This is a genomic window from Bacillus sp. FSL R9-9530 (genome assembly GCF_038008145.1).
Classification (GTDB): Bacteria; Bacillota; Bacilli; order Bacillales; family Bacillaceae_G; genus Bacillus_A; species Bacillus_A mycoides.
In genome coordinates this window covers 3,460,289-3,517,959 of sequence record NZ_JBBOYO010000001.1, presented here as the reverse complement: position 1 = coordinate 3,517,959, position 57,671 = coordinate 3,460,289, and the positions used below count along the sequence as shown (strand labels likewise).

54 protein-coding genes and 1 other annotated feature (2 of these 55 running past the window's edge) are annotated in these 57,671 nt (G+C 35.5%); of the genes, 38 read left to right on the top strand and 16 right to left on the bottom strand.

Annotated elements, in window-relative coordinates; all coding sequences use genetic code 11:
- Positions 1 to 1,159, bottom strand: partial view of an MFS transporter gene (locus MKX66_RS17655; protein WP_002139495.1) — the 5' portion only. Its footprint begins 125 nt before the window's first position; only the first 1,159 of its 1,284 coding nucleotides appear in the window; its start codon is at positions 1,157 to 1,159; its stop codon lies off the left edge, out of view.
- Positions 1,160 to 1,267: 108 nt separating this feature from the next.
- Complete coding sequence (locus MKX66_RS17650) at positions 1,268 to 2,581, bottom strand: alkaline phosphatase family protein (protein WP_002029569.1); 1,314 nt, start codon at positions 2,579 to 2,581, stop codon at positions 1,268 to 1,270.
- Positions 2,582 to 2,735: 154 nt separating this feature from the next.
- Between MKX66_RS17650 and MKX66_RS17645 the strand changes: the two genes are divergently transcribed.
- Positions 2,736 to 3,029 carry a YesK-like family protein gene (locus MKX66_RS17645; protein ID WP_002124993.1) on the top strand — a complete coding sequence of 98 codons (294 nt, stop codon included), beginning with the start codon at positions 2,736 to 2,738 and terminating at the stop codon, positions 3,027 to 3,029.
- A gap of 93 nt (positions 3,030 to 3,122) precedes the next feature.
- Positions 3,123 to 3,330: a binding site (T-box leader), on the top strand.
- Positions 3,331 to 3,375: 45 nt separating this feature from the next.
- On the top strand, positions 3,376 to 4,806 hold the full coding sequence (gene proS, locus MKX66_RS17640; RefSeq protein WP_326996957.1) for a proline--tRNA ligase: 1,431 nt from the start codon (positions 3,376 to 3,378) through the stop codon (positions 4,804 to 4,806).
- Positions 4,807 to 5,073: 267 nt separating this feature from the next.
- Here the strand turns inward: proS and MKX66_RS17635 are convergent, their stop codons facing one another.
- Positions 5,074 to 5,973, bottom strand: a complete 900-nt coding sequence (locus tag MKX66_RS17635) for an LPXTG cell wall anchor domain-containing protein (RefSeq protein WP_341087656.1) — start codon at positions 5,971 to 5,973, stop codon at positions 5,074 to 5,076.
- A 207-nt stretch (positions 5,974 to 6,180) separates the two neighbouring features.
- On the opposite strand from MKX66_RS17635, the gene MKX66_RS17630 reads away from it, so the two are divergent.
- The 7 genes from MKX66_RS17630 (at position 6,181) to MKX66_RS17600 (ending at position 12,762) form a co-directional block, all read left to right on the top strand.
- A complete protein-coding gene (locus MKX66_RS17630) occupies positions 6,181 to 7,059 on the top strand; it encodes an ROK family protein (RefSeq protein ID WP_002140255.1) in 879 nt (292 codons plus the stop codon).
- A gap of 128 nt (positions 7,060 to 7,187) precedes the next feature.
- Positions 7,188 to 7,784, top strand: coding sequence for a TerD family protein (locus MKX66_RS17625; RefSeq protein WP_002029589.1), 597 nt, complete (start codon positions 7,188 to 7,190; stop codon positions 7,782 to 7,784).
- Between the two features lie 26 nt (positions 7,785 to 7,810).
- Positions 7,811 to 8,395, top strand: coding sequence for a TerD family protein (locus MKX66_RS17620; protein ID WP_002010225.1), 585 nt, complete (start codon positions 7,811 to 7,813; stop codon positions 8,393 to 8,395).
- Positions 8,396 to 8,475: 80 nt separating this feature from the next.
- Entirely contained in the window at positions 8,476 to 9,054 is a 579-nt protein-coding gene (locus MKX66_RS17615) for a TerD family protein (protein WP_002091197.1), read from the top strand.
- Positions 9,055 to 9,127: 73 nt separating this feature from the next.
- On the top strand, positions 9,128 to 9,919 hold the full coding sequence (locus MKX66_RS17610; RefSeq protein WP_000025698.1) for a TerC family protein: 792 nt from the start codon (positions 9,128 to 9,130) through the stop codon (positions 9,917 to 9,919).
- A gap of 110 nt (positions 9,920 to 10,029) precedes the next feature.
- A complete protein-coding gene (locus tag MKX66_RS17605; RefSeq protein WP_002140256.1) occupies positions 10,030 to 11,661 on the top strand; it encodes a YceG family protein in 1,632 nt (543 codons plus the stop codon).
- Positions 11,662 to 11,679: 18 nt separating this feature from the next.
- Entirely contained in the window at positions 11,680 to 12,762 is a 1,083-nt protein-coding gene (locus MKX66_RS17600) for a toxic anion resistance protein (RefSeq protein WP_002029585.1), read from the top strand.
- 34 nt (positions 12,763 to 12,796) lie between these two features.
- Here MKX66_RS17600 and MKX66_RS17595 read toward each other — a convergent pair whose 3' ends face one another.
- Positions 12,797 to 15,463 (bottom strand): cation-translocating P-type ATPase, encoded by a 2,667-nt coding sequence (locus MKX66_RS17595; protein WP_215590640.1) that lies wholly within the window; start codon positions 15,461 to 15,463, stop codon positions 12,797 to 12,799.
- Positions 15,464 to 15,655: 192 nt separating this feature from the next.
- Entirely contained in the window at positions 15,656 to 15,880 is a 225-nt protein-coding gene (locus MKX66_RS17590) for a DUF1128 domain-containing protein (RefSeq protein WP_002010236.1), read from the bottom strand.
- Between the two features lie 177 nt (positions 15,881 to 16,057).
- Between MKX66_RS17590 and MKX66_RS17585 the strand changes: the two genes are divergently transcribed.
- Genes MKX66_RS17585 through MKX66_RS17575 form a run of 3 tightly spaced genes read left to right on the top strand, consistent with a single transcriptional unit; the run spans position 16,058 to position 17,966 of the window.
- A complete protein-coding gene (locus tag MKX66_RS17585) occupies positions 16,058 to 16,522 on the top strand; it encodes a low molecular weight protein-tyrosine-phosphatase (protein WP_002140258.1) in 465 nt (154 codons plus the stop codon).
- A gap of 53 nt (positions 16,523 to 16,575) precedes the next feature.
- Entirely contained in the window at positions 16,576 to 17,091 is a 516-nt protein-coding gene (locus tag MKX66_RS17580; protein WP_341086817.1) for a DUF4075 domain-containing protein, read from the top strand.
- A gap of 5 nt (positions 17,092 to 17,096) precedes the next feature.
- The gene (locus tag MKX66_RS17575) at positions 17,097 to 17,966 is read left to right on the top strand and encodes a YihY/virulence factor BrkB family protein (protein ID WP_002063656.1); all 870 of its coding nucleotides are present in this window, start codon (positions 17,097 to 17,099) and stop codon (positions 17,964 to 17,966) included.
- A gap of 182 nt (positions 17,967 to 18,148) precedes the next feature.
- Here MKX66_RS17575 and MKX66_RS17570 read toward each other — a convergent pair whose 3' ends face one another.
- Positions 18,149 to 19,810, bottom strand: a complete 1,662-nt coding sequence (locus MKX66_RS17570) for a heavy metal translocating P-type ATPase (protein WP_445662214.1) — start codon at positions 19,808 to 19,810, stop codon at positions 18,149 to 18,151.
- 690 nt (positions 19,811 to 20,500) lie between these two features.
- Here MKX66_RS17570 and MKX66_RS17565 point away from each other — a divergent pair.
- The 3 genes from MKX66_RS17565 (at position 20,501) to lepB (ending at position 23,079) form a co-directional block, all read left to right on the top strand.
- A complete protein-coding gene (locus tag MKX66_RS17565; RefSeq protein ID WP_002125011.1) occupies positions 20,501 to 21,451 on the top strand; it encodes a DMT family transporter in 951 nt (316 codons plus the stop codon).
- A gap of 123 nt (positions 21,452 to 21,574) precedes the next feature.
- On the top strand, positions 21,575 to 22,255 hold the full coding sequence (locus tag MKX66_RS17560; RefSeq protein ID WP_002029577.1) for a lysoplasmalogenase: 681 nt from the start codon (positions 21,575 to 21,577) through the stop codon (positions 22,253 to 22,255).
- 287 nt (positions 22,256 to 22,542) lie between these two features.
- Complete coding sequence (lepB, locus tag MKX66_RS17555) at positions 22,543 to 23,079, top strand: signal peptidase I (protein ID WP_002010249.1); 537 nt, start codon at positions 22,543 to 22,545, stop codon at positions 23,077 to 23,079.
- Positions 23,080 to 23,122: 43 nt separating this feature from the next.
- Here the strand turns inward: lepB and MKX66_RS17550 are convergent, their stop codons facing one another.
- Entirely contained in the window at positions 23,123 to 25,906 is a 2,784-nt protein-coding gene (locus MKX66_RS17550; RefSeq protein WP_341086815.1) for a tetratricopeptide repeat protein, read from the bottom strand.
- A 476-nt stretch (positions 25,907 to 26,382) separates the two neighbouring features.
- On the opposite strand from MKX66_RS17550, the gene MKX66_RS17545 reads away from it, so the two are divergent.
- The gene (locus MKX66_RS17545) at positions 26,383 to 26,976 is read left to right on the top strand and encodes a DedA family protein (protein WP_002029574.1); all 594 of its coding nucleotides are present in this window, start codon (positions 26,383 to 26,385) and stop codon (positions 26,974 to 26,976) included.
- A gap of 14 nt (positions 26,977 to 26,990) precedes the next feature.
- Here MKX66_RS17545 and MKX66_RS17540 read toward each other — a convergent pair whose 3' ends face one another.
- From MKX66_RS17540 to MKX66_RS17530, 3 genes are all read right to left on the bottom strand, one after another.
- On the bottom strand, positions 26,991 to 27,419 hold the full coding sequence (locus MKX66_RS17540; protein WP_002029573.1) for an EamA family transporter: 429 nt from the start codon (positions 27,417 to 27,419) through the stop codon (positions 26,991 to 26,993).
- A 107-nt stretch (positions 27,420 to 27,526) separates the two neighbouring features.
- Positions 27,527 to 27,673, bottom strand: a complete 147-nt coding sequence (locus MKX66_RS17535) for a BH0509 family protein (protein ID WP_000817786.1) — start codon at positions 27,671 to 27,673, stop codon at positions 27,527 to 27,529.
- A gap of 156 nt (positions 27,674 to 27,829) precedes the next feature.
- Complete coding sequence (locus MKX66_RS17530) at positions 27,830 to 28,246, bottom strand: pyridoxamine 5'-phosphate oxidase family protein (RefSeq protein WP_002029572.1); 417 nt, start codon at positions 28,244 to 28,246, stop codon at positions 27,830 to 27,832.
- A 179-nt stretch (positions 28,247 to 28,425) separates the two neighbouring features.
- On the opposite strand from MKX66_RS17530, the gene cax reads away from it, so the two are divergent.
- Both cax and MKX66_RS17520 read left to right on the top strand, forming a co-directional pair.
- On the top strand, positions 28,426 to 29,481 hold the full coding sequence (gene cax, locus MKX66_RS17525) for a calcium/proton exchanger (RefSeq protein ID WP_012260267.1): 1,056 nt from the start codon (positions 28,426 to 28,428) through the stop codon (positions 29,479 to 29,481).
- Between the two features lie 81 nt (positions 29,482 to 29,562).
- Positions 29,563 to 30,360 (top strand): YfkD famly protein, encoded by a 798-nt coding sequence (locus MKX66_RS17520; protein WP_002125017.1) that lies wholly within the window; start codon positions 29,563 to 29,565, stop codon positions 30,358 to 30,360.
- A 192-nt stretch (positions 30,361 to 30,552) separates the two neighbouring features.
- Here MKX66_RS17520 and yfkAB read toward each other — a convergent pair whose 3' ends face one another.
- Positions 30,553 to 31,680 (bottom strand): radical SAM/CxCxxxxC motif protein YfkAB, encoded by a 1,128-nt coding sequence (gene yfkAB, locus MKX66_RS17515; protein WP_002125019.1) that lies wholly within the window; start codon positions 31,678 to 31,680, stop codon positions 30,553 to 30,555.
- Positions 31,681 to 31,893: 213 nt separating this feature from the next.
- Here yfkAB and MKX66_RS17510 point away from each other — a divergent pair, with 213 nt between their 5' ends.
- From MKX66_RS17510 to truA, 6 genes are all read left to right on the top strand, one after another.
- Positions 31,894 to 32,076, top strand: a complete 183-nt coding sequence (locus MKX66_RS17510) for an SE1561 family protein (protein WP_002010264.1) — start codon at positions 31,894 to 31,896, stop codon at positions 32,074 to 32,076.
- 206 nt (positions 32,077 to 32,282) lie between these two features.
- Complete coding sequence (fumA, locus tag MKX66_RS17505; protein ID WP_085963289.1) at positions 32,283 to 33,806, top strand: class I fumarate hydratase; 1,524 nt, start codon at positions 32,283 to 32,285, stop codon at positions 33,804 to 33,806.
- A 126-nt stretch (positions 33,807 to 33,932) separates the two neighbouring features.
- Complete coding sequence (gene pdaA / locus MKX66_RS17500) at positions 33,933 to 34,715, top strand: delta-lactam-biosynthetic de-N-acetylase (protein WP_002029593.1); 783 nt, start codon at positions 33,933 to 33,935, stop codon at positions 34,713 to 34,715.
- Positions 34,716 to 34,774: 59 nt separating this feature from the next.
- Complete coding sequence (locus MKX66_RS17495) at positions 34,775 to 35,638, top strand: DNA-3-methyladenine glycosylase family protein (RefSeq protein WP_002140272.1); 864 nt, start codon at positions 34,775 to 34,777, stop codon at positions 35,636 to 35,638.
- Positions 35,639 to 35,648: 10 nt separating this feature from the next.
- Positions 35,649 to 37,028 carry a 23S rRNA (uracil(1939)-C(5))-methyltransferase RlmD gene (rlmD, locus tag MKX66_RS17490; protein WP_002029595.1) on the top strand — a complete coding sequence of 460 codons (1,380 nt, stop codon included), beginning with the start codon at positions 35,649 to 35,651 and terminating at the stop codon, positions 37,026 to 37,028.
- Positions 37,029 to 37,111: 83 nt separating this feature from the next.
- A complete protein-coding gene (gene truA, locus MKX66_RS17485; RefSeq protein WP_002125027.1) occupies positions 37,112 to 37,849 on the top strand; it encodes a tRNA pseudouridine(38-40) synthase TruA in 738 nt (245 codons plus the stop codon).
- 51 nt (positions 37,850 to 37,900) lie between these two features.
- Here truA and MKX66_RS17480 read toward each other — a convergent pair whose 3' ends face one another.
- Positions 37,901 to 38,098 carry a hypothetical protein gene (locus MKX66_RS17480; RefSeq protein WP_002140273.1) on the bottom strand — a complete coding sequence of 66 codons (198 nt, stop codon included), beginning with the start codon at positions 38,096 to 38,098 and terminating at the stop codon, positions 37,901 to 37,903.
- Positions 38,099 to 38,179: 81 nt separating this feature from the next.
- The gene (locus tag MKX66_RS17475; RefSeq protein ID WP_341086813.1) at positions 38,180 to 39,583 is read right to left on the bottom strand and encodes a sigma-54 interaction domain-containing protein; all 1,404 of its coding nucleotides are present in this window, start codon (positions 39,581 to 39,583) and stop codon (positions 38,180 to 38,182) included.
- Between the two features lie 301 nt (positions 39,584 to 39,884).
- Here MKX66_RS17475 and MKX66_RS17470 point away from each other — a divergent pair, with 301 nt between their 5' ends.
- The 3 genes from MKX66_RS17470 (at position 39,885) to MKX66_RS17460 (ending at position 43,036) form a co-directional block, all read left to right on the top strand.
- A complete protein-coding gene (locus tag MKX66_RS17470; protein ID WP_002010281.1) occupies positions 39,885 to 40,139 on the top strand; it encodes a biotin/lipoyl-containing protein in 255 nt (84 codons plus the stop codon).
- A gap of 105 nt (positions 40,140 to 40,244) precedes the next feature.
- Positions 40,245 to 41,666, top strand: coding sequence for an amino acid permease (locus tag MKX66_RS17465; RefSeq protein ID WP_033708760.1), 1,422 nt, complete (start codon positions 40,245 to 40,247; stop codon positions 41,664 to 41,666).
- Positions 41,667 to 41,713: 47 nt separating this feature from the next.
- Positions 41,714 to 43,036, top strand: a complete 1,323-nt coding sequence (locus tag MKX66_RS17460; protein ID WP_080683334.1) for an acetylornithine deacetylase — start codon at positions 41,714 to 41,716, stop codon at positions 43,034 to 43,036.
- Between the two features lie 97 nt (positions 43,037 to 43,133).
- Here MKX66_RS17460 and MKX66_RS17455 read toward each other — a convergent pair whose 3' ends face one another.
- Entirely contained in the window at positions 43,134 to 43,787 is a 654-nt protein-coding gene (locus MKX66_RS17455; RefSeq protein ID WP_002029602.1) for a helix-turn-helix domain-containing protein, read from the bottom strand.
- Positions 43,788 to 43,924: 137 nt separating this feature from the next.
- On the opposite strand from MKX66_RS17455, the gene ytaF reads away from it, so the two are divergent.
- Positions 43,925 to 44,536, top strand: a complete 612-nt coding sequence (gene ytaF, locus MKX66_RS17450; protein ID WP_002029603.1) for a sporulation membrane protein YtaF — start codon at positions 43,925 to 43,927, stop codon at positions 44,534 to 44,536.
- A 162-nt stretch (positions 44,537 to 44,698) separates the two neighbouring features.
- On the opposite strand, the gene MKX66_RS17445 is transcribed toward ytaF, so the two are convergent.
- Together MKX66_RS17445 and glsA are read right to left on the bottom strand one after the other, a co-directional pair.
- Positions 44,699 to 45,043 (bottom strand): DUF3969 family protein, encoded by a 345-nt coding sequence (locus tag MKX66_RS17445; RefSeq protein ID WP_002125038.1) that lies wholly within the window; start codon positions 45,041 to 45,043, stop codon positions 44,699 to 44,701.
- 175 nt (positions 45,044 to 45,218) lie between these two features.
- On the bottom strand, positions 45,219 to 46,148 hold the full coding sequence (gene glsA, locus MKX66_RS17440; protein WP_002029606.1) for a glutaminase A: 930 nt from the start codon (positions 46,146 to 46,148) through the stop codon (positions 45,219 to 45,221).
- 323 nt (positions 46,149 to 46,471) lie between these two features.
- On the opposite strand from glsA, the gene nagE reads away from it, so the two are divergent.
- The 10 genes from nagE to pflB form a co-directional block, all read left to right on the top strand.
- A complete protein-coding gene (nagE, locus tag MKX66_RS17430) occupies positions 46,472 to 47,980 on the top strand; it encodes an N-acetylglucosamine-specific PTS transporter subunit IIBC (protein WP_088038350.1) in 1,509 nt (502 codons plus the stop codon).
- Between the two features lie 261 nt (positions 47,981 to 48,241).
- Complete coding sequence (locus MKX66_RS17425) at positions 48,242 to 49,492, top strand: serine hydrolase domain-containing protein (RefSeq protein ID WP_088038351.1); 1,251 nt, start codon at positions 48,242 to 48,244, stop codon at positions 49,490 to 49,492.
- A 192-nt stretch (positions 49,493 to 49,684) separates the two neighbouring features.
- Complete coding sequence (locus tag MKX66_RS17420) at positions 49,685 to 50,086, top strand: hypothetical protein (RefSeq protein ID WP_002125041.1); 402 nt, start codon at positions 49,685 to 49,687, stop codon at positions 50,084 to 50,086.
- A 16-nt stretch (positions 50,087 to 50,102) separates the two neighbouring features.
- The gene (locus tag MKX66_RS17415; RefSeq protein ID WP_002125042.1) at positions 50,103 to 50,297 is read left to right on the top strand and encodes a hypothetical protein; all 195 of its coding nucleotides are present in this window, start codon (positions 50,103 to 50,105) and stop codon (positions 50,295 to 50,297) included.
- 13 nt (positions 50,298 to 50,310) lie between these two features.
- Positions 50,311 to 51,858, top strand: coding sequence for a glycosyltransferase family 2 protein (locus MKX66_RS17410; protein ID WP_341087655.1), 1,548 nt, complete (start codon positions 50,311 to 50,313; stop codon positions 51,856 to 51,858).
- Entirely contained in the window at positions 51,848 to 53,092 is a 1,245-nt protein-coding gene (locus MKX66_RS17405; RefSeq protein ID WP_002140284.1) for a nucleotide sugar dehydrogenase, read from the top strand. Before MKX66_RS17410 ends, MKX66_RS17405 begins: the two co-directional genes overlap by 11 nt.
- On the top strand, positions 53,089 to 54,054 hold the full coding sequence (locus MKX66_RS17400) for an NAD-dependent epimerase/dehydratase family protein (RefSeq protein ID WP_033708763.1): 966 nt from the start codon (positions 53,089 to 53,091) through the stop codon (positions 54,052 to 54,054). Before MKX66_RS17405 ends, MKX66_RS17400 begins: the two co-directional genes overlap by 4 nt.
- The gene (locus MKX66_RS17395) at positions 54,047 to 55,591 is read left to right on the top strand and encodes a glycosyltransferase family 2 protein (RefSeq protein WP_033708764.1); all 1,545 of its coding nucleotides are present in this window, start codon (positions 54,047 to 54,049) and stop codon (positions 55,589 to 55,591) included. Before MKX66_RS17400 ends, MKX66_RS17395 begins: the two co-directional genes overlap by 8 nt.
- On the top strand, positions 55,563 to 55,781 hold the full coding sequence (locus MKX66_RS17390) for a hypothetical protein (protein ID WP_033708765.1): 219 nt from the start codon (positions 55,563 to 55,565) through the stop codon (positions 55,779 to 55,781). The genes MKX66_RS17395 and MKX66_RS17390 overlap by 29 nt, the downstream gene beginning before the upstream one ends.
- A 152-nt stretch (positions 55,782 to 55,933) precedes the next feature.
- A protein-coding gene (gene pflB / locus MKX66_RS17385; RefSeq protein WP_341086808.1) for a formate C-acetyltransferase crosses the window boundary here: on the top strand, positions 55,934 to 57,671 show its 5' portion. Its footprint extends 512 nt past the window's final position; 1,738 of the gene's 2,250 nt are visible here — the first part of the coding sequence; it begins with the start codon at positions 55,934 to 55,936; the stop codon falls past the right edge of the window.

Below are 57,671 nucleotides of genomic sequence, written 5' to 3'. Positions count from 1 at the left end.
CTGTTAATTGGGTTGTGACACCAACTAATACCGGACCCATAATTGCCGCGAATTTACCAAAGATATTATAAAATCCGAAGAATTCATTTGCAGATTCTTTCGGTACTAGTTTTGCGAAATAAGAACGGCTAAGTGCTTGAATTCCGCCCTGAGAAGTAGCAACTAACATTGCTAAAATCCAGAAATCAAACGTCGTTTTTAAGAAATAAGCATATGTGCAAATAATGATATAAATGATAATGCCGACATATAGCATTTTTTTACCGGTAAATGTTTCCGATAGTTTTCCATATAATAAAGCAAATGGACAAGCGACAATTTGTGTTACAAATAAGATGATTAATAGATTGGTTGCACTAATACCGAGATCTGTTCCGTAAGCAGTAGACATAGTGATAATTGTATCTACCCCATCAATGTAGAAAAAGTAAGCTATTAGGAACATAAATACAGTTTTATATTCTTTAATATTTTTAAACGTATTAGCAAGGCGCTTGAAGCTCATTGCAATTGGTCTTGGATGACGTTCAATATAGTGTGTTTGCTCTACATTTTTTAGCATTGGTATCGTAAATAGTCCCCACCAAAGAGCAGTTATTGCAAAGGAAATTTGACTAGCAATTCCGACTGATAAGGGGATAGTTCCTTTTTGAGCAAGAATAATAAGAGCAATACAACCGATAAAAGGAATTGTGCTCCCAATGTAACCTAATGCAAAACCTCGCGTAGAAATTCGGTCCATTCTATCTCCAGAGGTAACATCTACTAGAAATGCATCATAAAAAATATTTGCTCCAGCAAAGCCAACTAATGCGAGCATATAGCATCCTAGTAATAAGTACCACTGAGATGTTGGAACAATTGCTAGCATACTTGTAAATACGATACCGAGTCCAAAGAAGAATGTGAAAAATCGTTTTTTAAATCCCTTATAATCAGCAACTGTGCCGAGAATAGGAGCGAGTATAGAAATTAAAAGTGTAGCGAACGAGTTTGCATATCCCCAATAGGCTGTTGAAGTTGCGCCAGATAGTCCAGCTTCTTTTGCAGCTGCTTTAAAGTAAATTGGGAATAATGCAGTTGTAATGACGAGCGAATATACTGAGTTCGCCCAATCGTACAATATCCAGCTTTTTTCTTGTCTGGACATTTTTTTCATATAATGTTCCCCCTTAAATTTGTTCTACTAACAGTGTACAAAAATAAAAATTATAAAAAGAGAAACAGTGATGATTTTTACATAACTTTTACATATATACACAGTTCTTTACAATTGAAGTAAATCCTCTACAATTGCGCCGTCTGTTTCACCTAAGTGCAAACCGAGTAACCTAGCGATAGTCGGACCTTCATCAATCAGTCTCATATACGGAATTGTAACGCCGCTTTGAATGCCTTTCCCAGCAGCCATAAAAATTGTTTCATAGTTAGGTTTTGTTGGGGAATATCCATGCGTTCCAAATGTATATTTCTTACTAGAATTAACATCTTCTTTATTAATTTCTTTTATGAAATCACCTGTATAATTTTCAATGAAGTAATAACCTTCCATGGCCTCTAGCATAAATAAGCAATTACCATCAGCGCCACGTTCTTTTGCATCTTCATCGTGCAGAATAAATTCAATTCCATTTTGTTTATCCTGAAGAAGCTCTTCAAGAAGAAGTTGAATCTCTTTAATCGTTTCAGTATCATTTTTATCCTTTACATGTACGTAGGCAGATCCATCACAGCTTTGGCAATAAGCTTTCCAATCGTGTATTTTTCCACGTTTATTTACGGATATAAGCCCTTTTTGACAGAATAGGACATTTAATTGGATTGCCTTGTTTTCACTTAAAGCGCTATGGTCACCAAGTGCAATAATTGTACTTTCTTCGTATATACCACTTTCTTTTAATGTATGGATAATTTTTCCTAGGCGTTCGTCGTGTCTGTGGATTGCAGCTACTGTTTCCTCAGACTCGAAGCCATGGTAATGTCTTTGAGTATCTAAATCAGTAAAATGTACAAACATAACATTAGGCTTTTTTGTCTGAATTGTATGTAGGGCAGAAGCAAGGACGAAATTATCAAGCTCAGGTTGTGACAATCCATTTCGTATATGGCCGAAACGATGATTTAAATCTAATTGATATAGCGGGCTACCGCTAAATAATGAAACTAAAATTTGATTTTGCCACGGTCTATTTGGAAAAATTTCTGGTAAATTGTAATCGATATTTGCTCTTCCAGTAACAGGCCATAGAAGGGCTGCTGTCGTTAAATTTGCTTTGCGTGCTTCATCATATAAAGTTGTTCCTTTAATGGACTTTCGGTACCAATGCCAATCTGGTGAATCACGTCCTGGTTGAAGTAATGTATTGCTGACAACGCCATGCTTATTAGGATAATTACCGGTTACGATTGTTGAGTGGCTTGGATATGTTACAGAAGGATAAATTGGCTCCACTTTTTTCGCAATCGCGCCCTTTTTTATTAAAGTTTGGAAATTAGGTAGTTTTTGTAATATAGGAAAATCTAAAGCTGATAAGCAGTCGAAAGATAAAATAATGACGCGATTTGTTAATGCTTTATCCATAAAGTTTCCCTCCTGATTATATAAAACCTATTCTTATATATTACTATTAATACCTGGTAATAAAAATATATTTTTGAATAAAATTTCGTTATTTATTTTCAGAAAAATTAAACATATAATAAGTATAAGGGAATGAATGGAAGGAGGGAATACTATGGATTGGCTAGATGGATTTGGTATCTTTTACATCATTGGTGGAGTCACCGTTCTCCTTGTATTTTTTATGTCATATTTACTAAAGAAACGTTTTCCAGATAAACAGTTTGATATTATATTTGCACTTAGTTTAGTACTTCTTTGTTTAGCTTTCTTTCCTGTAACAATGATCGCTATTGGTGGTTGGGAAGGAATGGGATACGGATTTATTTGTTTCTTCGTTTTAATTGGTACACTAATTGGTATGGTTGCTCATCAACTTGTAAAAATAGTTCGGAAAAGTTACGTATAAAACAGTGATAATTGAAAATAATGTATAAAAATAAGAAAATTGGCTCTTGTTTTGAAATAAAATTTATATTATGATATTCAACAAATTTATTTTGTTATAACGATGAAAAAGGAATAGTACATGTCTTACCTTTTTGCAGAGAGAGAATCCTTTTGGCTGGAAGATTCTTAAAGAGGCGATATGGAACCAACCTTTGAGTTCTGCATATGCAGCGGGAAATTCCCGTTATCAAAAAGAGAGCATACTCAATTTTTTTGTGTATGAATCAGGGTGGTAACGCCGACAAAGCTCGGTCCCTATTTGGGGACGCGGGCTTTTTCTATTTTCTAAAGGAGGAAGAATAACTATGGTAAAAGAACAAGTACAAGCCATTGCGAAAATGGAAGAAGACTTTGCTCAGTGGTATACCGATATTGTAAAAAAAGCGGAGCTTGTTGATTATTCAAGTGTGAAAGGTTGTATGATTTTACGTCCATACGGTTATGCATTATGGGAAAATATGCAGAAAGTGATGGATGAAAAATTAAAAGAATCTGGTCATGAAAATGTGTACATGCCAATGTTTATTCCAGAGAGTTTATTACAAAAAGAGAAAGATCATGTTGAAGGATTTGCTCCTGAAGTAGCATGGGTTACTCATGGCGGAGCTGAGAAATTGGCGGAAAGACTTTGTATACGTCCTACATCTGAAACTCTATTCTGTGAGCATTTTTCAAAAATTGTTCAATCATATAATGATTTACCAAAGTTATATAACCAGTGGTGTTCAGTAGTTCGTTGGGAGAAGACGACGAGACCATTCCTTCGTACAACTGAATTTTTATGGCAAGAAGGTCATACGATTCATGAAACGGCAGAAGAATCTCAAATTGAAACATTAAATATTTTAAATCTATATGCTGCTTTTTGTGAAGAGTATTTAGCGATTCCCGTTATTAAAGGGCAAAAAACAGAAAAAGAAAAGTTTGCAGGAGCGAAGGCAACTTATACGATTGAAAGTTTAATGCATGATGGAAAAGCACTTCAAACAGGAACATCTCATAACTTTGGAACGAATTTCTCTGAAGCATTTGATATTAAGTTTTTAGACCGTAACGGTAAATGGCAATATGTACATCAAACATCTTGGGGTGTATCAACAAGAATGATAGGTGGACTTATTATGGTTCATAGCGATAATAACGGACTTGTAATGCCACCGAAAGTCGCTCCAGTACAAGTTGTTATCGTTCCTATTGCTCAGCACAAAGAAGGTGTGTTAGAAAAAGCAACAGAGTTGCAAGGACGTATTCAGAAGGTTGCACGTGTAAAAATAGATGCTAGCAATAAAACACCTGGCTGGAAATTTAATGAGTATGAAATGAAGGGTGTTCCAATTAGATTAGAAGTTGGTCCAAAGGATATTGAAAAGAATCAAGTTGTACTTGTAAGGCGAGATACGAAAGAAAAAGAGTTTATATCAATGGATCAATTAGAAGAACGCATTCCAGCACTACTTGAGGAAATTCACCATTCCTTATTTAGCAAAGCAAAAGTATTTCGCGATGAGAATACGTATAGTGTGACGAATTTCGGAGAGATGAAAAAAATAGTTGATGAAAAACAAGGGTTTATTAAAGCAATGTGGTGCGGAGAACTAGCTTGTGAAGAAAAACTAAAAGAAGAAATTGGAGTATCTTCACGTTGTATTCCGTTCGAACAAGAAAGTTTAGCTGACGAATGTATTTGCTGTAGTAAAAAAGCGAAGCAGATGGTGTATTGGGGAAAAGCGTATTAATACTCTTTCTACTAGATGACAAAAAGGACTTTGATTGCATAATAAAATGCAATCAAAGTCTTTTTAGTTTTATCCCGCTATTTGCCAGGTAGTAAAACTCCCACTTCAAAATTCGGCTGGAGCTAAGAAGTTAGGTGGGGGCCCTGCTGCCCGTAAAAGCCCGATTGGTGAAGGCTAATAATCAGTGGGGGATGAACAAAATCCCCACTGATTAAAGTTTCACTTTATAATCTGTTTCATGTATTTTTAGATGGAAGGATGACTTTTTTATTTTGCGTTTTTACGACGAATAAATAGTAACACACCAATTAGGAATGTCGAAAGACCAATTAAAATAGATGCAGGATAATGCGTTGCAGTATTAGGCAATTTATTGCCTTGTTTTGTTGCATTATCTTTTGCGTTACCGCTTTGAGAGCCGCTATCGCCTTTAACACGGTTGCCGCCCTGAGAGCCATTACCACCTTGAGAACTGCTGTCGCCTTTAACACGGTTGCCGCCCTGAGAGCCACTGCCACCAGAACCACTGCCACCAGAACCACTGCCACCAGAACCACTGCCACCAGAACCACTGCCACCAGAACCATTGCCACCAGAGCCGTTACCGCCAGAGCCATTGCCACCAGAACCACTGCCACCAGAACCGTTGCCACCAGAGCCATTGTCACCAGAACCACTGCCACCAGAACCGTTGCCACCGGAGCCATTGCCACCAGAACCACTGCTACCAGAACCGTTACCGCCAGAACCACTGCCACCAGAGCCGTTGCCACCAGAACCGTTGCCACCAGAACCGTTGCCACCAGAGCCATTGTCACCAGAACCATTGCCACCAGAACCGTTGCCGTCAGAACCATTGCCGCCAGAACCACTGCCGCCAGAACCATTGCCGCCAGAACCACTGCCGCCAGAACCACTGCCGCCAGAACCGTTGCCGTCAGAACCATTGCCGTCAGAACCACTGCCACCAGAACCACTATCGTCCTGAGAACCATTGTTTCCTGGAGGTTTATTATTATCTTTTGAATTACCTTCTGCTAAAGTATCGTTATTTTGTACAATAGCGTTTGTTATTGGATGGAAGTTTTCAGTTGCAGCATTACCAATATTTAAGCCGCTAAAAAAGGATAAAGAAAGTGTTGATGCTAGAATGAAGATTTTTGTCATTGTTTTCCTCCTGAAGAAAAAATTATTGTTCCATCTAAAATACACCCCTTTGTAATATTTCATAGGAAAAAGAGTTTTATGCAAAAAAAACCATATATAGAAAAAGGTGGTGTATTTCTAAAGGGAGAAAAGAGTTAATGTAAATTCCTTGCAAATAGTAGAGTGATGGAGAATTTACACTCATAACAGTAGAGGAAGTGGCAACGGATGAAAGAATATATTGCATTTGATATTGGTGGTACGCAAATTAAATATGGAATTGTTTCAGAAATAGGGGTAGTACTAATACATAAAAAGGTCCCAACAGAAATTCACTTGGGCGGGGAACAAATTGTTCAAAAACTTATATGTTTATCAAAAAAGTTAATGACTGAACATACTATTTCCGGAATTGGTATTAGTACAGCGGGAATTGTTGATATTGATAAAGGAGTTATAACGGGAGGTGTGGATCATATTCCACGTTATGCTAATATTTCTATTGTTGAGAGATTACAAGAAGTATTAAAAGTTCCTGTATCTATTGAAAATGATGTTAATTGTGCAGCCTTAGGTGAGAAATGGAAAGGTACAGGGAGGGGAGAAAGCGATTTTATTATGCTTACGCTTGGAACGGGCATTGGTGGAGCAATTGTTATAAATGGAGAGTTATACCGTGGACATTCGTTTGGCGCTGGGGAATGGGGGAACATGTTAATAGAAGGGAAAACTTTTGAGGAGGTTGCCTCAATTTCAGGATTAATTCATCTCGTACGAAGATATAAAGGTAAAAAGGAGTGGGATGGTAAAACAATTTTCGAATTATATGATAAGGGTGATAGCGGTGTTACTCAAGCCGTGAAGATTTTCTTTAAACATTTGGCGATTGGTATTAGCAATCTTGCTTATATTTTTAATCCGAAAATGATTATTATTGGTGGGGGAATTACTGAAAGAGGAGATGATTTCTTAAATGAAGTGAAGGAAGAGATAGGAACATACTTAAATCAAGAGATTTATAGTAATTGTGAGATTAAACTTGCGCAAAGCGGTAATTGTGCAGGAATGATTGGCTCTATTTACCACTTATTACATCAGTATAAATAAATATAGTATCTGTTTTCATATAATTGAGAATTTATCCTTTTTCTCATTAGATAAATAATGCTACAATATAAGAGAAGAATACAATGTTTTCCGAGTTGGAAAATGCTTTGTAGAAAGGAAGAAACTTCATGCCTATTATTTTAGAAAAAGGACAAAAGATTGATTTAACGAAAGGACAACCGAGAGTAGCGAAACTACAGGTTGGCTTAGGCTGGGATCCAATTGGGCAATCAGGTGGGTTTCTGTCTTCTTTATTTGGAAGTAAACCAAGTGTAGATTGTGATGCATCTGTCGTTATGTTAGAAGGGGATCGTTTTTTAAACAAAAATGATCTAGTTTACTTCGGCAACAAACTTTCTACTTGTGGTAGTATTATTCATTCAGGAGATAATTTAACAGGTGAAGGCGCTGGTGACGACGAAACAATTTTCGTAGAATTACATAAAGTTCCGAGCCGTATTAATCGTTTAGTATTCGTTGTAAATATTTATGACTGTGTAAATCGTCGTCAAGACTTTGGGATGATTCGCAATGCATATATTCGTATTCAAAACCCACAAACAGGTGAAGAATTAGCGCGTTATAACTTGTCAGATAATTATGCTGGCAAAATGACTTTAATTGCAGGTGAAATGTACCGAGACGGAAACGAATGGAAGTTTTCAGCAGTGGGAGAAGGAACACAAGATAAAAACTTAAGTGAGATTGTATCACGTTACCAATAAAATAAACCAAGGAGGAATAGTATAATATGGCATCTATTTCATTGAAAAAAGGACAAAAGGTAGACTTAACAAAAACAAATCCAGGTCTTTCGAAAGTTCTTGTAGGACTTGGTTGGGATACGAATCGTTATGACGGACAAAATGATTTCGATTTAGATGTTAGTATCTTCTTAGTAGGTGCTAACGGTAAAGTTTCAGGTGCAGAGGATTTCGTCTTCTATAATAATCCAAAAGGTGCGAATGGTGCTGTAGAGCATTTAGGAGATAACCGTACAGGTGAAGGTGAAGGCGACGATGAAACAATTAAAATAGACTTAAAAAATGTTCCTGCTAACATTGAGCGTATTTGTTTCACAATTACAATTTATGATGGAGAAGGCCGCAGCCAAAACTTCGGACAAGTTTCTAATTCTTTCGTACGTATTATGGATGAAGAAAAGAATGCAGAATTAATTCGTTACGATTTAGGAGAAGATTTCTCTATTGAAACAGCTGTAGTAGTGAGCGAATTATACCGTCACGCAGGTGAATGGAAATTCAATGCAATCGGAAGTGGATTCCAAGGTGGATTAGGTTCTCTATGTAATAACTTTGGTTTAGATGTAGAGTAATAGATTTATATATCCATCAGTGAAACGCGTAATTACTGATGGATATATTTTTAAAAATTAAAATATAGAGGTGAATATATATGGTTATTCAATTGCAAAAAGGACAGAAAATTGATTTAGCTAAAACAAGCCCAGGTTTATCAAGAGCAGTAATTGGTCTTGGATGGGATATTAAATCTTATGATGGTGGATCTGATTTCGATTTAGATGCATCTGCCTTTTTATTAGATGCGAACGGGAAATGTACGAAGGAAACTGATTTTATTTTCTATAATAATTTACAGTCTCCTTGTGAATCAGTTTTACATACAGGAGATAACCGTACAGGTGCAGGTGACGGTGATGATGAGCAACTTGTTGTCGATTTGAAAAAGGTTCCAGCAGATGTTCATAAAATTGCTATTACAGTTACAATTTATGATGGTGAAGGCCGTAATCAAAACTTTGGACAGGTTGCAAATGCATTCGTTCGTTTAGCAAATGAAGAAACAAACGAAGAAGTTCTTCGTTTTGATTTAGGGGAAGATTTCTCCATTGAAACAGCAGTTGTCTTTTGTGAATTATATCGTCATAATGGACAGTGGAAGTTTAGTGCAGTAGGAAGCGGATTCCAAGGTGGATTAGGTGCGCTTGTAAAAGCGTATGGCTTGGATGCATAAGAAGGGAAACGACATTCGTTTCCTTTTTTTGACCTTTCTATAAATCTAGCAAAGAATAGGGGATAAAGGTAAGATGAGTATTTTGCAAGGAATCCTTGATACGTATGCTCAGTTTTTCGACTTGGACATGTGGATTAAAGTGTTACAAGATCCAGTATCTTGGGGGTTAATAGGTACACTTGTTGTACTTGAAGGGTTATTATCTGCTGACAATGCACTTGTGCTAGCGGTAATGGTAAAACATCTTCCAGAAGAAAAACGAAAAAAAGCATTATTCTATGGACTGATTGGAGCTTATGTATTCCGTTTTATTGCGATTGGAATTGGAATGTTCTTAATTAAATTAGCATGGGTAAAAGTGTTAGGTGCACTTTACTTAGCTTGGCTTTCAGTTAAATACTTCATTGATAAAAGAAAAGGTAATGCAGAAGAAGAGGAAGCTCATGGTATGAACCAAAACAGTATTCTCTTCAGAATGTTTGGTGTCTTCTGGGGAACAGTTGCGATGGTTGAATTAATGGATATCGCGTTCTCTGTAGATAGCGTACTTGCTGCATTTGGTGTATCAAATCAAGTTTGGATTCTATTATTAGGTGGAATGCTTGGTATTTTAATGATGCGCGGTATCGCTGGCGTATTCTTAAAATTGTTAGAGCGTATTCCAGAACTTGAAACGACAGCATATATTTTAATCTTAATTATTGCAGCAAAAATGTTACTGTCTGTTATTCATATTGAAGTAAGCCATACGCTATTCTTTATTATTTTAGTTGTAGCATTTGGAGCAACGTTTATACTTCACTACATGAAGAATTCTGGACAAGCTAAAGAAGAAGTTGCAGCTACTAAAAATAATCATAAATAATTGAAATGGGTTTGCTCGTTATGCGAGCGCCCATTTTTTATAACTAAAAATAGTTTATAATAGAAGAGAGACTTTATAAAAAAAGTAAATGTTTTTGGAGGTGAACTGTTGTGTTTTCACGTTTTACACTTCAACCATGTGCATTAAAAGACGAATCAGATTTAAAGCAATTTGAAGCGCTTTTAGAAAAACGCCCACAATATGAACTGACAGAGAATGAGATGAAGTTTAGTTATATAGCAACTCGTATTCTTGGTGTTCCTAATGATGTAGATGAATATTTCAATGAGCTATTTGATTATAGCGAAGTGAAAGGGATCGTGGTTTTGCATGAACAAAATTTAAATAAGGTGATTGATCCCGAAAAACTGCGCCATATTCAAGAGGTTTTTACATTACATCAAGAAGCACCGAATGGCCTTACAGTAAATAGGCTTGTCGCCCATCTGTCTGGAAAACAACTATTACCGCAAGTAGACAATCCTGATTTACAGCATTATATACATACGACGTTTATTTCTGTATTGAAATTGTATGAGAAACAACATAATCAATCTTTAAAAACAGAAGGATTCCGGCGTTTCTTAATCGATATGATTAAATTAAGTGAAAATTACGTAGCGAAGTGGTTCTCTACGATTAATTATAAGAAACAAATGCCACGTATCGTTTGGTACGGTGATGCGACGGAGAGTCGTATATATTTCTTATACTTTCTTATTATGCTCGGCTGTGATGTGCTTTATTATCACCCAGAAGGAAAAGATGGATTTGAGAGTGTAGATGAGGAAGGAAAGACATTTGTCGTATCTCATTCAGGCCGTATTTCATTGGAACCATTTCCTGATCGGCGTCGTGAACGCGTCGCAACGGTAGCTTATCAAGCTTCAAAAGAAATCGAGCAAGTACTTCACCACGATAATTCATTATTATACAAACCGTGGCAATTCCGTTCGTATACACCTGTAGCCCGTACGCTCAAAACAACGTACGATGAACTCTTTTTAATTACGAAAGAAAAGGCATTTGTACGCCCAACATTCTTTGTTGAAAATAAGCATATTTATATTCCTTCTTTATTTGCAAAAATATCAGGTGTTTCAAAGAATGATAAAGAATATTTTCAGCGACTAAAGGCTGTTACATCATTTGATAACAGTTTATTAATTAATACATTCCCGTTTACGAAAGAACAAAAAGCGAATTTCCAATATCATTATCGAGATGCATTGGACCGCGGGGGGAAGTTACATCCGGATTTAATTATGAACAGCCATTGGTGGCCGCATAAGCGTTTACCAGAAGGATTACAACATGGTATTGCAGAAGCAATGATCCATACGTGTGAAAGTGAAATGTGTAAACCAATTGCGAAAGAGACGAAACAAGATGTAGCGCTGTATGTTTTCGCACAACTCTCTCAAATACCACCGAACATTTTAGAGCAGCTTGAGAAATTTGATTATTCGCAAGAAGTACCGAAAATTGTTATATTTAATAATGAGAAGAGCGGAGAATTAAGTCGTTCTGATGCTGTGTTATTACTATTTTTAAATCAAATTGGAGTAGATGTATTCCACTTTAATCCAACGGGGAGAAACGATATTGAACCGTATATTGAATCAGGAGCATTTGATTCACATTGGCTTGAAGAAGTTAATTTCGATCTTGAATTTCATGGTTCATCAGCCTATAAAAATTTATCACAAACAATAAAAGGACTATTTCGTCCATTTTTATAAGGAAAGGGAGAATACCATATGAATAACCCAGTCGTACTAGATTCGAAAACAGAATTGAATGAGCAAACCGCACAAGATGTTCGCTTGCAACTTAGACAAGATGCAGAAGTGCAACGTATTTATAACGCAGTAGACATTAAAGATCAATTAGAATTAATTGAACTCGGAAAAGAACCTTCTATGGAAATTTCACGTTTCGCTGATCAAATTTTACATACAATGTCTTTATCGAAAGTAGAAGACTCTGGTGAATTATTAAAGCAGCTTGGTAAAATTATGGACAGATTTGATAGTAAAGACTTTGCGGAAGAGAAAAGTGGTTTCTTCTCACGTATGTTCAAAAAAGCAGATAAAATGATTGAACAAATCTTTAGTAAGTATCAGACGATGGGTCGCGAAATGGATAAAGTATACGTAGAAATTACGAAGTATCAAGATGAAATGAAAAAATCAATTGGTACGTTAGATGGTTTATATGAGCAAAACTTAAAGTATTATTTAGACTTAGAAAAATACGTAGTAGCAGGGGAAATGTTATTAGAGCGTTTAAATACAGAGTTAGTTCCGATGTACGAAGAGCGCATACGTAATAATGATCAGTTAGCGGGTATTGAATTAGAATCGCTTAAAAACTCTGTTGAAATTTTAGAACAGCGTATTGATGATTTAGAAAAAGCACGTATGGTTGCTCTATTAACAGCACCACAAATTCGTATGATTCAACGCGGTAACAATAAATTAATCGGTAAAATCAATACGGCATTTATTACAACGATTCCTATCTTTAAAAATGGTATCATTCAAGCGGTAAATGCGAAACGTCAAAAGCTTGTTGCGGACTCTATGGCTGAACTTGATCGCCGTACAAATGAATTACTTAAGAAAAATGCACAAAATATCGCAACTCAAAGTGTGGAAGTAGCGAGATTATCAGGTTCTTCTAGTATTAAGATGGAAACACTTGAGGAAACTTGGAACATTATTTCAAGAGGTATGCAAGAAACACAACAAATTGAAGAGCAAAATAAACGTGAGCGTGAAGAAAGTCGCAAGCGTATGGCTACATTAACAGAGAATATCAAAAAAGAATTACAAGGATAAAGAAAAGGCAATGAGGAACAGTCCTCATTGCCTTTTAGTTTCTCTTAACTAATTTAATGATTTCATTCACAACAAGCGGAATGATACTTAACAAGAGAACAAATCCCCAATCTCGCATTGTTAATGCATGCACACCGAATATATTGGCAAGAGGTGGGATGGAGATAATACACACTTGCATAAGAACACCGATTAGAAGTGAGAAGACTAAATATTTATTTGTAAATATCCCAATTGCAAAAATTGATTTTGTTCTTGAACGTAAGTTAAATGAATGAACGAGTTGAGAGAAACTAAGAACGACAAATGCCATCGTTTGAGCGTGTAATAGCGCGTCTTCATCAATTTGCCCTGGGAAGAGAGGAAATAAATTTGTATCTCCTGTATAGAGCTTTGCCCCAACGATAAAGGCTGTTAAAGTAAGAAGTCCAATTACAACCCCATTGAAAATAAGAAAAGGAACGCTGCCGCTAAATAAGCTTTCTTTCGCATGTCGTGGTTTTTCCTTCATCACATCTGGATCTTCAGGATCAACACCGAGTGATAATGCAGGCAGTGTATCTGTAATTAAATTTACCCACAAAATGTGAATAGGGCGTAGTGGTGTTGCCCAGCCGAGTAAAATAGCTAAAAAGAGAGCTATAATTTCGCCGAAGTTACAAGAGAGTAGGAAGAGAATAGACTTTTTAATATTACGATAAATATTTCTTCCTTCTTCAACAGCTTTCACAATAGATGAGAAGTTATCATCTGTTAAAACTACATCTGCTGCACCTTTTGCGACATCTGTTCCTGTAATTCCCATTGCTACTCCAACATCTGCTTGTTTTAAAGATGGAGCATCATTTACACCGTCACCAGTCATGGAAACGATATTTCCTTTAGCACGTAATGCTTTTATAATCTTCACTTTATGTTCTGGAGAGACCCTAGCGAATACATTTAAGTGATTAATTTTACTTGCTAGTTCTGTATCTGGAATGTTATCTAATTCAGTTCCAATCATGATTTCAGATATTTCTTCAGCAATGCCAAGTTCTTTGGCAATTGCAAAGGCGGTATCCTTATGATCACCCGTAATCATAACTGTGCGAATACCAGCCTTTTTACATTCTGTAATTGAATCTTTTACTTCTGTACGTGGTGGATCAATCATACCAACAAGACCGATAAAGATGAGATTTTCTTCGAGATGATTTATATCCATATCGTTTAAGTCGTATCGTTTATATGCGAATGAAAGTACTCTTAATGCTTCTTGCGACATTGACCCGGCAGCTTCTAATATTTGATTTTTATCAGAATCTTTTAGGACCTCAAGTTTATTATTTATAAAGATATGGGTACAGTGAGGTAAAAGTTTATCAATAGCACCTTTCGTCATGCTATAGTAGCCTTCATCGTACGTATGTACAGTTGACATCATTTTACGATCAGAATCGAAAGGCAATTCGTTAACACGTTCATGTTTATTTTCTAAATGATCTTTTTGAATGTTAAAAGAGCTTCCGGCAACAAGAAGGGCAATTTCTGTAGGATCCCCTGTTTGTGAGTCGGCACCGTAAGAGGCATCGTTACATAAAACCATATTTTCTAATAATAGACGGTGTGCATCATTATTTACATTCAAATTTTCTAGCTGGTCGTATGTGCGATCACTATAAAAGTGAGTAACGGTCATTTTATTTTGAGTTAATGTACCTGTTTTATCTGAACAAATAATTGTGACAGAACCGAGAGCTTCAACAGCTGGTAGTTTACGAATGATAACGTTTTGTTTAATCATACGCTGAACACCAATTGCAAGAACGATGGAAACGATAGCTGGTAAGCCTTCTGGAATGGCTGCAACAGCTAAACTAATTGCGGTCATAAACATTTCTAACGTATCCCGGCCCTGTAAAAAACCGATGAGAAACATAGTAGTGCAAATAGCTACAGCGACAAATCCTAAATATTTTCCTACTTGTGCTAAGCTTTTTTGAAGTGGTGTCATATCATCGTCTGCTTCATGTAAAAGGGTAGCGATCTTGCCAATTTGTGAATGCATCCCAGTTTCAACAGCAACACCGATGCCACGTCCGTATGTTACTAACGTCGACATAAAGGCCATGTTTTTTTGATCACCTAATGGTACTTGCTCATCATTTTGCATGGAAGGGTGGTAGACTGCATCTTTATCTACAGGGACAGATTCACCAGTTAGAGCAGATTCTTCAATTTTTAAATTCGCAGTTTCGATAAGTCGTAAATCGCAGGGGATATACCGCCCGGCATCAAGCATGACGATATCACCTGGAACGACGTGCTCAGATGGAATCTCTTTTAGTTCACCATCTCGCTTTACGATAGCTTTAGGTGTTGCCATCTTTTTCAATGCTTCTAAAGCCTGTTCCGCTTTCGATTCTTGGATTACACCGATAACAGCATTTAAAACTACAACGAGCGCGATAATACTTGCATCAGCCCATTCACCTACAAAGGCGGAAATAAGGGACGCGATAATAAGGACATATACGAGGACGTCATTAATTTGGGCGAAAACGCGCTGCCATAAAGTACGTTTTTGTTTGGTAGCTAATTCATTAGAACCATATTGCTTTAAACGTTCATTTACGATTTTATCTGTTAAACCGTGTTGTTCATTTGTTTCTAGGTCGATTAATGTTTGATTTTTCGTCTTACTGTACCAATTGCTCATAAGTAAGCACCTCCAGTAAAAACAGTTAGCAATGGTAGTGTGGCAATTTTTTGAGAGTAGTATGTATGGAGAAAAAATCTAAGGTGAGGTTCTACTTTCATTGTACAGTAATTTAGAATGTGAGGAGGAAAAGAGAAGAGTTGTCATGAATTTGTTGAAATTAAAAGAGCCTCGAATACTTGAGGCTCTTTGTCATTTTTTAATTAATGTACCTAATTCCTCAGTAATAGCTTGCATTTCACTAATACTGAATGTTTCACGTTTCATAACGTGCTCATAAATGTCACGTAAGTCCTCGTACATTTCTTCGTTAAAACTAGCAGCTCTCATTGCTCCAGCATTAACCATGCGTAATTTTTCTTTAATAGCTTCTACCATATATTCAACGTTTGCTTCTGATTTTACGGATAAATCCACCGAAGTGTCCCCCTTTAAAATAACATAAGGTTATCTTAACATTTTTTTATCATTTTCGTTAATGAAACTTTTCAATCCTATTAAATTAGTAGGGATTTCCTTTATAATTAATAATTGGTTGTTTATACTATATAAGTATATAGTAAGAAATGCACCAAGAAGGGAAGAAACAAAAATATGGTCCGAGTATTGTTTGTTTGTCTTGGGAACATTTGTCGTTCTCCAATGGCAGAAGCAATTTTTCGGGATCTTGTCGTAAAAGAGGGACTCGAAGAGAAAATTGTCATTGATTCTGCAGGAACTGGAGATTGGCATATTGGTCATCCGCCACATAAAGGAACAAAAAAAATTTTAAAAGAAAATGAAGTCTCTTTTGAAGGAATTAAAGCACGGCAAGTAGAAAAAGAAGACTTAACAAAGTTTGATTATATTATTGCCATGGACAACAAGAATATAGCGGATTTAAAAAGTTTTGGTAAAACTGAAGGCTATATTGGTAGACTGTCCGATTTTGTTCCAGACGGTGGCTGGACAGACGTTCCTGACCCTTACTTTACAGGGAACTTCCAAGAAGTGTATGACCTTGTAACAGAAGGGTGTGCAAAGCTAGTAGCTTTCATTCGAAATGAACAAGGAATATGAGGAAGCTTAGAAAGTAATACTTTCTAATATAAGAAATGAAAGGGTGAAGGAATATGGCAAAGAAAAATAATATTGCTCGAAACATTGCGATTGGTGTAGCTGCAGGTGTAGCTGTATCTATGTTAAAGAAAGAAAACCGTGAAAAAGTAAAAAACACGGCAGAAAAAGCAAAAACAAAGATGATTGAAATTGGTGAAAATTCGAAGATAAAAGAAAAAGTGCAAACTGTTACAGATAAAGGACGCGAACTTGCTGATTTCAATGTAGTAAAAGCGAAAGTAGCAGAAATCAAAAAATTGACGCCGTCTGTTGTAGAAACGTTAAAAGAGACGAAAGAAATTTTTAGTAAGAGAAAAGTTGTGCCAGTAGAAAAGCCGGAAACGATTGAAATTCAAGCTGTATCTCCAAAGGTAGATGAGCTTAAAGCAGAAGAAGAGCCAGTAGTAGTTGAAGATGGTGGTATGAAAGAAGCGCGTGAATTATTTATGAAGGACTCAAATGCAGAGGAAAAAAAAACTGAAGCATACATTGAGCTAAAGCAAAATAAAGAAGAGAAGAAAAGCGTCTAAAAAATATGAGGAAATTTCTAGAAAAAGCAAAAAGAAATCGCACCTTTTCGTTTGGGAAAGATTTATATGACCGGACGATGCGCGATGATGTAGCGGGCTTAGCAGCACAGCTCGCTTATTTCTTCTTGCTTGCGATTTTCCCTGGGCTTGTTTTCTTAATTACGCTTCTTGGCTTTATTGACCTTCAAACAGAAAGTGTGCTCAATTTATTAGAACCGTACGTACCAGAAGATGCGATGAACTTAATTGAAGTAAACGTAGATAAAGTTGTAAACGAACAAAATGGTGGTTTATTATCATTCGGTTTACTATCGATGTTATGGTTTGCTTCAAACGGGGTGAATGCGGTTATGAACGCTTTTAACCGCGCTTATGATGTAACAGAAACCCGTTCCTTTATTAAAACAAGAGCTTTATCTATCGTGTTCACGTTAGCGATAATTTTTATGATTGTGTTTGCACTAATTGTCCCAGTATTTGGACAAGTGATTGGGGCAGCCGTGTTTAAAGCAATTGGTTTATCGGATAGTTTTTCTTATGTTTGGAGTATTACGCGTTTAGTAGCAAGTTTCTTTGTCTTAATCGCTTTGTTTAGCTTTTTATATACATTTGCGCCTGATCGGAAATTAAAGCGAAGAGAAGTCATATCGGGAGCAATATTTGCTACTGTAGGATGGATTGTGGTATCGTACTCATTTGCCTATTATGTAGATAAATTTGCAAATTACGCTAATACATATGGTGGTCTCGGTGGTATCATTATTTTAATGTTATGGTTTTACTTAACTGCGTGGGTAATTTTACTTGGCGGTGAAATTAATGGTTTACTCCATCATTATAGAACGGGTGACAATAATTCCCGTAATGAAAAATGAGCTCTTGTTCCATAATAAAAGGGAACAGGGGGGATATTTCATGAGTAATAATAAAAAGAACCACAATAATAAAAGTAATAATAAACAAAAGAGCAGTTCGCATCCAAAGCATAAAACGAGCAGTAGTGCGAACGGTCACAATAGCTACCATTAAAAAAAACGGGTCCTTTATCAGGGACCCGTTACTTATTTCCTTTTAATAATCGTAAGCCATTCAAGATTACAAGAATGGTACTTCCTTCATGTCCAATAACACCGAATGGAAGAGCTAAAAACTGCAAGAAATTAGAACAAATCAGCATTGCAATGACGGCTAAAGAGAAGATAACGTTTTGCTTCACAATACGGTTCATTCGTTTTGATAAACGGATTGCTTGAGAGAGACGAGATAATTCGTTTTTCATAAGAACAACGTCTGCAGTCTCTAATGCTACGTCTGTTCCTTCACCCATTGCAACACCAATACTAGAAGTAGCGAGTGCAGGTGCATCGTTTATACCATCTCCAACCATGGCGACTATGCCGTACTTTTCTTTTAACTGCTTTATCGTTTCAACTTTTGTTTCCGGTAAACATGATGCGTAATATTCTTTTATATTACTTTCATTGGCAATTGCTTTTGCTGTTTCTTCATTATCACCAGTAATCATGATTGCTTCGACACCAATGCTTTGCAAATCACGAATAGCCGCTATCGTTTCTTGGCGAAGGGTATCTTTTAAAGCGATTAGTCCAAGAATACCATCCTCATCACTAATATAAACGACAGTTTTCCCCTCTTTTTCAAGTGAAGCAGAAATGCCATTATGAAATGTCTTTGTTTCTTCTCCAATAAAATCAGCTTTACCAATTTTATAAGATTTGTTTTCTAATATTCCTTTTAATCCAAAACCAGTTACATCTTCAACGTTTTCTGGTTTTTTTATCGTAATGTCGTAAGCATGTTTTGCATATTTAACAATCGCTTCTGCTAAAGGATGTGTAGAGTGACTTTCAATCGCTGCTGTAATAGAAAGTACTTCACTTTCTGCTATGCCTTCTCGAACATATACATCTGTTACAGTAGGTTTTCCTTGTGTTAATGTTCCTGTTTTATCAAAGGCAATCGCCTTTACTGAAGCTAGACGTTCTAAATGAATACCACCTTTAAAGAGAATACCGTTTCTCGCTCCGTTTGAAATTGCTGATAAAGTTGCCGGTGTAATGGCTGCAACTAGCGCACAAGGAGAAGCGACTACAAGTAAAATCATCGCGCGATAAAACGTTTCATTCCAACTCCAATCAAGTAAGAAATGAGGAACAAACATCATAAGCGCAACAACAAGTAGTACACCTTTTACGTATGTTCCTTCAAATTTTTCGATGAATAGTTGTGATGGGGATTTTTCGCTTTGTGCACTTTGAACGAGACGAATAATCTTTTGGAATAATGTTTGATCGCTCGGCTTCGTAATTTTAACTTCAATAGCACCACGTAAATTTACAGTGCCGGCAAATACTTCATCGCCGAATTTTTTTTCATTCGGAATGGGTTCTCCTGTAATAGCAGCTTCATCAATATTTGTTTCACCAGTATGAATTGTGCCATCAGCAGGAACACGCTCACCTGGCTTAATTAAAATAATATCGTTAATTTGTAATTGTTCAACTGGAACACGTTCCGGAGTTCCGTTTGAAATACGTAATGCTTCTTCAGGTTGTAGATTAAGAAGCGCTGAAATTTCTTTTTGGCTTTTACTTAATGTATAAGATTCCATTGCTCCGCTTAATGCAAAGATGAAGATTAAAATAGCACCCTCTGCCCAGTAACCAATAACTGCGGCACCGATAGCTGCAAAAATCATGAGCATTTCAACATTTAGCTCTTTCTCTTCAATTGTGTCTTCAATACCTTCTTTCGCTTTTGCAAATCCTCCAATTACATAAGCAAGGATATATAAAGTAATACCTGCACTTATTACATCATTTTTTGTGAATAACCAACCAGCTAAAATAAAAATACCAGATGCGATTGCAAATATAAGTTCATAATGTTTCTTTAATGTATCCCATAAAGAGGGATTAGAAATATCTTTTTGTGCTTGTAATGTTTTTACTTCTGCGTTCATTAATACTCGCTCCTTCCGAATTCTTATTGAGAAAAAGAATCAAAATCGAAACCCCTATAAAACGACGAAAGCTGCCATCCATAATGGATAGCAGCATTTCTGTTGAATCTGATTTTAATAGTTATTATGTTGTAATTATTCTATAGTATAGCATATGTTTTTCTTAGATGATATGTTTTTGTTTTAGTATAAGGTGAAACTTTAATTAGTGGTGGTTTTGTTCATCCCACGCTGATTATTAGCCCTCGTCAATCGGGATTTTACGGGCAACAGGGCTCCCACCTAATTTCTTTGCCCCAGCCGAATTTGGAGGTGGGAGTTTTACTGCCCGGCGAATAGCGGGATAAACTGAAAACTTGTGTTTTCGCATTTCCTTTGGTATATATGAATATTGTTCATAAAAAGGTCGGAAAGGAAGACATCAAGTTGAAGACAGAGAAATTTTTTACCCATCCGATTGGCGTGTTTATTGCTGCAATAGTAGCAACATTTTTATGGGGAAGCGCATTTCCCTTTATTAAATTAAGCTATGCTGAACTTGGAATTCAGCCGCAAGAAGTCGGGGAACAAATATTATTTGCTGGCTATCGCTTTTTCTTATCTGGTGTAATGCTCTTATTATTTTTTAAAGCGTTAGGAAAAGATATGAAGTTCAAAAAAGGAACAGGAAAGCAGTTAGTTCAAATTGGCTTGTTTCAAACTTTTCTTCAATATATATGTTTTTATATTGGAATGAGTTACAGCTCAGGAATTGAAGGAGCGATTATTTCAGGAACATCATCATTCTTTCAAATTTTACTCGCACACTTTTTATATAAAGATGATGCTCTAAATAGGCGAAAAGTAATTGGAGTAGCTATCGGTTTTTGCGGTGTGATTTTAGTGAATGTACCGAGTGATGGAAGTTTATCATTTCATTTTGGAATAGGTAGCTTATTACTTCTTGGGGCAGCCATGATGTATTCGTATGGAAACATATTAGCGAAAGAAGGTAGTAAGACATTAGATATTGGGTATATGACAGCATATCAGATGATTTTCGGATCAATTGGGTTACTATGTATAGGTGCATTTCAAGTTGGAATGATGCCATTCACATTTAATCTACATGCAATACTTATGCTCATATATTTATCGTTCTTATCAGCGGCCGGATTCTGTATATGGAATACAATTATGAAGTATAACAAAGTAGGGAAAGTCTCGATGTATATGTTCTTTATACCAGTGTTTGGTGTGCTACTATCAAGTCTAATTTTAGGGGAAGCAATCCATTCCTTTGTACTATTTGGTTTAGCATGTGTCGCAGCGGGAATTATTGTAGTAAATCGTAACCCGGTTAAAAAGAAAGTTGAGCAAGAAAAACAAGTAGCATAGAGAACAGAAAAACGATTAAAATGGAAGAACAGTATTGTTCTTCTTTTTTTACATAGAAAAAGGAGAACGTGATATATGTAACGAAAAAAGATAGAATAAAGCATTTATTGAGGAGAACATATTATGAATGTACTTTACATTGTGTTAGTCGGGCAAATTATTCTTTTTTTAATGGGAGCAATTTATGCAATAGGACAGACGAAGAGAACGAGAAATAATATGCCGTTACCTTTAGCAGTTCGTCTTATTCTTAGTTTTTCTTTAACAGGAAGTGCAATTTGGATATGGTTACAAGATCCATCGGCTGAGTACAGTACGTGGGTTGCACTCGGTATGACTTTATCAACTGTAGGGGATTTATTTATGGCAGGATTAATTCCAATTGGTCATCGATTAATTGGAGGAATGGTTACTTTCGCTCTTGCACATTGTTTCTATGTGAAAGCATTTTTACAAACAGGTATTTCATGGAATGGTTTTTGGATCGGTTTATTCGTATACGGACTCTTTCTAATTATAGGGTGGTTTTTCTTTATTCGAAATGAAAAACAAGACAAACTTTTTACAATAGGCGCTCTAATTTACGGTTTGTGGGTTGGAGGAATGGCATGTTTTGCATTCGCCTTATATTACGAGAATATAGGAATATGGTGGATACCAGCACTTGGTGGTTTACTGTTTGTGATTTCTGATTTTATTATCGGCGTGACAGATATCGGAGGGCGCAAACTGAAGTATGAACCGCTTTGGATTTGGTTTACATATGTCGCAGCGCAGATGTGTATTGTATATGTAGGATTATAAAAAGATACTCTCAAAAATAGTTGATAGACTATTTTGAGAGTATCTTTTTTATTGCTATGCTATTATATTTGTTTGTTTAATTTGTGCAGTATCTTATACTTTCTAAGCATAAATTTCATAGGAAAAGTCCTGTTTGATAGATGGAAAACATAGTATATAAAAATAGTGAATTTATAGGGATTATTATTTTTATATTTGTAATATTCTAATGTTATAATTCAGAATTTTGTGGAAATTAACCAGTCGGAGTACTTATAATAAAAATAAAAAGATGATGAGATGGTGGAATGATGCAAAAGAAAAAACGTTTGCGTGAATTCTTTGAAATAATTGCAATTGCATGTTTATTAGTGTTTTTGGCAAAAATCTTTTTGTTTTTCCCTACGACTGTAAAAGGAGCATCGATGAGGCCGACGTTACAAGATGGAGATAAAGTAATAATTAATAAACTTGCAAAGAGATTTGAAAGTTATGAGAGAGAGGATATTATTGTCGTGAAGACAGATAATTTCTATGTGAAGAGAGTTATTGGATTACCAGGAGATGTAATTGAGATGAAGAATGATCAATTATATGTTAATCATCAAGTGAAAAATGAAGAATATTTAAAGAATAATAAAAAACAGGCAGAAAAATTACTTATCAATTTAACTGAAGATTTTGGACCGATTACAATTCCTAAAAATAAAATTTTTGTGATGGGAGATAATCGTTTAGTTAGTAGGGATAGTAGGAACGGCTTAGGGCTCATTGATAGAACAGAAGTATTAGGAAAGTTCATGGCGATATATTATCCATTTGAACATGTGAAAATTGTAGATTAAAAATAAGAAAAACCAAGCGAATTAGTTGCTTGGTTTTTCTTATTTAAACAGTCGGTGTTTTATTTATTGTTGCTTGTGAAGCAATATGTTCATTATTTTGGTCGATATTTAACATGAATTTTCGTTGTAACAATTGCAATTTAAAGAGTGTTAAAGGATCATGATAAGTTTCTGGGTTTGTTCTTAGCTTTGTTAATGTTTGCTCATCTTCTTGTATTTCAAGTTGGGCCGCTTCTACGGTTTGTTTCAATATGCTAAGAGGGTCTTTAAAGAACATCATGATATCCCGTTCTAGCGCACCTTCAAATACTTCAAATTGAAGGAAGAATTGTTTTGAAATCATCTGAGCAACTTCTGTATAATCTTCTGTTTCAATATATTGTTTATATTTATTTGATAGCATAGATTGATTTTTTTGCATATTACCGAATAATTTCCCTGCACTCTTTAAGAAAAATTGTGTCGGTGTAAAGCGTAATAAAATATTGATGTTAGCTACTGTAATTCTATTCGTCATTCTTGCAACATCTCTATCCCAGTCATCTAGTAATTTGAAATCACAAGGAAGTTTAATACGCTCTTCCTCATAGAGCTTATTAAAGGTATCGCTCATTTCATCTAAATAAGCCTGAGCTTGAATGAATTCATTATGAGCAGTTTCAATCCATTCTTGAATAGACCCAGTAAATTTAGGAAGAAGCACTTGCTGTACATGTTTTTGAATTCTTTCATTCATTGCTACATTTAGTTCTTCATGGACCAGTTTGAAATCACTATCTTCTTGAACGAGGTCAGAGCAACTCTGCAACAATTCAGGAATTTGAGAATGTATATCCTGCGTAATCTCTTCTTTCGTTAAGAGATAAGATTCTGTAATAGAACGAATTTTATCTTTTTGAATGGCAGTAAGATTATTAATAAAACCATCAAGTTTTACTAAAATATGTTTATTCCAGCGAACGGATTTCACTAACGTATTTTCTAATTCCACACGTTCATTTACAAGGTATGCAATTGTTTTTTGGATAAACCATAATAATTTTTCAATGCGTTCTTTTTCCACGCTACGCTTAGTAAGGTTAGAAAGAATAGAGTCTGTTACGTTACCTAGCTGTTCACTACTCTCTTGTGAAGGAGAGTAAGGGAAAAAGTGTGCTTCTGGGAAATGTACGAGTATTTTCTTTTTAATGCTGTTCGTGATATTTTCACTAGTATTCGTATCAATTGTTTGTAAGACGAATTTAATTTGTAAATTTGGTACTTGCTCACGAATATATAATAATGTATCGAGCTCTTCATCATGTAATGGTGAAGCTGAATTTAGGACATAGATGAGACTATCTGCTGCCTGTAAGTATTCAAAGTGAGAGCTGTTTTTGTCAAGTTGTCCATGCACAGTAGGTGTGACAAGGAATGAAAACTTATTTTTTCGTAAAAATCTACTTGGTAATTTAACTTCAATACATTTTCTTTCTAGTTTTGACTGAGAAGGTACGGCTAGTATGTTATGAAGTTCGTCAAAGTTTGGTATATTTCGTATATCTAGTTCTGTAAGCTCAGTTATTTCAGTTTGACTATCATCTTTAAATGTAATTGAAGTTGTTATAGCCTCATTTAATATATTTTCTCCTAGTATAGAGTTAATAAAGGCTGATTTATCATAATCGCTAGCTCCTGCTACTAGAAGTTGTGTAACAGTTAAATCGTATAACTCACGAACAAGTAGTGTGAATTGATGACCTAAATCTACATCATTCTTCTCAGCCCATACAGCAATCGTTTCAAATAATGCTGATACGTCTGCCATATCAACATTTGCATAAGCTGATGCATTTGAAAGTAAGGCACCTGCGCTTTTTACGAGTAATGATTCTAGAGTTGTCGGTGAAACTTCATTCCATGCTAATACTGCTGCGGAGACAAGTAAAGAATCTTCCGCTCTCATTAAACTAAACCAATTTGTTAATAAATCTGGTACAAGTCCTTGTAATTCGTGCATGAAATGTTGTCCAGTAATCAATTCGAAGTACGTCTCTTGATAGCGAGTAGAAATTTCATTCCAATCGTCATGAGCATCTACTTCAACATGTAAGAATAGGTGATTTATTGTTTGAATCCAAGGTAGATGGAATGATTCATTTTCATAGCTGTTCCAAAGTGAGATAACAAGCTCTTTAAATTGAACTTGATCAATTGTATATAAGGCTTTTAAAGATTCATAGAAATACTCAGGTTTAATTTTTTTAGTAAAGCCTCTGTTCACATAATTGATTAAAGTATCGAACCAGTGTAATGATTTTGTTCGAATTCCTTCTTGAACAGCGAGTTCAATAGCATTATTCCAATCTTCTTGTTTTTCATAGAACGATCGAGCGATTGCAGTAATATTTGGATAGTCTGGTTGAAATGCAACAGCCTCGCTAATCGTCTTAAATGCTAGTCCTAAACGATTTTGCTCTATATAAAGAGAAAGAAGTTGTAGGGAGACTTCCATTGTAAGAGTTGTATCTTCTGTTTGGATAGATGTATAAATTTCTTCTGCTTTTGGCAAGAAATCTAATTCGAAATAAGCATCTGCAATATTCTTCATAGCCCAGAGAGCAAGTTCATTATTTACTTTCTCCCATTTGAATATAGCAGCTTCAAAGTCGTTAGTTTGAAAATAAACTTCACCTTGTGCAAAGCGAACATTAGATATATTGGAGAATTCATTCTTTGATTCATTTATATATGCTTCACCGAGTACTTCCGCTACCGGAATGGAAGAGTCTTCTGTTAAAAATGTTTTATAGTAAATCTTTTGGATAAATTGTTTTTCAATGGTCATGTTCGTTCCCCCTGTATAATTTAGAAAAATGATGTTGTATGTAAAAGGGTGCATGTTACTCTAATAGGTAGAAGTTGCATTATATAGACCAAACTATGTTTTTGCTAGATATATCATTTTTCTTGAGAGTTAAACCGTTGCAAAAAGTAACTTCCCTTTATTGTAACAAAAAAATAAGCCTATGAATTTTTATTTTTTTATCTCGCTATTTATAGGAAGTAAGACTCCTACTCCAAAATTGAGCGAATGCAAGGAAGTTAAGTGGGAGCCCTGCTGCCCGTAAAATCCCGATTGGTTCAGGCTAATAATCAGTGGGAATGGATAAAAAACCACTGATTAAATCTCTATTTAAGGAATGGAATAGAAGTAGAGTTCATTATAAAAACAATGTATAGTGAATATGTATACCATGTTTGTCTTAAAGATAGAATGGGCACAATATGGGATAACGATCGTGTATAGGATGTGTCTTCCGAATGGAACAACATATTGGCGAGTTAATCGCACATTATGGATATTTTGGAATTATTATAGCTTTAGCTGGCGGGATTGTTGGATTACCTATACCGGATGAGTTTTTATTGACTTTTATTGGATATAACATTTCAAAAGGAGTTATGTCAGGAACAGCTGCTTTTTTAAGTGGAATGGCAGGTGCAATGCTGGGCATTACATTAAGTTACATATTAGGTTTAAAACTTGGGCTCCCTGTTTTAAAAAAATATGGTCCGAAAGTTAGAATTAAGGAACATCATATTGAAAAAACACATATTTTATTTGAAAAATACGGTCCATTTCTTTTAATGATTGGCTACTTTATACCGGGAGTACGTCATTTAACAGCATATTTTGCTGGAGTTTCAAATTTAACATTGTGGCGATTTTGTTTGTATGCTTACGGTGGTGCACTAATTTGGATAAGTGTTTTTATTGGCTTAGGTTGGAAACTGGGAGAGAAGTGGCGCTTTGTTGAATATAGTTTACATCATTATGGAATATGGATTTTATTAGTTTCGGCAATTGTAATATTGATTGTGTGGATTTACATAAGGAAAAGAAAAAACCGCTAATAATAGCGGTTTTTTTAGCTGAAAGCGATAAATAATACACCAGCTGTAATAAAGACTACACCAATACCGGTCATAAAGTTTAACTTTTCACCTAATATAATCATCGCGAGAATAATGGAAAATACTACACTTAATTTATCGATAGGTGCTACTTGTGAAACTTTTCCTGTTTTTAACGCAAGAAAATAAAATAGCCATGACGAAGCACCAGCGATTCCACTTAATGTGATAAATAGCAGTGCTTTTTTATTTAGGAGGACATCACCGATATTTTGAAATTTACCTTGTATAATAATAACTCCTACCATAAATAATGCCATAATAATAGAGCGAACCGTTGTTGCGACGTTGGCATCGATTCCATCTAAGCCAATCTTTCCGAAAATAGATACGAGGGCAGCGGCAATTGCTGATAATAGTGCGAATAATAGCCATGAACTCATAGTGAAACTCCTCCAATCTTACATTATTATACATGAAAATCATTCTCATGTATAAAAACGAAATAAACCCCCGCCCTATATTTTTAATAAGGTGGGGGTTTATTATACTACTCTGCTATTTCTTCATATAAAAAGTACGTTACATTATAAATATGCTCTACTTCATCATCCGTCATAAATAATAATTCGTCACGTTCAATCCCTTTTTTCTTTTCAATAAACTCAATCATGTTTTTTCGTTCTTCTCTTTTCATCAATTTTAATTTCTCCCCTCAATCTGTTTTAATACAGTTTATTTAAGTTACTGCTATTATATAACAGAATCTTTAGAAAGTTCCACCTATTTTATTGTTTTTTTCAGAAGAACTTTTCGACAAAACAAGCCCACCTAAGGGGGGCTTGTTTTTATTTTATAGTCGTAAAAACTCGGGCTCGGTCGTACCAGCACTATCGATGTAATAAATTGTATCGGGATTGATTTTTATTAGTACGTAATTAGGGTCTTCCGCACCGAGTAACCAGCGTTTTAAGCTATTAGTCCAAAATTTGTTTTTTAATGTTTGATCTTCTTCGATGGAAGCTATGCCTTCAACTTCAATGTAATCCTCATCTAATTTCTTTCCTTCACGTCCAAGTAGTACATGTACATTGGGGTTTTTTTCAATATCTGTTATCTTTTTTGAATTTCGATCTGTTGCAACATATAGTACAAAATCTTCGTGGAAAAACATCATAAAGGCGCTATGTGGCTTATCGTGACGTACAGTAGATAATACACCAGTGCGTTGACCTTGAATAATAGTTGCGATTTTTTCTTTTAAGTGCATATTTTTAGCCTCTTTTCATAATTCATAATTTTTTCTGTCTGGACAAGATAATTTAAATATCTTTCATACTGTTTTCTTCAATCCGATTTTTTAAACGTAATTGTGATGAAATCGGACAAGTTAGGAGATGAATAATAATAATATCGAGGAGAAATACATACGATGGAAGGATGAAAAGCATGTTTAATAAAATATTTCTCATAGTAGCGCTTATAGGTGTACCACTTTCTGTAATCGGAAAAACACTTCATTGGCCACAAACTATTATGTTTGCTGTATACTGCATTACTATTATTGCATTAGCTGGTTTTATGGGGAGGGCGACAGAAAGTTTAGCAATTGTTTCTGGGCCTCGGATAGGTGGTTTATTAAATGCAACTTTCGGTAATGCCGTGGAACTTATCATTTCAATTTTTGCACTCCAGGCAGGATTAACAGAAGTTGTTTTAGCTTCCTTAACTGGTTCTGTACTTGGAAACTTATTACTGGTAGGAGGGTTATCCTTCTTTATAGGTGGCCTTAAGTATAAAAGACAAAGTTTCAATGTTTATGATGCAAGACATAATTCAGCTTTATTAATATTTGCTGTTGTCGTAGCCTTTGTTATTCCAGAGATTTTTTCAATGAAGATGGATGCTGGAAAGACGTATCAATTAAGTATTGGTGTTTCTATTATCATGATCATTATGTACCTTGCTGCATTGCTATTTAAGTTAGTTACGCACCGCGGTGTATATCAACATAAGAGCGATGAAGAAGTACATGAGGAGGAGCCTGAGTGGTCGAAAGGTAAAGCGCTACTCGTTTTAGCGATAGCAACACTTGCAGTTGCTTATGTGTCAGAGGCACTCGTACATACTTTTGAAACGGTCGCAAAGTCGTTTGGCTGGTCAGAGTTATTTATAGGGGTTATTATCGTTGCAATTGTTGGTAATGCAGCAGAACATGCATCTGCGATTATTATGGCATATAAAAATAAAGTAAATATCGCAGTAGAAATTGCAGTAGGTTCTACATTACAAATCGCCATGTTTGTTGCTCCTGTTTTAGTACTTCTTTCGATGTTTTTTGCACAAAAGATGCCGTTAGTATTTACAATACCAGAGCTTGTTTCCATGATTACAGCTGTTTTCTTAACTATTGCTATTTCAAATGATGGGGATACAAACTGGTTTGAAGGAGGCACTTTATTAGCTGCGTATGTCATTATGGGAATTGGTTTTTATTTATTATGAAAAATAGGGATAACAATGCTTCAGAGGGAAAACACTAAATACAGTAATTTATATACCTTTACATAGGAAGGAGCCAGACAGGTGAAACGAGTATACAGCATATGTCTTTCAACCATGGTCTCGTTTATTTTATTATTTCCTAACAGTAGTTTTGCAAAGACAACGGTAGAAGTAAAAATGCCTTCATCTGTTTTAAATATTTCAAAGGATAATACATTTCCAAATGATGCACAAGATTTACCGCGTTTACAGCCAAGTAAGTTTGCGCAAGAACTATTGAAAACAGCAAATATCAAAATTGAAAACCCAGATTTAATTCGAATGTTTAATGAAACGACAATTTCGAATGCACCGCTTGCAGTAGGGTACCGAGCGAAAATTTATTTAGGGCAATGGGCATTAAATTATGAGTCAATAGACACATCGATTAATTGGGAATATAAGCAAGTAAATCGAAATGTATATGATAATCGCGGAGGGGATCGCTTATACCCACTTCGCTATAAGCAAGAAACCCAAAAGACAATCGAAGGTGATTTAACAGCAGATATGAAAGATACTACAGATGTGAAAAAAATGATGCTTCTAAAAGCGCTTGAAAAAGTACAATTGCCACTTTCATTTAAAACAACCATTGGTTATGGTACCGGACATGAGCGTGTTTATAATATTAGTCCAAGTCAACTTGGATATTTATATGCGTATACACCAGCAGTAAATGAAAAAGGAAAAGTAACATTTGGAGAAGTCTACCTTGTGTTAAAAGGGAATCAAAAAAAGCTTGTCGTGAAAAATATTACATCACAAGGAATCGGAGCCGCTATTCCAATTCATGATCATTTATTTTTTAAATTTGTTTCTTCATCGCATGCACAATGAAATAAAAAACGTCAGCCTATAAGCTGACGTTTTTTATTTATCCCGCTATTTGCGGGCAGTAAAACTCCCACCTCAAAATTCGGCTGGAGCAAAGAAGTTAGGTGGGAGGCCCTGATGCCCGTAAACTCCCGATTGGTGTGGGCTAACAATCAGTGGGGGATGAACAAAACCCCCACTGATTAAAGTTTCACTTTATAACATAATGTTTGATGTTTTTGATAAGAAATCTTCTTTTGGATAGTAGCTATTTTTTACAAGAACATTTGGTCCAAGGCATTTCACGGCAGGACAATGGCAACTTAATGATTTTGCTGTTTTTGAGTCACACCATTTGTCGTAAGCTTCTTGTAGTGTATTTGTTTGTACATTACCTAGAAGCGGGACATCACCGAAGTCGGTCACGATAATATTTCCATCAAAAATATTTACGTTCAAACGAGAACGACCATCTGGATCATTGCGGACAGTTACATTTTTACTTTCATGTAATTTCTTTAGTGTAGCTAAATCGTGTTCATTATCACTACATGCATAGAAAGGTAATGTTCCGAATAACATCCACACATTTTCATCACGGATCTCTAATAAATGTTCAACTGCATTTCGAATTTCTTCTTTTGTTAAAATTTCAAGTGTGCTAGCGAAGTCACTCGGATACATCGGGTGAACTTCATGACGTTTACAGCCCATTTCTTCAACGATTTGACGGTGAATATGTTCAATATGTGGTAGAGTTCGTTTGTTTAACATAGTTTCGGCTGATACGAGTACACCTGCCTCTGATAGGGCTTTACTATTTGTAATCATTCTTTCAAATAATTTAGCGCGCTGTTCATAAGTAGGCTTACGCTCCATCATTGCAAATCCGCCTTCAACGAAGTCATCGATTGTTCCCCAGTTATGTGAAATGTGCAATACATCTAAGTAGGGAATAATTTGTTCGTAACGTGCTAAATCTATAGTTAAGTTTGAGTTAATTTGAGTGCGAACGCCTCGTTCATGGGCGTATTTTAAGAGCGGTGTTACATAGTTGTCGACGGATTTTTTTGAAAGCATAGGTTCTCCGCCTGTAATACTTAAAGAACGTAAATGAGGAATCTCATCTAATCGTTTTAATAAAAGCTCCATCGGAAGCGGGTTTGGATCTTTCGGCTGTAATGTGTAACCAACAGCGCAATGCTCGCAACGCATATTGCATAACGTCGTCGTTGTAAACTCAACGTTTGTTAATAGTAGTTTGCCGTACTCTTCAAGGTCCATATACGCTTCCCATGGATCGTAAGAAGGAGTAATCGGCTTCATTATTTGTGATATCGTCATATGAAATACTCCTTTGACTATTGAAATAACAATTTGTCCATTCTCTATAATAGAAGAATATGTGCTTTTTATAAAGTGAAACTTTTTTGTAAAAAAAGAGAGAGGGCTTACATTATAATGAATTACTGTGACGAAATTGATGAAATTACATGCCCATAGCAATCATTTTTGCGGTATAATAAAAGCAACTCGAATTAAAAGGAGAGTGCCTTCATGGGAAAAGCAATTCAAGGTAAAGATTCACAACTAGTATATTTGAAAGAACGTTTAAATATGTTCATTGAAGTAATTGATACGATTGAACCAGAAGAGGTAGAATTAGAGGATGTAGATCGTCTTCTTGCAATGTTAGATGAATTAGAACTGAAATGTGAGCAATTTAAAAAAGACGAATAATATATTAAAAAGGCTGCCACTACAAAATTGGCAGCCTTTTTCTGTACGGATAATAGAAGGAATATAGAAAAAAAGGTATAATCAAGTTGTGAAAAATTTCATTTAACCTTTAATGGCGTGAAATAAATAAACAGCTGAAGAGTATAACAATGGAATTTTCATTTCATAACGTTTTGGTAGCGTTCACAATTGAGGGGGAAGTAACAATGGAAAAGCTTCAAGAAAGCATGTATCAACTAATTGTTGAAACGTCAACGAACTTACCGAAAGATGTTCGTCGCGCAATTCAACAAGCGAAAGAACGAGAAAATGCAGGAACTCGTTCGGCGATGGCACTTGGCACAATTACGAATAACATTAAAATGGCAGATGATAATATCTCGCCAATTTGCCAAGATACAGGGATGCCAACGTTTAAAATTTATACACCAGTTGGTGTGAATCAATTAAAACTGAAGGAAGCTATCTATAGTGCGCTTGAGCGGGCGACAAAAGATGGTAAACTTCGTCCAAACTCTGTTGATTCTCTTTTTGGAGACAATAGCGGAAACAATTTAGGACCAGGTACACCTGTTATTAAGTTTGAACAATGGGAAAAAGATTACATTGATGCACGTTTAATTTTAAAGGGCGGCGGTTGTGAGAATAAAAATATTCAATATAGCCTGCCTTGTGAAATAGAAGGACTTGGACGAGCTGGGCGTGATTTAGAAGGAATTCGTAAATGCCTTCTTCATGCAGTATATCAAGCGCAAGGTCAAGGGTGTAGCGCAGGAGTAATCGGCGTCGGTATCGGGGGAGACCGCACATCAGGTTACGAATTAGCAAAAAATCAATTATTCCGTACATTAGATGATGTAAATCCAGTTCCAGAATTACACAAACTTGAAGAGTACGTGTTAGAGAATGCGAATAAGCTTGGCATTGGTACGATGGGATTTGGCGGAGAAACAACTTTATTAGGTTGCAAAGTTGGAGTATATAATCGTTTGCCAGCGAGCTTCTACGTATCTGTTGCGTATAATTGTTGGGCATATCGTCGTCTTGGTGTAACAATTCATCCTGAAACAGGTGAAATTATGGATTGGTTGTACCAGGAAGGTGAAGATACACTTCAGCAAGATGCTGCGCAAGAACAAGCAGAGCAGCGTGAAATCGTATTACAAGCTCCAATTACAGAAGAGCAAATTCGTGAACTTCGTGTTGGTGATGTTGTTACAATTAACGGCATGATGTATACAGGACGTGATGCGATTCATAAACATTTAATGGATAACGATTGTCCAGTAGATTTAAAGGGACAAATTATTTATCATTGTGGTCCAGTTGTAGTGAAAGATGAAAATGATAATTGGCAAATTAAAGCGGCAGGTCCAACGACAAGTATTCGTGAAGAGCCATATCAAGGCGATATTATGAAAAAGTTCGGTATTCGTGCTGTAATTGGTAAAGGTGGTATGGGTGCTAAAACATTAGCAGCTTTAGAAGAACACGGTGGTGTGTACTTAAATGCAATTGGTGGTGCAGCGCAATATTATGCTGAATGTATTAAAGAAGTGAAAGATGTTGATTTCTTACAATTCGGTATCCCAGAGGCAATGTGGCATTTACGTATCGATGGTTTTAAAGCAGTTGTAACGATGGATTCTCATGGTAAAAGTCTACATGCTGATGTTGATAAAACATCACTTGAAAAATTGGCGAGCTTTAAAGAACCTGTATTTAAGTAAAGAGAAGTGCATCTCGAATTATTCGAGGTGCATTTTTTTGGTATATATAGAAAAACATGTTCAGCATGAAAGAAAGCAGGGAAACAGAAACTACAGGTACGATTATATATGGAAAGGAGACTATTTATGAAATATAAATGGTTATATATAGGTCTCATTTTTTCAATTATGATGGCACTTGTTCCAGTTTCAACATTTGCTTATACGAATACACCACATAACTGGGGAATCCCACGTCCTAAAAATGAAACGGTGCCAGATGCAGGGAAACTATATACAGAATTACTACAAAAAAATGGTGGGTTTTATTTAGGAGATACGAAGAAAAAAGATATTTATTTAACATTTGATAATGGATACGAAAATGGATATACAGGAAAGATTTTAGATGTACTGAAGGAGAAAAAAGTACCAGCAACTTTCTTTGTGACGGGACATTATATAAAAACACAAAAAGATTTATTATTAAGAATGAAAAATGAAGGACATATTATTGGTAATCATTCTTGGAGTCATCCAGATTTTACAACAGTAAATGATGCAAAACTTCGTGAAGAATTAACGAGCGTAACGGAAGAGATTAAAAAAGTTACTGGGCAAAAAGAAGTGAAATATGTACGCCCTCCACGAGGCGTGTTTAGTGAAAGAACGCTAGCGCTTACGAAAGACATGGGATATTATAACGTGTTTTGGTCGCTTGCATTTCTTGATTGGAAAGTAGATCAGCAAAGAGGATGGCAATACGCTCATAATAATGTAATGACTATGATTCATCCAGGATCTGTTTTGTTACTTCATGCAATATCAAAAGATAATGCAGAAGCACTTGCGAAAATCATTGATGATTTGCGCGAGAAAGGGTATCATTTTAAAAGCCTAGATGATTTAGTAAAAAGCAATCAACCGTAAGCATGTATGCTTGCGGTTTTCTCATGCTATAATGATGTGTAAAAAGGATGGGGAAACGTATGTGGAGCGAACATGTTACGTTAGAATATCCGTACCATTTTGAGGAAGTACTAAAGCGTTTATCTTTCGACCCGTTAAACGTTATTCAATTAGACGAGAAAGTAATTTATGTCCCGGTTTTTATAGACGAAGAACAGATTGTTGTTCGTTTGCAAGGGATTGGTACTGTTCAAAATCCACAGTTTTGGATCTCTAGTCAGGCAGGAGATCAAGAGAAAGTAATGAAACGAATGAGATCCATTTTTCACTGGAATGAACCGTTTCAAAATATACAAAATCATTTTTTAAACACATCATTACGTCCACTATTTGAAACATATGCTTATACTCCAATTATTTTAGAATTTGATTATTTCGCTTGTCTTCTTCGCTGTATTATTCATCAACAAATAAATTTGAAATTTGCTACTGTGCTAACAGATCAATTTGTAAAACGATATGGGACAGAGAAGAACGGCGTTTTCTTTTTCCCAACACCAGAAAGAGTAGCAAACATTTCAATAGAAGAATTGAGAGAGCAGAAGTTTAGTCAGCGAAAAGCCGAATATATAGTAGGATTAGCAAAACATATTGTAGGCGGTAAATTAGATTTAGCAAGGATACAAAACGAAACAGAAGAAGAAGTATCGGCACAATTGTTACCAATAAGGGGTATTGGAGCATGGACAGTGCAAAACTTTTTAATGTTTGGGCTTGGTCGGAAAAATATGTTTCCAAAAGCAGACATTGGAATTCAGCGCGCAGTGCAAGGTGTATTTCAATTAGATAATAAGCCTGATGATGCATTTTTAGAAAAAGTGAAACAAGAGTGTGAACCATATTGCAGTTATGCAGCGTTATATTTATGGAAAAGTATAGAGTAGAGGTGTAATAATGATACAAAAGCAACAAGAGAGTAAGTTGGAAGTTGGTCAAACGTTTCCTGTGACAATTAAACGTCTTGGGATTAACGGAGAAGGCGTTGGTTATTTTAAGAGACAAGTTGTTTTCATTCCAGGGGCATTACCAGGAGAAGAAGTTGTTGCTGAAGCAACGAAAATTCAGCGTGGCTTCGCTGAAGCGAAAGTGAAAAAAGTTCGTAAATCCTCACCACATCGTGTGAAAGCACCATGTTCAGTATATGAGGAGTGTGGTGGCTGTCAATTGCAGCATTTAGATTATAAAGAACAATTAAATCAAAAGCGTGATATCGTTGTACAAGCATTTGAGAAGTACATGAATAACAGTCTGGAAGAGAAAATTCGTCCGACGCTTGGTATGGAAAATCCATGGCATTATCGTAATAAAAGTCAATTGCAAGTGGGGCGTAAAGACGAAAAGGTTATTACAGGGTTATATAAGCAAAACTCACATCAGTTAATTGATATTTCTCATTGCATGATTCAGCATAAAGCAACGAATGAAGCGACAAAAGTTGTAAGACGTATATTAGAAAAATTAAATGTTTCTATTTACAATGAGAAAAAACAAAAAGGTTTAGTACGCACAATTGTGACACGTACTGCAGTTCAAACAGGGGAAGTGCAAGTCACACTTATTACAACAAAAGAAGAATTACCAAATAAAGATCAATTTATCGCAGAAGTGCAAAAACAAATGCCAAGTGTTAAATCAATTATGCAAAACGTAAACTGGCGTAAAACATCTGTTATTTTCGGTGATAAAACATTTAAATTAGCTGGAAAAGAAGTAATTCAAGAAACACTAGGTGATTTATCATTTGAATTATCAGCACGCGCATTCTTCCAATTAAATCCAGAACAAACAGTTGTTTTATACGATGAAGCGAAAAAAGCAGCTGCTTTAACAGGAAACGAGAAGATTGTGGATGCGTATTGTGGTGTCGGTACGATTGGACTTTGGCTTGCGAATGATGCAGCGGAAGTACGTGGTATGGATGTAATTCCAGAAGCGATTGAAGATGCAAAGAAAAATGCAAAACGCCACGGATTCACAAATGCAAAGTATGAAGCTGGTAAAGCGGAACAATGGTTACCAAAGTGGGTAAAAGAAGGCTGGCGTCCAGATGTCATTGTTGTCGACCCACCGCGTACAGGTTGTGATGATAAATTACTTGAAACGATTTTAAAAGTGAAACCGAAACAAGTTGTTTACGTGTCTTGTAACCCGTCCTCATTAGCACGTGATGTGGAAACATTAATGGAGAGCTATGAAGTGGAGTATGTACAACCAGTTGATATGTTCCCGCATACTGCGCATGTAGAAAATGTAGTGAAACTTGTTAGAAAGTAACATTCAATAAGGATATGTCCCTCACAAAGCAGGAGCTATGTGAGGGTATATTTTATTTAGCGAATGGAAGTAAGGAGAATATAATGAACAATTATAAATTGACGATTCAATATGATGGTGCGCGTTATAAAGGGTGGCAACGTCTTGGTAATAATGACAATACGATTCAGGGGAAAATCGAAAGTATAATATCTGAAATGGTCGGAAAAGAAATTGAAATTATCGGCTGTAGTAGAACGGATGCTGGTGTACACGCTTTGAATCAAGTAGCTAACTTTCAAAGTGATGAGAAGTTAGTAGAACATAAAGTAAAAAAGTATTTAAATCAATATTTACCAAATGATATTAGTATTACGAGTGTAGAAGAAGTACCAGATCGTTTCCATGCTCGTTACAATTCTAAAGCAAAAACATATCTTTATAAAATTTGGAATGAAGAGCATACGAACCCATTTATGCGTAAATACAGCATGCACGTGAATAAACAATTAAATGTGAAAAGCATGAAAGAAGCTGCGAAACATTTAGTTGGTTCACATGACTTCACTGCCTTTTCAAATGCAAAGTCTAAGAAAAAATCTATGGTTCGAGAAGTGTATACACTTGATGTTTCCGAAGAATCAGGATTTGTACAAATTAGAGTAAGTGGTAACGGATTCCTTCATAACATGGTGCGGAAAATTGTTGGAGCATTAATTGAAGTTGGATTAGGGCAATTAGAGGCGGACGCAATTCCAAACATTTTAGAGGAAAAACAACGTAATCAAATTAATTGTCTTGCTGAGGCGAGTGGATTGTATTTGGAGAATGTTGAATTTTAATAATAAGTAAAAAATCGAGCTGATAAGGCTCGATTTTTTTGCACTCTGAAATTAAGAAGATTTCTCTTTCTTCATACGTAGCTTCAAATTCCAAAAAGCAGCAAGCATAATAGCTGCAAAGGAGCCGCTAATTGTGCCTAAGAGCTTTGCATGAGGAAAGCTGCTCATATCAATGAATAGCATTATACATAGAATGGTAGGGAAAAGACCTAAGTAGTGTAATAACTTCAACTTCTTATCATTACTCATATACATTGCCCCTTTCTAGCATATTATACGTTTATTATAACATATTTTACCAGTTCCTTTACGCTTGGAGAAAGATTCATTTCATATGTGCAAGTGCAATTTTTTAATTCGATATTGTAAGTTTTGTCTACTCAATCCTAAAAATTTTGCGGCTTGTGAGATATTACCTTTATTTTCTTTAAGAATTTGATGGATATATTTCTTTTCCATTTCTTCGATTATACGTTTTAAAGTTTGTGGCGTATCAGTATTGTGACTAGTTAGCAGAGTCTGCATATTCAGTTCCTTTTTTGCTAGTTCGCGAAAGTGCGTTGGCATATGGAACGCTGTAATGATATCTTCATCTTCTATTAAGTTCATGGAGCCTTCAATTATATGTTCTAGTTCTCTCACATTACCAGGCCAATCGTATTTATAGAAGAAGTTATTTACGTTTAAATCTACATCTTTTACGCTAAGATCAAATTGGATATTGTATTTTTCAATAAAGTGTTGAACAAGATATGCAATATCTTCTTTTCGTTCCCGTAAAGGTGGAAGACATAAAGTAACAACGCTTAATCGGTAATATAAGTCTTGTCTTAATCGATTGTGTCCTATGGCTTCAAGAGGATCTTCATTAATAGTTGCTATAATACGAATATCAATTTCTTTTTCTTGTGTGCCTCCGATTCTTCGTATTGTTTTTTCTTGTATAGCCCGCAGCAATTTAGCTTGAAGTGCTGGGCTTAATGAGTTGATTTCATCTAATAACAAAGTTCCCCCATTTGCCTCTTCAAATAAACCAGGTTTATCTATTGCCCCTGTAAAAGCACCTCGATTTGTACCAAATAGTAAACTTTCCATTAAGGTTTCTGGTATAGCGGCACAGTTTTGCGAAATAAATGGTTTTGTTGAACGCTGGCTTTCATTATGGATGCTTTGCGCAAATAGTTCTTTACCGGTCCCTGTTTCCCCGATTATAAGTATGGAGGATGGCGTACGTATTACTCTCTTTGCTTCTGTAATGACCGATTGAATAGCTCTAGAATCACCAATTATGTGATCAAAGGTAAACTTAGTATTTTGTTTTCGAGAAAGGTTCGTTTTCATTGTTTGTTTTAAATGACTAATCTCTTTTGAAATTTCAATAGCGCCTTTAATTTTTCCATTTTCTATTATAGGAAAAGTATCGTTAATCGTCGTAATCTCTTGTCCTTTATTGTTAAAATACGTTTGTTTTATATTTTTGTTTGTTTTTCCAAGTTTTAAAGCCTCTATAAGAGTACTATTTTTATTTTCTTCAAATGCAAATACTTCTAAAGGATTTTTATCTAGCACATCTAAGCGATCCATTGATTCAATTTCCATCATTTTACGGTTATAGATAATCGTTTTACTTTCCTCATTAATAATATGGATCCCAATATCTAGTTCATTGAGTAAAGTTTCGTATAGCACATTCATTTCAATAATCTTTTTAAAATTGATTTCTTCTGTATGCATGTATTATCTTCTCCTCGTTATACCCTATGAAGACTGACTTTTTATAATTTTATTAAAATTCTTATAAAATCGCAAAATTTTTTTGCTATTTTCTCTTAAAAATTTTCAAATGATAGAAAATTTTTGCGGTTATGCAGATTTTTTTCTTAAGAAATCCTAATTTTACATAGGTATTGAGGTTGGTACGTATTTTGCATGAATAGTAGTTAAGATCTCTAAATTTAAAGAGTAGGGGGATTATGAATCTTTATAGTGTATGCAACGTTTCAGTTTCAATTAATAAGAGGGAGGAATTTATAAAGTGAAGACGGTTATAGAAGGCGTGTATAGTCCTTGTTACGGGAAAGTAGAGAAATTATTTGTTACTGAAAGTTCTTACGTATATGAGTGGGAAAAATTAGCGTTAATTGAAACAATAGATAAGCAGCAGGTGGAAATTAAAGTGGGAATCAGTGGTTATATCGAATCATTAGAAGTGGTAGAAGGACAAGCTATCGCTGATCAAAAACTATTAATAACAGTGAGGGATGACCTTTTAATAACAGGTAGTGATTAATAGTAGTAATATGTATTTTGCTCTTTTAAATAATTATTTTTACTATGAAGAATTTTAAAAACGCTTACATTAAATGGGTTTGCAAAGTGAAAAGGGGGGATTTATATGATGGATCAAAACCAGGGATTAAAAAGAGAATTGAAAAGTCGGCACATATTTATGATTGCACTCGGAGGGGTTATTGGTACTGGGCTTTTTTTAGGATCCAGTTATACAATTCATGAAGCTGGACCTGGAGGAGCGATTGTAGCGTATCTTGTCGGTGGATTTGTTATGTATTTAACGATGCTCTGTCTTGGAGAGTTAGCGGTTGCGATGCCTGATGCAGGATCGTATCAAACATATGCTACAAAACATATTTCACCTGCAGCGGGTTATGTAGTGGGATGGATGTCGTGGCTAAACTGGACGGCTACGATAGGCATTGAATTAATTGCAGTTAGTATATTAATGAAACGTTGGTTTCCAGATGTATCATCATGGATTTGGTGCGTAGTGTTTGCCGTATTGCTCTTTGTTATTAATGCGTTATCTTCAAGAAGTTTTGCGGAGGTTGAATTCTGGTTTGCAAGTATTAAAGTAATTACAATCATTGCATTTATCATTTTGGGCGGGGCAGCAATGTTTGGTTTTCTAGATATGAAAGGAAATGAACCAGCGCCGATGTTTTCTAGCTTTACTGATTATGGTGGATTGTTCCCAAATGGGTTATCAGCCATTTTAATTACGATGATTGCAGTTAATTTTTCCTTCCAAGGAACAGAACTAGTTGGTATTGCAGCTGGTGAGAGTGAAAATCCAGAGAAAACTATCCCGAAGGCAATTAATAATACAGTTTGGCGCATACTTATTTTCTTTGTACTATCTATTTTTATTCTTGCGGGACTATTTCCTTGGCAGCAAGCAGGCGTGATAGAAAGTCCATTCGTAGTTGTATTTGATAAAATTGGTATTCCTTATGCGGCTGATATTATAAATTTTGTTATTATTACAGCTGTACTATCAGTTGCGAATTCAGGATTATATGCAACTTCCCGTATGCTATGGTCTATGTCTAATCAAGGAATGATTAGCCCGATTTTTGGTAAGTTATCTAAAAACGGTGTTCCTATTTATGCATTGATTGTAAGTACGTTTGTAGGGTGTCTCTCATTACTATCAGGTATTTATGCGGAAGATACAGTTTATTTATGGCTTCTTTCAATTGCAGGGTTCGGAGCAATATTAGTTTGGGCATCTATTGCTCTTTCAAATTTATTGGCTAGAAGGACATATTTGAAGCAAGGCGGGGATATTAAGGACTTAAAATTTAAAACACCACTGTATCCATTTGTTCCAATTCTTGCTTTAGTATTAAATTTAACAGTAATTGTAGCTATGGCTTTTATTCCAGAACAAAGAATGGCATTATATTGTGGTATTCCATTTATGATTGTTTGTTTACTGTTTTATCGTGCTACTAGAAATAAGAGAAGTAAAGTAGAACATATTGAAAAGACAAATACAACCGAATTAGAAAGTTTATAATAGTGATTAATTTGGAGACTGTAAGATTGTAAACAGTCTCTTTTTTTGTGAAAATAAATTTGGAAACATACTACGTATGCAAAGGGGAATTAGCAATGAATCAAGAAGTTTCACAGCTATTAGAACAGATTGATTTACGAAAAGAGGAGCTACTAGAACTTACAAAAACTTTAATTCGTTTTGAAACACCAGCACCGCCAGCAAGAAATACAAATGAGGCGCAAGAATTTGTTGCGGAGTTTCTAAAAAAACGAGATTTTAGTATTGATAAGTGGGATGTATATCCAAATGATCCGAATGTTGTTGGAGTGAAAAAGGGGACAGCAAGTGAGTCACATAAAAGTCTCATTATTAATGGACATATAGATGTTGCAGAAGTATCAAAGGACGAACCGTGGGAAACAAAGCCGTTTGAGCCGTTTATAAAAGATGGTTGGTTAGTTGGGAGAGGCGCGGCAGATATGAAAGGTGGACTAGCTGGAGCCTTATTTGCTATTCAGCTTTTAGAAGAAGTGGGGATTGAATTACCTGGAGATTTAATTTTTCAATCGGTAATTGGCGAAGAAGTAGGAGAAGCAGGGACACTTCAATGTTGTAAGCGTGGTTATGATGCTGATTTTGCAGTAGTAGTTGATACAAGTAATTTACATATGCAAGGGCAGGGCGGCGTAATTACTGGATGGATTACAGTGAAAAGCCCGCAAACGTTTCATGATGCAACACGTAGACAAATGATCCATGCTGGAGGACGTCTATTTGGAGCGAGTGCGATTGAGAAAATGATGAAGATTGTCCAAAGCTTACAAGAATTAGAGCGTCATTGGGCAGTCATGAAAACATATGAAGGCTATCCATCTGGAACAACAACAATTAATCCAGCTGTTATTGAAGGAGGACGTCATGCGGCATTTATTGCGGATGAGTGCCGATTGTGGATAACCGTACATTTTTATCCAAATGAAACGCATGAACAAATAATAGAAGAAATAGAAGAGTATTTAGGAAAAGTGGCAGCAGCAGATCCATGGTTAAGAGAGAACCCACCACAATTTAAGTGGGGCGGAGAATCAATGATTGTGGAGCGTGGCGAAATTTTTCCTTCTTTAGAAGTAGATAGCGAACATGTTGCTGTCAAAACGCTAAGTTCAGTACATGAATCTATTTTATCTAAAAATGCAATTTTAGATATGTCAGCAACGGTAACTGATGGCGGATGGTTTAGTGAGTTTAACATTCCAGCTGTTATTTACGGACCAGGTACATTAGAAGAAGCTCATTCAATAAATGAGAAAGTTGAAGTTGAGCAGTTAATTGAATTTACAAAAGTAATAACAGCGTTCATATATGAATGGTGTCATACAAAAAAATAGATTAGTATATTGAAATTGTACAGGTATGTACTTGTACGCTTTTTTAGTGAACTATTTCAGAGTTGAACATAAACAACTGAAATAGTTCTTTATTTTTCTATGTTTTTCGTTTTATTTCAATTAATTTCTCTTTAGCTAATTCAACGGCAATCGCATCATCTAAATAGCCGATTGGAAAAAGATAATCGGGGATAATGTCTGTTGATAAAATGAAATATAGTAAGGCACCCCCAATAATTGCACGCTCTTCGGTTGAAATGGTTTCTGTACAAAATTGTTGGTACATATTTGTTAATTGCTCAATGAAAGGACCAGCACTATCAATTTGTTCTATTTTACTTTTGAAACTCTCGTGAATACGTTTTTCGCCTTCAGTAGTTTGAGCATAGCGCTCGTAATTTTCAAGTTCTTGTTTTACACGAGTTGTTGTGTATTCGAAGTCGAATAGGTTAGAGGATTGTAATGTTTGTTGAATTGTATCGAGAGATGTGTACATATCTGCTTTTTCCTTATTTATGTGTGGAGAGTTAGGGTACATTTCATCAAGTAATAATTGCGGTGGAACTTGTAGACAGTTTGCGAATTTTTGTAAATGGTTTTGCTTCGGTTGTTGTTTGCCATTAATTATTCTTGAAATTGTTGCAGGATCAATATTTGTAAGTGTTCCTAGTTGGCGCATAGATAGAGCGCGCTCCTTTAACAGTTTCTTTATTAATTTACCGAGCCGCTCATTTGGATTTCCATTGGGCATAATGTAGGCACTCCTTTTCTATTGTCTATCGTTGAAAAAATGTTGAGCATTTATTACAAGTATATGAAACAGACAGGCACAGTTGCTCAACATTTTCATAATATGCAACGAAAAGTGAGAAAAGGGGTGACTGTACGATGAGTACGGCAGGTTTATTTTCAATTTTTTTAATCGGGATTGCGTCTAATTTAGATAATGCAGGTGTTGGGATTGCATATGGCATTCGTAAAATTCGAATTTCGTGGCTTAACAATTTTATCATCGCATTTTTTGGATTTTTATTTACTTTACTAGCTGGATTTTTTGGGAATTGGATCGCATTATTTATTTCAGAGTTCACAGCAAACATTATTGGAGCAGTCGTTTTAGGAATAATCGGGGTGTTTATTTTATGTCAGCCTTTCTTGAGTCAAAAAGATACCGTAGAATCTAAAGATAGTAGTGTACTTATGGGGGTTTTACGTAATCCAGAAAAAGCAGATTTTGATGGTTCTAAAACAATTAGTTTTTCTGAAGCAATTGTTTTAGGAGTTGCATTGTCCATAAACAATATTGCAGGTGGATTTGATGCTGGAGTAACAAATTTAAATCTTTGGCTTACGGCATGTATTTCTGGAGTTTTTAGTTTTATTTGTATTAGTGGTTTTACGTATGTTGGTAAAAGATTTTTAGCTGAATACTTAGGGAAATGGGCAACTATAATTGCAGGTGTGTTATTAATTCTTATTGGAATTGATCAATTGTTGTAAGAAGGATAGGGAAAACAGTATTCGAGTATTTCCTTGGAAATACACTGAAAAATTGCATATATCGACGTGAAATCTTTTCACGGTAATGAAAGATTGTAAGTATTATACAAATTTTTGGTGTAAAAAGGTTTAAAAAAGTAAAAGCACCTGTATAGGTGCTTTTTAGCGTATATCTTCAATTAGTTGTGCACATTCTTCATCATGCATACTGTACTCACTTAAAACTTGAATACAAAGCCATTTCAGTTCTTCAATACTATGCTCAAGTTCTTCGGGAAGTACATGGTAAATGTCTTCAAGTCCCATTCCGAAATGAATAAGTTCTAATACTTGATCATCGATGTTCCGATCCATTAATAGTTCAAGCACTTCTAAATTGAATATGTATCGGTGAGATTCATCGAGTGAAACAACTTTTAGTTTCAAACTTTCTACAATACTCAATATAAAAAGAAGAATTGTTTTTTCGAGAACAGGTTGTTTCTCCATTTGAAATATGAGTTTCATCTTTTACACCTCCACATACAGCGCTAGGTTGTACTATATTATTCAGGAGGGGGGAGCAAATATGCATAATAAAGAGAACTTTTATTACTGTTTTTTTGAATTGTGTTGATGCCTAGTAGAACGGATTTTTTGTGAAATAAAAAAATCCTGCCAATATAGCAGGATAACTTCTAAATTAAAACATACTCCAACCTTCTTGGGCAGAAAGTAATTCAAGAATTTTAAAACCAGCGATACTATTTCCGTTTGCATCTAAAGCTGGTCCGAAAATACCGATTCCCATTTCGCCTTTTACGCAGCCGAAAATGCCGCCCGCTACACCACTTTTTGCAGGGATTCCAACACGAATTGCAAATTCACCAGATTCATTATACATCCCGCAAGTAACCATAAATGTTTTACAAATTTTCGTAATATGTTTAGGGATGATCTGTTTCTTTTTATAAGGATCATATCCATCCATTGCAAAGATTAAACCAATACGTGCTAGGTCGATACAGTTAACCTCAATTGCACATTGACGCGTATATAAATCCATAAGTTCTTCAATATCGTTATCGATGATGCCATTTTGTTTCATATAGTAACAAAGAGAACGGTTTAAGTAAGCTGTTTCTAATTCAGAAGTGGCAACTTTAGAAGAATAACTAATAGTAGGATTGTCTGTTATATCACGCACAAATTGAAGAATGCGTTCCATCTTCTCCTCGTTATCATTACCAGCTAGCATACTTGTAATAGCTAATGCACCCGCATTAATCATTGGATTAAGAGGCTTGGAAGAACTTGTTGTTTCAAGCTTAATAATAGAATTAAATGGGTCACCAGTTGGTTCCATTCCAACTTTAGAAAATACATATTCTTCACCACGGTCTAAAAGGGCAAGAGCAAGTGTAATTACTTTAGAAATACTTTGAAGAGTAAATAGTGTTTGTGAGTTACCAGCATGGATATATTCTGTTTCTTTATGGAAAATGGCAATCCCTAGATCATTTGGATTTGCATTTCCTAGTTCGGGGATATAAGTAGCAAGTTTTCCTTTTTTCGTATATGGTTTTACTTGTTCTAACAACTGCTGTAAGTTGTTTGTTTCAATGCACTGCATAGTACCAACGCTCCTATTTCGAATTAGCTAAGTTTACTTTTCCCGATATGCTCGGAAATAAATAATAACATGAAAAAGTGGAATGATAAAACGAAAGTTGAATGTTCTATAGTGAGTCTTCAGTTTCGATTATTCCGTGTTATAAAAGGAAAATTTTCCTTTTATATAACAGTTTGGAAATAGGAGATTTATCCATAAAAAGTTCGGAAATAAAAACTACACATCTATACAACTATATGTTATTATGGTTATGTAATAGAAAGCGTTTTCTAAAGCGTACTTATAATGATAACGATTTCATAAATTTGATAGGGGGAATTAAGATGTTGCAGTTTTTACAACGTATTGGTAAAGCGTTAATGCTTCCAATCGCCGTACTACCAGCAGCAGGATTATTGCTTCGTTTAGGGCAACCAGATGTATTTAATATTCCTGTTATGGCACAGGCCGGCGCAGCGGTTTTTGATAATTTAGCACTTATTTTTGCAATTGGTATTGCAATCGGTCTTTCAGTTGATGGTAGTGGTGCAGCAGGTCTTGCAGGTGCAATTGGTTATCTGGTTATGAAAAACAGTATTGATGCACTTAGTAAGGGATATTCTACTGCAGAATTACAAGATAAATTAGGTAAAGTCCAAGATTTAATAGGAAATAGCGCAAATGTAGATCCATCTAAGCTTGCAGATACAATGACACAAGTATCTAAGGCAGCCGAATTATCGACTAAAGTGGATATGAAAGTTTTAGGTGGTATTATTGTCGGTGTTATAGCAGGATTCCTTTATAATAAATTCCATAAAATTAAACTTCCAGAATGGTTAGGTTTCTTTGCTGGAAAACGTTTCGTTCCGATTGTTACATCGGTTGTAATGCTAATATTAGGAATTCTATTCGCACAAATTTGGCCAGCAATTCAAAATGGTATCGATGCATTAGCTCATGGAATTGTTAATTTAGGTGCAGTTGGTTCAGGTCTATTCGGTCTATTAAACCGTCTATTAATCCCAATTGGTTTACACCACGTAATGAACACATACTTCTGGTTCGTATTTGGTGACTTTACAAATGCAGCAGGTAATGTTGTAAATGGTGATATCGCTCGTTTCCTTGCAGGGGACAAAACAGCAGGTATGTTTATGACTGGTTTCTTCCCAGTTATGATGTTCGGTTTACCAGCAGCATGTTTCGCAATGATTGCAGCTGCTAAACCAGAAAAACGTAAAATGGTTACAGGTATGTTAGGTGGCCTAGCATTAACTTCATTCTTAACTGGTATTACAGAACCTATTGAATTCTCATTCATGTTCTTATCACCATTATTATATGGTATTCATGCCGTGTTAACAGGTATATCTTTATTCGTAACAACATCCCTTGGCATTCACGATGGTTTCACATTTAGTGCCGGTGCAATTGATTACTTCTTAAACTTTGGTATTGCAACAAAACCAGTGTTACTAGCAGGAATCGGTTTAATTTACGCAGCAATTTACTTTGTAGTATTCTACTTCTTAATTAAGAAGTTCGACTTGAAAACTCCTGGTCGTGAAGATGAAGATGAAGATGAGTTAGCTGAAGAGGGTGATGCACCAGTTGCAGGTTCAATTGGTGAAACTTACGTAGCAGCTTTAGGCGGAAAAGAAAACTTAACAGTTATTGATAACTGTGCAACGCGTTTACGCTTACAAGTGAAAGATGCAGGTTTAGTAAATGAACCAGCATTAAAACGCGCAGGTGCAAAAGGCGTTATGAAATTAAGTAACACAAGTGTACAAGTTATCGTAGGTACAAATGTTGAATCTGTTGCCGATGATATGAAAAAACACGTGTAAATAGTTAGATAAGAGGATATCCAAAAAGATTGATAACAACAGTCTTTTACAGGATATCCTCTTTTTTGTTAATTTTTTAAAGGGAATCTTACTTTTATAAATTTTCTTTTTCTTTTTTGAACATATAGGTTGGTAATATGTTCGGTGCGTGATACAGTAGTGATGACATAAAATGGAGTGTCCATAATCTGCGGAAATGATTTGAAATAAGTCTTGTGTAGATGAATTAAATTATCGGTAAATAAGGGGAAAAAGGTAATCATGGATCAGGAAAAAAATACTGTTAATGGGAAAGCAAATCGGTCGATTGTATACATAAAAAGAACAATCATTCTAGCCCTACTACTGTCACTTGTATATTTCATGTATACAAAAATTGTTGCGCATAATAAAAAAGAGGAAACTTTAAAAGCAGCAGCAGAAATGAAGAAGCAAGAAGAGATAAAAAAGATAGAAGAAGTGAAAAGGCAAGAAGCTGAAAAACAAAGAAAACAAAAAGAACAGGAAGAACAGATAAAACAGGCGCAAGTTATAGAGAAACCTGCTGAGGGACCGCCTCAAGAAATTAATGAAAACGCTCAATTGGATCAATATTTACAGAGCATGGGATTTAGTGGGACAGCTGTTATTGTGAAGAATGGGAAAGTTCTTGTGAATAAAGGATACGGCATGGCTAATAAAGAGAAGCAAGTGCCGAATAATTCAGAGACGACCTTTTATATTGGTTCTATTTCAAAAGCATTTGTGGCGACTGCTATTATGCAACTCAAAGATCAAAATAAGTTACAAGTAGAGGATACAGTTGCAAAGTATATTCCAGACTTTCCTCAAGGTAATAGCATTCAGTTAAAACATCTATTAACACATACATCAGGCATTCCGGAATATGAGCAGGGAAAAGAGGATATTTCTCATGAAGAACTGATAAAGCGGATAGGAAATCAAAAGCGTATCGGGAGTCCAGGAGAGAAATGGAAGTATTCCGATTCGAACTACTCTATACTTGCTTACATTGCTGAGAAGGTAAGTGGACAGTCGCTCGAAGAATATATAAAACAACATATTTTTGCGACTGCGGGTATGAAACATTCTGGTTTCGGTACAGCGTTGGAACAAACAAGATTCCCATCAACGGGTTATAAAATAGTGAATAACAATATGACAACACCTAATATTCCAAGCATGTCACAACTATATGGTTGTGGTGATATATATACGAGCGCGCATGATTTATATTTATTTAATGAAGCACTCTTTTCTGGAAAATTAATTTCAAAAGAGAGTTATAATCAAATGTTTACAGCCGTGAAAAAGGATTATGGATTTGGCTGGTATGTAGATCCAGGAAGCTATTCAAATCACGGTGTAATGCCAGGTTGGAATTGCTTAAATGGTTTTAGTAAAAATGGTAGTGTATATGTGGTTTTATTATCTAACATTCAAAATAACATTAAATCATTTGGTAAAGTGAATAACGACATTTATACGATGTTGCGGAATATTGAAGTGTAAGAGGCTATCCTTTTGGATAGTCTTTTTTCATGCTCAGGAAATATATCTACAATTATTACTTAATGTAATACAAAAATAATGAATATGTTCTATAAAATGTATGTCTTACCTATCACAAAAAAAGCCGTTTTGTATACATTAAGATGTATGGATGTAAATTTTATACTTTAAAAATAATAGGAGGAGAAGCATATGTGTCTGTTCAGAAAATATTGGCATAAATTATCCAGACTGTTTAATAGACAATTAGGCTATTTTTTAGATGACAAGTTACTGCCTGCTGTGGAACGACTTTTATTTTCACAAAACTTTGCGAGATTTATTCAAAGAAATTCTAAGCAAGCTACGGAAGAGTTTATAGAATCAAGTCAATTTCAATCTATTATTTGTAACATTTTAAAAGAATGCAATACATCACCTTTTAAGGAAATTGCAAAGCAATATTTAGGTAAAAACGTAGAAATTACTGTGACAGTTGGACAGTTAATAGGTGTTATTGTAGCAGTTGGTGACGATTTCTTAACGCTGCAAGAAGGAATAGGAACTGAAGTTTTATTACCATTTACAAGTATTATATCAATGAAAGAAGTGTAAGAAAGGAGACTTATATATGTTATTTACTGATGAATTGCGTAACCATGTTGGTGAATTAGTGCAAGTTGTGACAGCGGCCGAAATTGTTGCAGGTATTCTTTTATCTGTGACGGACGGGGCAGTAAGTGTTCGTACATCTCCTTCTTATGGACCACCTGAAGATGTACTTGTGCGTATTCCTATTATTGCTTATGTTCGCTTGGAAGGGTAAGAGTGATACAAGTATGAGAATATCAGTTGTTATTCCAGCGCATAATGAAGCAAGTACTTTATCACAAGTTTTAGTAGAAGTGGAGAAGCTGAAGCCGTATGAAATTATTGTAGTAGATAATGGATCGACAGATGGAACGAATGAAGTCGCATTACAGCATAGTTGCCATGTAATTTATTATAAACATTCTCTTGGTAATGATGTAGGAAGGGCAATTGGAGCTAGAGAAGCAAAAGGTGAAATTGTATTGTTTTTAGATGGTGACATCGTTATTGAGAGTAAAGAGCTACAACGTTTCGTGAAAGGAGTTCAGCAAGGGCATCAAATTGTTGTGAATAATTTAACATGGTCTGTTTATTTAAAGATGAGACCACACTATACGACAGTTGGAAAATTCATGTTGAATCGTTATTTGAATAAAAAAGAGCTTGTTGTTGGTTCTTTAATCGCAATTCCACATGCGATGAATCGAGATGTTATTGAGAATCTTGGGTGGTGGAATTTAGCAGATCCAGCACTATTTCAAGCGATGGCGATGTCTAGAGGAGTAGATATTGCCGATATGGCTTCGGTCGATGTAATTCACACGAATAAGGTTCGTCCTGTGCATACGGGTACATCACCTGGTTCTCCTTATCCGAAGGCGACTAGTCGTATTATGGGTGATCATTTGTGTGCTTTGCAATACGTAATCGAAACATATGGTAAACGTGGCGGTTTTTCGGAGGGAAACAGGGATAGAGAGTTTATAGGGAAGTATAAACCAGTTTTATTACAAAAGGAAAAAGCGAAATACAGTGCTATTATACCCGTATCAGAAGAAAAAATGACTATAAGATCTGTCATACAGGAAGTGAAAAAGGCAGGTGTAGATGAAATTATAGTTGTTGCGAATGGAGCAGATACCGAGACAATTAAACAAGCAAAGCTAGAGAATGTTATTGTAGTTGAATTCGCGAAGGCACTTGGACATAATGTAGCACGAGCGATAGGGGCTATGCATGCTACGGCAGATATTTGTTTATTTGTTGATGGTGATTTTGCTATTCCGGCAAAAAAGCTAATTCCATTTTTGCATGCTATTGAAGACGGAAACGATGTGGCGTTAAATGATTTGCAATGTTTGTTAGATATGTTTCACCCGGCAGATCCAATTAGTATGGGGAAATATTTCGTGAATTTGGTAGCGAAACGACCAGATTTATGGAACAACTCATTAACGGCAGTGCCACATGCTATGCATAAAAAGGTAATAGAGAAAATTGGATATGATTCCCTTATCATTCCACCATTAGCTCAAATGAAAGCTATTTTAGAAGAATGCTCTATTACAGCAGTGGAATTTGTAGATGTTATAAAAACAAATCGAGTACGTCCAGAGCAACATGGGTTTGTAAATGGAAGAATTCCTGCATTCGATCGTATTTTCGGTGATCAGCTTGAGTCGATTGCTTATTTATTACAACATACGAATGGGCGCGGGAGTTTTACAGACGGAGAAAGGGATAGAGATATAATACTACAATTGAGAAGGAAAGAAGAGAATATAGATGAATGCTAGTAGTAAAGTAACCATTATTGGATTAGGATATGTTGGCCTTCCTTTAGCGGTCCTTTTTGCAGAAAGAGGACATGCTGTACTTGGATTAGATAAAGATAATAGGAAGATAGAATCAATAATTAAAGGAGAAAGTTATATTCCTGATGTTTCTTCTAACGTATTACAAAATTTATTGAACGAGAGAAAATTAATAGTAAATACACCAGATAAAGGTTTTGCGGAGTTCCAAAATAGTGAGTATGTTATTGTGACTGTGCCTACGCCAATTAATGAGAATAAAGAACCCGATTTAAGTGCACTCGTTTCAGCCTCCCATTATATACAACAACACCTTCAAGAAGGACAAACCTTCATTTTTGAAAGCTCCACATATCCAGGTACACTGGAGGAAGTTATCATTCCTATTATTTCTCAAACAGGTAAAAAGGTAGGAGAAGATTATTATATTGGGTATTCTCCAGAGCGAATTGATCCAGCGAATAGCCAGTATTCAGTTGAAACAATTCCAAAAGTTATTAGTGGACAAACCGAGCAGTGTAAACAAAAAGTACAGGATTTGTATAGCACTATATTTGATGTAGTTGTTCCAGTTAGTTCTCCGAAAGTAGCGGAGATGTGTAAGCTATTTGAAAACATTCAGCGCTTAGTTAATATTTCATTAGTAAATGAGTTAAATATACTTTGTGAAAGTTTGAATATTAATTTTTATGAGGTGCTTGAAGCGGCATCTACAAAACCGTTTGGATTTACTCCGTATTGGCCAGGACCAGGAATAGGAGGACACTGTATTCCGGTAGATCCTTTATATTTTCAATGGAGAATAAGAAAGGCTGGAGCAATTAGTCAATTAATTGAGGCAGCACATGTAATTAATGAAGAAATGCCAGCGAAAATAATCGGGAAAGTAAAAGGTGTGGTGCAATCACCCGCAACGGTTTTAATAGTAGGGATTGCATATAAGAAAGATGTAAATGATTTGAGAGAATCACCGGCGTTGCCAATTATTCAATTATTAATAAAAGAAGGATACAAGATAGAATATCATGATCCGTATATTTCTACAGCGAAAATTGGAGATACACTATATCAATCTGTTCCATTAGATGAACAAAGAATTAAACAAGCAAATTGTATTTTAATTGTAACGGATCACTCTAGCATCGATTGGAATCTTTTTAAAGGGATTGAGCGATTAATAGATACACGTGGAATCGTAAAGAAGGTGAGTGTATGAGTGAAAAATGTTTAATTACAGGTGGAGCAGGATTTATTGGTTCGCATTTAGCTGAAGAGTTGGTGAAAAGAGGTTATGAAGTTACTATTGTGGATAACTTCTATAAAGGAAAAAATAAATATCATAATGAGTTAATGAAAGAGCTCCGGGTTATTCCAATAAGCGTTTTAGATAAAAATTCAATTTATGAATTAGTGAATCAACATGATGTGGTGTTTCATTTAGCTGCAATTTTGGGAGTCAAAACTACAATGGAAAAAAGTGTAGAGCTTATTGAAACAAATTTCGATGGAACGAGAAATATTTTACAAGCAGCGTTAAAAGGGAAGAAGAAAGTAGTATTTGCATCTACTTCTGAAGTATATGGAAAGGGAGAGCCGCCATTCTCTGAAGAAGGAGATCGTTTATACGGTGCAACTTCCAAAATACGTTGGAGTTATGCAATTTGTAAAACGTTAGAGGAAACATTATGTTTAGGGTACGCATTAGAAGGTTTACCTGTAACGATTGTTCGTTATTTTAATATTTATGGTCCAAGAGCGAAAGATGGTCCGTACGCAGGAGTAATTCCACGATTTATTCGTGCGGCTTTGCAAGGTGACGATATTCTCGTGTATGGAGATGGAAAGCAGACACGCTGCTTTACGTATGTAAGTGATGCGGTCGAGGCAACAATTCGTGCAATGGATGAGAAGGTAAATGGTGAAATTATTAATATAGGTTCTGAGAATGAAAAAAATATAAAGATAGTAGCGGAAGATATAAAAAAATTAACGAAGTCTATTTCCAAAATTGTGCACGTTCCATTTGAGGAAGTATATCCACATGGATTTGAAGAGATTCCAAATAGAAGACCAGACGTAACGAAATTAAGAGAACTCGTTCAGTTTCAAGCGAAAGTAACGTGGGAACAAGGATTGAAAGAAACTATTAAATGGTTTCGTGAAGAAAACAATGGCTAAGTCGTTATCAGTTATTATTCCCGTATGTAATGAAGTGGATACGATTTCAGATGTGGTTCAATCGGTAAAACCATTGAATCCAGTAGAGATTATTGTAGTAGCAAATGGTTGTAATGATGGTACAGAAGCGATTGCTGAGAGCTTAGGATGTACAGTAATCCAGCATAAAGAGTCACTTGGTAACGACGTTGGACGCGCAGTTGGTGCAAAACATGCGATAGGTGATGTATTACTGTTTGTAGATGGAGATTTTGCTATTCAAACTTCAAAATTACAATTATTCCTTAATCCGATTTTACATGATCAGGCGGACATCGTTTTAAATAATTTGGACGCATTATTTTTAAAGAAACAAAAACCGCACTCCGTGACAGTATGGCGCCAAATATTAAATGCAATGTTAGAGCGTGAAGAATTAAAAATTGATTCTTTATTATCTGTACCTCATGCGCTGACGAAGGAAGTTGTGCAAAGTATTGGAGACGAATGTTTTGTTAATCCTATTGTGGCTCATCTACGCCTAGCACAAAGTAAATGGAGAATTAGTCGTCATTGTGCAATTGACGTTATTACGCCAAATAAATTTCGTCCATTCGAGCATGCTGCATATGGCACGGATCTTTCTCAATCTGAAAAACGAATGATAGGTGATCATATAGAAGCTGTAGCAGAGCGGATATTAGGCAGCGATGGGCGCGGAGGATATTATGATGGAAATAGGAAAAGAGAGAGTGTCTATCATACTCTAAATTTTGAAGATTTTTATCAAGGATGGGGCGTTACATCTAATTTGTATAAAGGAGAGCAATTATCGGTAATTATTCCTGTGCAAAATGAAGAGAAAACAATTGGAAACGTTATAGAAGAGCTTCGCAAAATTGAACCTTTTGAAATCATCGTTGTTGTAAATGGTTCGTCCGATAAAACGGCAACAATTGCAAAAGACAAGGGAGCAACAACAATTGTGTATAAAGAAGCACTTGGAAACGATGTGGGGCGTTCGCTTGGAACTTATTTTGCAAAAGGAGAAATTGTTTTATTTATAGACGGTGATTTTGTTATTCCAGCTAGTGAGCTATATCCCTTTGCAAAAGCTATTGCAGATGGAACGGATGTCGCATTAAATGATTTAAATCATTATTTAGATTTGAGAGTACCACTTCATCTTGTAACAGCATTTAAATATGCATTAAATTTAGCTTGTGATAGAAAAGATTTAGGAGTAGGCTCTCTTATTGCTGTACCTAATGCGTTTAGTCGTACTTGTTTGAAGGAAATAGGGTATAAATCATTATTGTCACCTTGTGTAGCACAAGTGAAAGCTGTACTTTCAGGTTTTGAAATCGCTTGTGTAAGTCGTGTCGATGTTGATAAGATGAACCGTATTCGTCCCAGTGAACATTTCGCAAAAATAGGTCATCCTCCAGCTGTCCTTCGAATTATTGGTGATCATATAGAAGGATTAGAGCAATTAATTGCATTAACAAACAGTCGTGGTGGATTTTACGATGGAAATAGACAAAGAGATGTTTTATAGTGGTAACAAAAAAAGTGTACAACGTATGTACACTTTTTTGCTCTGTTATAAAAACTATAACAGATTAGGAGATAAGAGTATTACAGCTCTACAATGGGTATCGTTCTTATATTACAAAATAGGACTCGTATATAAGAATACCAAAAAAATACAATTAAAGAAAGGGTTAATTCTAAAGAGTTTTATGTGAGGTTAACACTATGTATGTAGTAGTTTGCTCAACATTTCACAAACATGTCACAACTATTTCGTCCACTTCCGAAAAAAAGTAGTATTCTAAGTGTGTAAGCTGTTATATAAAAAAACGTAGTCCTGTACTAATCAAAAATGGAGGAGATTAGGATGACTCAAGTATTAGAAAATGTAAAAAGCGCGTGGGAAAACTTTAAAGGTGAAAAATGGAAAGCAGAGATTGATGTTCGCGATTTCATTTTAAATAATGTAAACGTTTACGAGGGAGAAGACTCTTTCTTAGCGGAAGCAACTGAAGCAACGAAACAACTTTGGGATCAAGTAATGGATTTAACAACAAAGGAACGTGAAAACGGTGGCGTTCTTGATATGGATACAAAAATTGTTTCTTCTATTACATCACATGAACCAGGATATTTAAATAAAGATATTGAAAAAGTGGTCGGTTTCCAAACTGATAAACCATTTAAACGTTCTTTACAACCATATGGTGGTATTCGTATGGCAGAACAAGCTTGTGAAGCGTATGGATATGAAATGGATAAAGAACTTAGCAAGATTTTCAGAGACTGGCGTAAAACTCATAATCAAGGTGTATTTGATGCATACACACCAGAAATGAAAGCGGCTCGTAAATCAGGTGTTATTACTGGTCTTCCAGATGCGTATGGACGTGGACGTATTATCGGTGACTATCGCCGCGTAGCGCTATATGGTATAGATCATTTAATTGAAGCGAAAAAAGCGGATTATAATTTAACTGGCGGTGTAATGAGCGAAGATACAATGCGTTTACGTGAAGAATTATCTGAGCAAATGCGTGCACTTCAAGAGTTAAAACAGATGGCTGCTTCTCATGGATTCGATATTTCTAAGCCAGCTACAAATGCACAAGAGGCCTTCCAATGGTTATACTTTGCTTATCTTGCAGCAATTAAAGAGCAAAACGGGGCAGCAATGAGCCTTGGACGTACCTCTACATTCTTAGATGTTTACATTGAAAGAGATTTAGCAAATGGTACTTTAACAGAAGAAAAAGCACAAGAAATTGTTGACCATTTCATTATGAAATTACGTCTTGTGAAATTTGCAAGAACACCTGATTATAATGAACTATTCTCTGGAGACCCAACTTGGGTAACTGAATCTATCGGTGGTATGGCGTTAGACGGTCGTCCGTTAGTAACAAAAAACTCATTCCGTTTCTTGCATACATTAGATAATTTAGGACCAGCACCAGAACCAAACTTAACAGTTCTTTGGTCTAAACAATTACCAGAGAACTTTAAAAAATACTGTGCAAAAATGTCTATTAAAACATCAGCAATTCAATACGAAAATGATGACATTATGCGTGCTGACTACGGTGATGACTACGGTATTGCTTGTTGTGTATCAGCAATGAGAATTGGTAAACAAATGCAGTTCTTCGGAGCACGTGCAAACTTAGCGAAAGCATTACTATATGCGGTTAACGGTGGTAAAGATGAAAAGTCAAAAGCACAAGTTGGTCCTGAATACGCACCAATTACTTCTGAAGTATTAGATTATGAAGAAGTTATGCGTAAATTCGATATGACAATGGAATGGTTAGCTGGTCTATACTTAAATACATTAAATGTAATTCACTATATGCACGATAAATATAGCTATGAACGTATTGAAATGGCACTTCACGATACAAATGTTCTTCGTACAATGGCAACAGGTATCGCTGGATTATCTGTAGTAGCAGACTCTTTAAGTGCAATTAAATATGCACAAGTAAAACCAATTCGTGATGAAAATGGTATTGCAGTTGATTTCGAAATTGAGGGAGATTTCCCTAAATACGGTAACAATGATGATCGTGTAGATGAAATCGCAGTAAATCTTGTGAAAACATTTA

What these genes read in the sequence shown, in the direction of transcription:
- MKX66_RS17650 (WP_002029569.1), bottom strand. Translation starts at nt 2,581, where the DNA reads ATGGATAAAGCATTAACAAATCGCGTCATTATTTTATCTTTCGACTGC.
- MKX66_RS17645 (WP_002124993.1), top strand. Translation starts at nt 2,736, where the DNA reads ATGGATTGGCTAGATGGATTTGGTATCTTTTACATCATTGGTGGAGTC.
- proS (WP_326996957.1), top strand. Translation starts at nt 3,376, where the DNA reads ATGGTAAAAGAACAAGTACAAGCCATTGCGAAAATGGAAGAAGACTTT.
- MKX66_RS17635 (WP_341087656.1), bottom strand. Translation starts at nt 5,973, where the DNA reads ATGACAAAAATCTTCATTCTAGCATCAACACTTTCTTTATCCTTTTTT.
- MKX66_RS17630 (WP_002140255.1), top strand. Translation starts at nt 6,181, where the DNA reads ATGAAAGAATATATTGCATTTGATATTGGTGGTACGCAAATTAAATAT.
- MKX66_RS17625 (WP_002029589.1), top strand. Translation starts at nt 7,188, where the DNA reads ATGCCTATTATTTTAGAAAAAGGACAAAAGATTGATTTAACGAAAGGA.
- MKX66_RS17620 (WP_002010225.1), top strand. Translation starts at nt 7,811, where the DNA reads ATGGCATCTATTTCATTGAAAAAAGGACAAAAGGTAGACTTAACAAAA.
- MKX66_RS17615 (WP_002091197.1), top strand. Translation starts at nt 8,476, where the DNA reads ATGGTTATTCAATTGCAAAAAGGACAGAAAATTGATTTAGCTAAAACA.
- MKX66_RS17610 (WP_000025698.1), top strand. Translation starts at nt 9,128, where the DNA reads ATGAGTATTTTGCAAGGAATCCTTGATACGTATGCTCAGTTTTTCGAC.
- MKX66_RS17600 (WP_002029585.1), top strand. Translation starts at nt 11,680, where the DNA reads ATGAATAACCCAGTCGTACTAGATTCGAAAACAGAATTGAATGAGCAA.
- MKX66_RS17595 (WP_215590640.1), bottom strand. Translation starts at nt 15,463, where the DNA reads ATGAGCAATTGGTACAGTAAGACGAAAAATCAAACATTAATCGACCTA.
- MKX66_RS17585 (WP_002140258.1), top strand. Translation starts at nt 16,058, where the DNA reads ATGGTCCGAGTATTGTTTGTTTGTCTTGGGAACATTTGTCGTTCTCCA.
- MKX66_RS17580 (WP_341086817.1), top strand. Translation starts at nt 16,576, where the DNA reads ATGGCAAAGAAAAATAATATTGCTCGAAACATTGCGATTGGTGTAGCT.
- MKX66_RS17575 (WP_002063656.1), top strand. Translation starts at nt 17,097, where the DNA reads ATGAGGAAATTTCTAGAAAAAGCAAAAAGAAATCGCACCTTTTCGTTT.
- MKX66_RS17570 (WP_445662214.1), bottom strand. Translation starts at nt 19,810, where the DNA reads ATGATTTTTGCAGCTATCGGTGCCGCAGTTATTGGTTACTGGGCAGAG.
- MKX66_RS17560 (WP_002029577.1), top strand. Translation starts at nt 21,575, where the DNA reads ATGAATGTACTTTACATTGTGTTAGTCGGGCAAATTATTCTTTTTTTA.
- lepB (WP_002010249.1), top strand. Translation starts at nt 22,543, where the DNA reads ATGATGCAAAAGAAAAAACGTTTGCGTGAATTCTTTGAAATAATTGCA.
- MKX66_RS17550 (WP_341086815.1), bottom strand. Translation starts at nt 25,906, where the DNA reads ATGACCATTGAAAAACAATTTATCCAAAAGATTTACTATAAAACATTT.
- MKX66_RS17545 (WP_002029574.1), top strand. Translation starts at nt 26,383, where the DNA reads ATGGAACAACATATTGGCGAGTTAATCGCACATTATGGATATTTTGGA.
- MKX66_RS17540 (WP_002029573.1), bottom strand. Translation starts at nt 27,419, where the DNA reads ATGAGTTCATGGCTATTATTCGCACTATTATCAGCAATTGCCGCTGCC.
- MKX66_RS17535 (WP_000817786.1), bottom strand. Translation starts at nt 27,673, where the DNA reads ATGAAAAGAGAAGAACGAAAAAACATGATTGAGTTTATTGAAAAGAAA.
- MKX66_RS17530 (WP_002029572.1), bottom strand. Translation starts at nt 28,246, where the DNA reads ATGCACTTAAAAGAAAAAATCGCAACTATTATTCAAGGTCAACGCACT.
- cax (WP_012260267.1), top strand. Translation starts at nt 28,426, where the DNA reads ATGTTTAATAAAATATTTCTCATAGTAGCGCTTATAGGTGTACCACTT.
- yfkAB (WP_002125019.1), bottom strand. Translation starts at nt 31,680, where the DNA reads ATGACGATATCACAAATAATGAAGCCGATTACTCCTTCTTACGATCCA.
- MKX66_RS17510 (WP_002010264.1), top strand. Translation starts at nt 31,894, where the DNA reads ATGGGAAAAGCAATTCAAGGTAAAGATTCACAACTAGTATATTTGAAA.
- fumA (WP_085963289.1), top strand. Translation starts at nt 32,283, where the DNA reads ATGGAAAAGCTTCAAGAAAGCATGTATCAACTAATTGTTGAAACGTCA.
- pdaA (WP_002029593.1), top strand. Translation starts at nt 33,933, where the DNA reads ATGAAATATAAATGGTTATATATAGGTCTCATTTTTTCAATTATGATG.
- MKX66_RS17495 (WP_002140272.1), top strand. Translation starts at nt 34,775, where the DNA reads ATGTGGAGCGAACATGTTACGTTAGAATATCCGTACCATTTTGAGGAA.
- rlmD (WP_002029595.1), top strand. Translation starts at nt 35,649, where the DNA reads ATGATACAAAAGCAACAAGAGAGTAAGTTGGAAGTTGGTCAAACGTTT.
- truA (WP_002125027.1), top strand. Translation starts at nt 37,112, where the DNA reads ATGAACAATTATAAATTGACGATTCAATATGATGGTGCGCGTTATAAA.
- MKX66_RS17480 (WP_002140273.1), bottom strand. Translation starts at nt 38,098, where the DNA reads ATGAGTAATGATAAGAAGTTGAAGTTATTACACTACTTAGGTCTTTTC.
- MKX66_RS17475 (WP_341086813.1), bottom strand. Translation starts at nt 39,583, where the DNA reads ATGCATACAGAAGAAATCAATTTTAAAAAGATTATTGAAATGAATGTG.
- MKX66_RS17465 (WP_033708760.1), top strand. Translation starts at nt 40,245, where the DNA reads ATGATGGATCAAAACCAGGGATTAAAAAGAGAATTGAAAAGTCGGCAC.
- MKX66_RS17455 (WP_002029602.1), bottom strand. Translation starts at nt 43,787, where the DNA reads ATGCCCAATGGAAATCCAAATGAGCGGCTCGGTAAATTAATAAAGAAA.
- ytaF (WP_002029603.1), top strand. Translation starts at nt 43,925, where the DNA reads ATGAGTACGGCAGGTTTATTTTCAATTTTTTTAATCGGGATTGCGTCT.
- MKX66_RS17445 (WP_002125038.1), bottom strand. Translation starts at nt 45,043, where the DNA reads ATGAAACTCATATTTCAAATGGAGAAACAACCTGTTCTCGAAAAAACA.
- glsA (WP_002029606.1), bottom strand. Translation starts at nt 46,148, where the DNA reads ATGCAGTGCATTGAAACAAACAACTTACAGCAGTTGTTAGAACAAGTA.
- nagE (WP_088038350.1), top strand. Translation starts at nt 46,472, where the DNA reads ATGTTGCAGTTTTTACAACGTATTGGTAAAGCGTTAATGCTTCCAATC.
- MKX66_RS17425 (WP_088038351.1), top strand. Translation starts at nt 48,242, where the DNA reads ATGGATCAGGAAAAAAATACTGTTAATGGGAAAGCAAATCGGTCGATT.
- MKX66_RS17420 (WP_002125041.1), top strand. Translation starts at nt 49,685, where the DNA reads ATGTGTCTGTTCAGAAAATATTGGCATAAATTATCCAGACTGTTTAAT.
- MKX66_RS17415 (WP_002125042.1), top strand. Translation starts at nt 50,103, where the DNA reads ATGTTATTTACTGATGAATTGCGTAACCATGTTGGTGAATTAGTGCAA.
- MKX66_RS17410 (WP_341087655.1), top strand. Translation starts at nt 50,311, where the DNA reads ATGAGAATATCAGTTGTTATTCCAGCGCATAATGAAGCAAGTACTTTA.
- MKX66_RS17405 (WP_002140284.1), top strand. Translation starts at nt 51,848, where the DNA reads ATGAATGCTAGTAGTAAAGTAACCATTATTGGATTAGGATATGTTGGC.
- MKX66_RS17400 (WP_033708763.1), top strand. Translation starts at nt 53,089, where the DNA reads ATGAGTGAAAAATGTTTAATTACAGGTGGAGCAGGATTTATTGGTTCG.
- MKX66_RS17395 (WP_033708764.1), top strand. Translation starts at nt 54,047, where the DNA reads ATGGCTAAGTCGTTATCAGTTATTATTCCCGTATGTAATGAAGTGGAT.
- MKX66_RS17390 (WP_033708765.1), top strand. Translation starts at nt 55,563, where the DNA reads ATGGAAATAGACAAAGAGATGTTTTATAGTGGTAACAAAAAAAGTGTA.